Consider the following 56,148-nt stretch of genomic DNA (forward strand, 5'->3'; position numbering starts at 1 on the left):
TTGATCGGACATGGCGTCGTTTCCCTACACCTGAAGACCGGGCGCGCGGGCGACCGGGTCTTGTTCGCTTTTGCCAGAATTCGTCGCGCGCTCTGGGTCGATTGCGACATGGGCCGCATCGGCTGCGACGTCTAGCCGGGTTTGCCGGCGAAAGGTAATGAGAATTTCACAAGGAGATTATCGGTTTCGCGCAAGTCCGCCCTGGGCAGGGGACCGCCTCGGGATTGCCGATGTTCTTCTATTGTTCTAGTCTTGGCGGCATGAATCCCGCGCCCCCCAATACGCCTAATGCGCCGGTCCGTGCCGCCGGACGGGCCCCCGGACGCGCCGCCGTCTCGAACCCCGTGTCACGCTACGACCGGCACGACCGCGAGGCGGTGGACGACGGCTGGGACCGAGACGACGACCTGCCGCCCTTGCGCACGGAGGTCAGCCTTGAACGCCCGCGCAGCGCGATCACCCGTAACGCCTCGCCCGATGTCGGGTTCGACCGGTCGATCAATCCCTACCGGGGGTGCGAACACGGCTGCATCTACTGCTTCGCCCGCCCGACGCACGCCTATCTCGGCCTTTCGCCGGGGCTCGACTTCGAGACCCGGCTGATCGCGCGCCCGGGACTGCCCGAGGTACTGGCCCGCGAACTGGCCCGGCCCGGCTATCGCCCGGCCACGATCGCCATCGGTACCAACACCGATCCCTACCAGCCGATCGAGAAGGATCACCGGATCATGCGCCGCGTCCTCGAAGTGCTCGAGGCGCACAATCATCCCGTCGCCGTGGTCACGAAGGGCACCCTGATCGAGCGGGACATCGACATCCTGTCACGGATGGCGGCGAAAGGGCTGGCGCGGGTGGGCATCTCGGTCACGACGCTTGACCCGGGCCTCGCCCGCCGGATGGAGCCGCGCGTGCCGTCGCCAGCGAGGCGGCTTGCCAGCATCGGACGGCTCAGCGCGGCCGGTGTGCCGGTGCGCGTCATGGCGGCGCCGATGATCCCCGGGCTGACCGATCACGAACTCGAAGCGATTCTGGCGGCGGGCGCCGGGGCGGGGGCGGTCGCGGCAAGCTACATCCTGCTGCGCCTGCCGCTTGAAGTGGCGCCGCTCTTCCGCGAATGGCTGGATGCCAGCCTTCCCGGGCGCGCTGCGCGTGTCATGCGCGCGGTGCGCGCGACGCGCGGCGGCAAGGACTATGACGCCGAGTGGGGCAAGCGGATGACGGGCGAGGGGCTCGAGGCCGCGCTTCTGGCCCGCCGCTTCGAGGTGGCGCGCGCCCGCACCGGCCTTGCGAAAGAGCTGCCGCCCCTGCGCACCGATCTCTTCGCCGTGCCGCCGCGCCCGGGCGACCAGTTGTCGCTGTTCGATCCGCGGGTCTAGGCGCTCGTCCAGGCGCGGACCTAGCTGCGGGCCCCGCGCCGGCGGGGACGCGCGGCCGGACCCGCGCCGTCGGTGCCGTCCGAGGCCGAGGAAAAGCCGCCCAGCGCCGCCGCGATCCGCTCGAGCGTGGGCGGCGGGCCCTTGGGCCGCTCTTCAAGCGCTTCGCGCATCCGTTCGAGGTGCGCGGGCGTGGTGCCGCAGCAGCCGCCGATGATGCGTGCGCCAAGGTCGCGGGCGAGCACGGCGTAGTCGGCCATCAGGTCGGGCGTGCCGTCATAGTGGATGTGGCCTTCGTGATACTTCGGGATGCCGGCGTTGCCCTTGGCGATGATCGGCAGCGCGGCCCCGGCCTCGACAAAGCCCGCGACGGTGCGCAGAAGGTCCGAGGCGCCGACGCCGCAGTTCGCGCCGAAGGCGACCGGCGCGTAGGGCAGGCGGTTGACCAGCTTCACCATGTCGGCCGAGGTCAGCCCCATCATGGTGCGCCCGGCGGTGTCGAAGCTCATCGTGCCGCACCAGGGCATGCCGGCCAGTTCGGCGGCGCGCGCGGCGGCCTTATACTCCTCGGGCGCGCTGATCGTCTCGACCCACAGAACGTCGGCGCCGCCGGCTTTCAGCCCTTCGGCCTGTTCGTGGAACATCTCGACCGCCCGGTCATAGGACAGCGGGCCCATCGGCTCCATGATCTCGCCCGTGGGGCCCATCGAGCCCGCCACGATCACCGTCCGTCCGGCGCGGTCGGCCACGTCGCGGCCGATCTCGGCGCCGGCCTTGTTCAGCTCGAACACCCGGTTTTGGGCGTCGTGCAGCTTCAGACGCGAGGCGGTGCCGCCGAAGGTGTTGGTCAGAAAGAGATCGCTGCCGGCATGCACCGCGCCCTCGTAAAGCGCCGCGATCCGGTCGGGGTGGTCGGCGTTCCACAGTTCCGGCGCATCGCCCGAGGCAAGGCCCATGTTGAACAGATTGGTTCCCGTCGCGCCATCGGCCAGAAGCCAGTCGCGGGTCTGAAGCAGTCGGGTCAGGGCGTCGGTCATCGGAGTTTCCATGGGGTCAGCGGCGGGCGAATGGCAAAAGGGCCGCCGAGGCGGCCCGCTGTCGTTCCTGTGCCACGGGCGGCAGGGTGAGGCAAATGCATAATCCCGAAGACGATCATGAGCGCGACCCCGAACGCCGTCCGGGCCGGCCTCAGACCTCGTTCTGGATCTGGGCGCGGGCGACCGGCAGAAGCTCGGCCATCTTGGCGCGGATCGTGGCCTCGTTGGCGCGATCGCCCAGGTCGGCCATCAGCTTGCGCACCACGTCGTCGTGGCCGGCCTCCTCGAAATCGGCGATCACGACCTCCTTGGCATAGGCCGTAGCCTCGTCGCCGGACTTGCCCATCAGGTCGGCCGCCCAGAGACCGACCAGCTTGTTGCGCCGGGCGATCGCCTTGAAGGCCAGTTCCTCGTCATGGGCGAATTTGTTCTCGAAAGCGCTTTCGCGGTCGTCGAAGGTGCTCATGGGCGTCCTCGTGCATCTGTCGTTCGTCTTCTCATATGCAGGTCCGGCCGGGGATTGCCAAGAGGGCGTCCTTGCCGCGCGGCGGGCTTTCCCTTATATCCGCGCTCAACTGGCTGGCGCGTCCTGCGCCGCCCAAGTGATTCCGGAGACATCATGGCGCGACGCAAGAAGGTCTACGAAGGCAAGGCCAAGATCCTCTATGAAGGCCCCGAGCCCGGCACGCTTGTGCAGTACTTTAAGGACGACGCCACCGCCTTCAACGCCAAGAAGAAGGACGTGATCGAGGGCAAGGGCGTGCTGAACAACCGCCTGAGCGAATTCTTCATGAAGGGCCTGCAGCAGATCGGGGTGCCCACCCACTTCATCAAGCGGCTCAACATGCGCGAGCAGCTGATCCGCTCGGTCGAGATCATCCCGCTCGAGATCATCGTGCGCAATTTCGCGGCCGGCTCGCTGTCGACGCGCCTCGGCATCGCCGAAGGCACGCCGCTGCCGCGTCCGATCGTCGAGTTCTGCCTGAAGGACGACGCCCTGGGCGATCCGCTGGTCAGCGAAGAGCACATCATCGCCTTCGGCTGGGCCAGCCAGCAGGACCTCGACGACATGGTGGCGCTTGCGCTGCGCGTGAACGACTTCCTGTCGGGCTGCTTCATGGCGGTCGGCATCAAGCTTGTGGACTTCAAGATCGAGATCGGGCGGATCTGGGACGGCGACTACCAGCGCCTGGTCGTGGCCGACGAGATCAGCCCCGACAGCTGCCGGCTGTGGGACGTCGAGACCGGCCAGAAACTGGACAAGGACGTGTTCCGCCGCGACCTTGGCAATCTTGTGGACGCCTATACCGAGGTGGCCCGCAGGCTTGGCGTCTTGCCGACGAACGTCACCCATGCCACCAAGCCCACGCTGATCAACTGACGGGCAGGGCGAGTGACGATGAAGGCACGGGTGCAGATCATGCTGAAGGACGGCGTCCTTGACCCGCAGGGTGAGGCCGTGCGCCATGCCCTTGGCACGCTTGGATTTTCCGGGGTCGAGGGCGTCCGGCAGGGCAAGGTGATCGAGCTTGACCTCGCCCCTGGCACGACCGAGGTCACGGTCAGGGACATGTGCGAGAAGCTTCTCGCCAATACCGTGATCGAAAGCTACCGGGTGGAGATGCTGGGGTGATGGCCCCGGTCCCGGGGCTTGTCGCCCTGTCGCGTTCCCCGCTGTAAGAGGACCCCGCCGATGAAAGCCGCCGTTCTGGTCTTTCCCGGATCGAACTGTGACCGCGACCTTGCCGTGGCCTTCCGCAATGCCGGCTTCTCGGTCGAGATGGTCTGGCACAAGGACAGCACGCTGCCCGGGGGCGTCGACGTGGTGGGGGTGCCGGGCGGGTTTTCCTTCGGCGATTACCTGCGCTGCGGGGCGATCGCGGCGCGTTCGCCCGTGACGGCGGCGCTGCGCGCGCATGTCGACCGCGGCGGCTATGCCCTTGGCATCTGCAACGGCTTTCAGGTGCTGGTCGAGACCGGGATTCTCCCCGGTGCGCTGATGCGGAACGCCGGCCTGAAATTCATCTGCAAACCCGTCGATCTGACGGTGGAAACCGCGAACAGCGCCTTCACCTCGGGCTACCAGGCCGGGCAGCGAGTCGTGTTCCCGGTCGCCCACCACGATGGCAACTACACCGCGGACGCGGACATTCTTGCCCGGCTCGAGGGCGGGGACCGCGTGGCCTTCCGCTATGGGCAGGACATCAACGGGTCCGTTGGGCGGATCGCGGGAATCCTGTCGGAAAACCGCCGCGTTCTTGGCCTGATGCCGCATCCCGAGCGCGCGGCGGACCCCGGGCTTGGCCTGACCGACGGCGTGGCGCTTTTCCGGTCGCTGGCCGGCGCGCTTGTCGCCGCTTGAGCGGGGGCGCGCCAGAGCCTACATTCGCACCATGAGTGCAAAGACCGAGCCGCGATCAGGCGCCCCGGCCACCTGGCGTGTCCGGATGGTGATGCTTGCGTTCATCACGCTTGCGGTGACGGTCGTCTGGATCACCAACAACCTGCTGACGCAGCGCTTCACCGAAAGCACGCGCAACCGCGCCGAGGTGCGGCTGGCGCTTTACTCGGGCAACCTGCTGAGCGAATTGCAGCGCAACTCGGTCGTGCCGTTGCTGCTGTCGCGCGACCCGGCGCTGATCGGGGCGCTGACCTCGGCCGATTTCTCGCAATCCTCGCAGCGCCTGATCTCGTACCGCGAGGAAATCGGCGCCGCCTCCTTCAAGCTTCTCGACATCGACGGGCGCACGGTGGCGGCGACCGACCGCAGCGAGCTTGGCACGATTTTCCGCACCGAGCCCTTCTTCGTCGAGGCGCTGCGTTCGAACGACACCGTCTTCACGACCGCGCAGAAGCAGACCGGCGCCTTCGAATTCGCCTATTCCCGCCGGGTGCAGGACAACGGCCGCCTGATCGGCGTCGTCGTCGTCACCGTGGACCTTCAGAAGTTCGAATTCAGCTGGGCAGGCTTTTCCGACGCGGTGATGGTCACCGACAGCGAGGGCCGCATCATCCTGTCGACCGAAAGTCGCTGGCGCGGCCTGACGGAGACCGAAGCGCTGGCGGCGCGCTCGGCCCCGTCGGCGATCCAGCGCGCGGTTCGCGCGACCGCCGACTGGACGGCGATTCCCGCCGACGCCTATGTCCTGGGCGAAGCGGTGATGCGGCAGGAAGCGCGGATCGGTTTCCAGGGCTGGCGCATGACCAGCTTCACCACCTATGCCGGCGTGCGCGAGCGGGTGAACGGGGTGATCGCGCTCGAGATCATGGGGTTCGCGATTCTTCTTGCGCTGGCGTTCTTCTTCGTCAGCCGCCGCGCGACCACGCGGCTGCGCTTCTCGATGCGCGAGTCGGCGGAACTTCGCCAGCTGAACGCGGCGCTGCAGCGGGAAATCGCCGAACGGGAACGTGCCGAACGCCATCTGGAAGTGGCCGAACAGACCCTTCAGCAAAGCTCGAAACTGGCGGCGCTGGGCGAGATGTCAGCCGCCGTCAGCCACGAACTGAACCAGCCGCTGGCGGCGATGAAGACCTATCTTGCCGGCGCCAAGCTGCTTCTCCAGCGCAAGCGCCCGGACGAGGCGCTGTCGTCCTTCCAGCGCATCGACGACCTGATCGAGCGCATGGGCGCGATCACCCGGCAACTGAAGAGCTACGCGCGCAAGGGCGGCGAGGCCTTCGAGGCGCTGGACGTCAAGACCTGTGTTTCCGCGGCCCTGGCGATGATGGAGCCGCAATTGCGCCGCCGCAACATCGCCATCGTGCGCAACATCCCGCGCGAGCCGGTGATGGTCGAAGCCGACCGCGTGCGGCTGGAGCAGGTGCTGATCAACCTCCTGCGCAACGCGCTTGACGCCACCAAGACCGTCGCCAAGCCCGAGATCGTGATCACCGTCTCGACCGGCGACACGGTCGTCATCTCGGTGCGCGACAACGGCAGCGGGATCGAGGACCTCGAGCGGCTGTTCGAGCCGTTCTACACCACCAAGGCCCCCGGCGATGGCGTGGGTCTGGGGCTTGCCATTTCCTCGGGCATCGTGAACGACCTTGGCGGCCGGCTGACGGCGCGCAACGGACGCGAGGGTGGCGCCGTCTTCGAAGTCCGCCTCCCGGCGCTGGGGCGGAAGATGGAAGCTGCGGAGTAGAGCGATGGCCCAGGCAATGAAGATCGCGATCGTCGACGACGAACAGGACATGCGGCAGTCGATCAGCCAGTGGCTGGCGCTGTCGGGCTTCGACACGGAAACCTACGCCAGCGCCGAGGACGCGCTGAAGACCGTGGGCGCCGATTACCCCGGCGTCGTGGTCAGCGACATCAAGATGCCGGGCATGGACGGCATGACCTTCCTCAAGCGGCTGATGAGCGTCGACAGCGCGCTGCCGGTCATCATGATCACCGGCCATGGCGACGTACCGATGGCGGTCGAGGCGATGCGGGTCGGCGCCTTCGACTTTCTCGAAAAGCCGTTCAACCCCGATCGCATGACCGAGCTTGCCAAGAAGGCCACGAATTCGCGGCGCCTCACGCTCGACAGCCGGGCGCTTCGGCGCGAGCTGTCGGACGGCAGCGGGATGATGAAGAAGCTGATCGGCACCTCGCCGGTGATGGAGCGCCTGCGCGAGGACATCCTCGATCTGGGCCAGGCCGAAGGGCACGTGCTGATCGACGGCGAAACCGGCACCGGCAAGACGCTTGTCGCGCACGCGCTGCATTCGGTGGGCGCGAAGGCCGGGCGGAAGTTCGTGATCTTCTCGTGTGCGGGGCAGGACGAGCTGCGCCTCGCCCGCCGCATCTTCGGCCCGATGGACGACGGCAGCCAGATTCCGCTTATCGAAGAGGCGCGCGGCGGCACGCTGGTGCTCGAGGATGTCGATGCCCTGCCGCCCTCGGTGCAGGCCCGGCTTCTGGCATGGATGAACGAGCAGGGCACGCCGGCCGAAACGCGCATAGTCGCGATTTCGAACCTGCAGGAGCAGGGCAAGACCTGCGAGGACGTGCTGCGCCCCGATCTTTACTATCGGCTCGCGGCGATGAAGATCACGCTGCCGCCGCTGCGTACGCGCGGCGAGGACATCCTGACACTGTTCACCCGTCTGGCCGAACAGTTCGCCGAGGAATACGGCTGCGACGCGCCGGAGCTTTCGGCGCAGGAGGCGGCCGAGCTTCTGCAGGCGCCCTGGCCGGGCAACATCCGACAGTTGCAGAACCTTGCCGAGCGCGCGGTGCTGCAGGCGCGCCGGGGCACCGGCACGATCACCTCGCTTCTGATGGCCGATACCGACACCGCGCAGCCCGCAATGACGACCGAGGGCAAGCCGCTCAAGGAATATGTCGAGGCCTTCGAGCGGATGCTGATCGACAACACCATGCGGCGCCACAAGGGCTCGATCGTCGCGGTGATGGACGAGCTGTGCCTGCCGCGTCGCACACTGAACGAGAAGATGGCGAAGTACGGCCTGACCCGCTCGGACTATCTGTGACCCCGCCCGTGTCCCGTGCGCCGCGCGGGGCGACGGTGGGGGGGACGGTGGGGCAGGGGCGGAAAGAATTCCGATTGTAATCGCCCTGACATGCCCCTTATGGTGCGGGGACGGGCCGCGGGGGCTACATGGCCCCCCTGCGCCCCGGGTGTTTTTCTGACACCGACCGCCGCTTCGCCCGTTGGCGGGGCCCGTCGGGATCAGACCGATCGGCCGGAAGGCCCCCGAATTGCCCGGCCGGCCGTAACGCTGCCGGGCCTTGAACGGGCGCTGGACTCCCAGCGCCGGAGAAGAACCGCGATGGCGCGAGCAAGGACCGTCGGACGAGGATCGAGCCCCACCCGGGCCGCCCGTTCCGGCATCGTCGCGCGACCAGTCGCCCAGACCAGCCACCGCATCGCCTCTGGCGCGCCTCCCGGCGCGCTCGGGGCCGATCCGCGGTGCCGAGAGACCCTATGGCAAAGAAAATGCTCATCGACGCCACCCACGCGGAAGAGACCCGCGTGGTGGTGGTGGACGGAAACAAGGTCGAGGAATTCGACTTTGAATCGGAAAACAAGCGCCAGCTAGCCGGCAACATCTATCTCGCCAAGATCACGCGCGTCGAACCGTCGCTTCAGGCGGCCTTCGTCGACTATGGCGGAAACCGCCACGGCTTCCTGGCGTTCTCGGAAATCCATCCCGACTACTACCAGATCCCGGTCGCCGACCGCGAGGCGCTTCTGGCCGAGGAAGCCGCCTATGACGAGGCGATGGACGAGGAAGAGCGGGGCGAGAAGAAATCCCGCAACCGTTCACGCGGGCGCAACCGGTCGCGTGGACGGCCGCAGGCGGAAAAGGCCCAGACCGGCGACATCGTCGAGGTGGCGGACCTGACCGGCGACGAGGGCGGCGACGCGGCCTCGGACAAGTCGCGCAACATCCCCGGAATGGATGTCGTCGACCTTCACGAGCACTTCGAGGACGAAGGCAGTTCGCCCGTCGACCGCGTGGCCGACACCCCGGTCGAGACGCCCGCCTCGGACGAAGACGCAGCCATCGCCCCCGAGACCGACGACGACGCCGCGGTCGAAGCCGAAGACGAGGGCGTCTTCCGCGCGATGGATAGCGCGTCGGACCGCGACTCGGAAATCGAGTCGGTCGCCGAGGAAGACGATACCGAGGATCTGCGCGCCCCGCGCCGTCCACGCCCGCGCAAGTACAAGATCCAGGAAGTGATCAAGGTCCGGCAGATCATGCTGGTCCAGGTCGTCAAGGAAGAGCGCGGCAACAAGGGCGCGGCGCTGACGACCTATCTCAGCCTTGCGGGCCGCTATTGCGTGCTCATGCCCAACACAGCGCGTGGCGGCGGGATCAGCCGCAAGATCACCAATGCCGTCGACCGCAAGAAGTTGAAGGAAATCGCTTCGGAAATCGACGTGCCGCGCGGCGCGGGCCTGATCGTGCGCACGGCCGGCGCCAAGCGCACCAAGACCGAGATCAAGCGCGACTACGAATACCTGCTGCGGCTGTGGGAGCAGATCCGCGAACTGACGCTGCGCTCGATCGCGCCGGCGAAGATCTACGAGGAAGGCAACCTCATCAAGCGGTCGATCCGCGACCTTTACAACAAGGACATCGACGAGGTGCTGGTCGAGGGCGACCTCGGCTACCGGACGGCCAAGGACTTCATGAAGATGATCATGCCGTCCCACGCCAAGAACGTGAAGCACTACAGCGAAGGGATGCCGCTCTTCGCGCGCTACCAGGTGGAAAGCTACCTGTCGTCGATGTTCAACCCGGTCGTGCAGTTGCGGTCGGGCGGCTACATCGTGATCGGCGTGACCGAGGCGCTGGTGGCCATCGACATCAACTCGGGCAAGGCGACGAAGAAGGGCTCGATCGAGGAAACCGCGCTCGAAACCAACCTCGAAGCGGCCGAAGAGATCGCGCGCCAGTTGCGTCTGCGCGACCTTGCCGGCCTGATCGTCATCGACTTCATCGACATGGAAGAGCGCAAGAACAACGCCGCCGTCGAGAAGCGCCTGAAAGACAAGCTCAAGACCGACCGCGCGCGCATCCAGGTGGGCCGGATTTCGGGCTTCGGCCTTCTCGAGATGAGCCGCCAGCGTCTGCGCCCCGGCATGCTCGAGGCCACGACGCAACCGTGCCCGCACTGCCACGGCACCGGGTTGCTGCGGTCCGACGACAGCCTTGGCCTGACGATCCTGCGCCAGCTTGAAGAAGAGGGCGTGCGCAAGCGGTCGCGCGAGGTGCTGCTCAAGGCGCCGGTCGGCATCGTCAACTTTCTGATGAACCAGAAGCGCGACCACGTCGCCCAGATCGAGGCGCGCTATGGCATGTCGGTCCGCATCGAGGCTGATCCGCACCTGATCAGCCCCGACTACACGATCGAGAAGTTCAAGACCGCGACCCGCGTGGTCGAAGTCGCGGCGCCTGTGGTGTCGGTCGACGACAAGCTGATGCCCGAGATGGACGAGGAGGACGAGGTCGACGTCGAGGTCGACGCCGACGAGGTCGACGCCGACGAGACGCGGGACGCGTCCGCCGCCGAGCAGCAGCCCGCGCGCAAGAAGCGCCGCCGCCGGCGTCGCCGGAAGGGCGGCGGAAACGGCAACGGACAGGGCACAGAGCAACACACCGCAATGCCCGAGGACGCGGCCGAAGACGCGGCAGAGGCCAAGGGCGCGGACATGGCCGGCGCCGAGGCGGCCGAAGACGTGCCGTCCGCGGCGGTGTCCGAACCGTCCGCGGCGGACGACGGCGACGGGCCGGCCCCGAAGGAAAAGCGCCGCACCCGCACCCGCAGCCGCAAGCCGAAGGCGGCCGATGCCGCCGATGCGGCCGAGGCCGCACCCAAGCCTGCGAGCACGCCCGAGCCCGTGGCCGAAGCCGCGCCCGAGCCGGCGGCAGACGCCGCGGCCGAACCCGCGGCCAAGCCCAAGCGCGCCCCGCGCGCCCGCAAGCCGGCCGCGAAGGCTGTGGCCGAAGACGCCGCCTCGGCCGAGGTGGCGGCGCCCGCCGCGCCCGAGCACGCAGCCGCCACCGAGTCTAAGGCCGAGCCTGCCCCTGAGCCCGCCCCCGAGGCGACGCCCAAGCCGCAGCCTGCCGCCACGGACGCGCCCGAGCCTGCCGAGGCGGGTGAGCCCAAGCCCAAGCGCCGGGGCTGGTGGTCGGTCGGGCGCTGACACGACTCGCGGGCCGGGCGGCCATTGGCCGCCCGACGCCTGACCCGGCCGGCGACCCGACGGGTCGGTCCTGCCGGGCCCTCAGACCTTGCGGATGAAATAGCTGGTGGCCGCGCCGTCCTCGCCGGTGGCGGCCACCAGTTCGTGTCCGCTGTCGCGGCAGAAATGCGGCACGTCGACCACCGCGGCGGGGTCGTCGGCGCGAAGCCGCAGCACTTCGCCGGGCGCCATCGCGCGCAGGCGCTTCGCCGCCTTCAGCACCGGAAGCGGGCACAAAAGCCCCAGCGCGTCGATGTCGTGGTCGAACTCCATGGCGGGCGCATAGGCGCGATGTTTCACCTTGTCCACCGAGATGTGAGCGAAGCGGAGCAACCGGGGGCGTGACCTTGCCGCCGGCCTCGCCTATCACGGGGAAAAAGGGGACGAGCGCATGTTCGGGTTCGACATCTTCGACGCCAGCCTTCTGCCCGCGCTGCTGATCGCGGCCAGCGCCGGGGTACTGTCGTTTCTCAGCCCCTGCGTCCTGCCGATCGTGCCACCCTATCTTGCCTACATGGGCGGCATCTCGGTCAGCGAGATGGAGGGCCAGGCCTCGGCCCGCCGCCGCGTCGTCACATCGGCGCTATTCTTCGTCCTGGGCCTGTCGACGGTGTTCCTGTTCCTTGGCTTCACCGCCTCGGCCTTCGGACGGTTCTTCCTGTCGAACCAGGACTGGTTCATCACCGTGGCCGGCCTTGTGATCATGGTCTTCGGCGCGCATTTCATCGGCGTCTACCGGATCGGGTTCCTCGACCGCGAGGTCCGCATGGACGCCGGCGACCGGGGCGGGTCGGCCTTCGGCGCCTACGTTCTGGGGCTGGCCTTCGCCTTCGGCTGGACGCCCTGCATCGGCCCGATCCTGGGGTCGATCCTGTCGATCGCCGCCTCCGAGGCGGATGTGGCGCGCGGCACGATGCTGCTGGCGGCCTATGCGCTGGGTCTTGGCCTTCCCTTCCTGCTGGTCGCGGCGTTCTTCCCGCGCCTGACCGGCCTCATGTCGTGGATGAAGCGCCACATGGAGCGGATCGAGAAGGTGATGGGCCTTCTTCTGTGGACGGTTGGCCTGCTGATGCTGACCGGCAAGTTCACCGATTTCGCCTGGTGGCTGAACGAACGCTTTCCGGCGCTTCAGGCCTTCGGGTGACGGCGGAAGCCGAAGACTTCGAGTCGAATCCTTCGCAACGAGCGGCTTATTTTCGCCCAAATCCTGCGGTAGATTCGCCATCATGACGGCGGACAGGCACGACGACGGGCCCGAACCAGACGGGCAGGCCCCATCGGGGACCGGAAAGGTGATGAAGCGGCGGGTGTTCTACCTGCCGGGATACGATCCCATCCATCCGCGCCGCTACCGCGAGCTTTATCGAAGCGAGGGCGGAAAGCAGGCGAAGATCTCGGGCTACCGGATCGCGCAGAAGGCCGCGCAGGGCGACCGCTTCGGCTGGATGGTGCGGGGCCAGACCGGCCGCGACGTGACCGTGGCGAAGATCGAGGTGCTGCTGTGGTCCGACATCGTGCGCAGCTCGATGGATACAGGGGTTCTTGGCACCTACCTCGCGCTTGTGCGGACCGTATGGATCTATCTGTCCACCGGCGCCTTCCGGCGGCTGACGCTGCTGGGGCGCGGGCCGGTTCTGGCCGCGCTTTACCCGGTGGTCGCCTTGCTGGTGCAGTTGGCCGTGGCGCTTGGCCTTGCCTGGGCTGCCGGCGCGCTGGTGTCGCGCTTCGTCTATCCGGGCGCCGGCTGGATCGTAGCGCTTCCGTTGGTGGTGCTGATCCTGCGGGGCTTCCGCCGCGTCGACCGCCGGCTTTTCGCCTATTACCTGATGCACGACTTCGCCTATTCGGCGCGGCTGCGCGGCGCCTATCCCCCCGAACTCGAAGCGCGCATGAAGCAGTTCGGCACGGCGATCGCCGCGGCCCTGGCCTCGGACGCAGACGAGGTGCTGGTGGTGGGGCACAGTTCGGGCGCGCATCTGGCGGTGTCGATCCTGGCCGACCTGATCCGCGCCGGCCGGGTGCCGGCGAACGGGCCGGCGCTGTCGCTTCTGACGCTGGGCGAGGTGATCCCGATGCTCAGCTTCCTGCCCGACGCCCACCGCCTGCGGCGCGACCTGCATTTCCTGTCGTTGCGGGATGAACTGACCTGGGTCGATATAACCGCGCCGGGCGATCCCTGTTCCTTCGCGCTGTGCGACCCGGTCGCGGTCTCGGGCGTGGCGGAACCCGACCGGCGCTGGCCGCTGGTCCTGTCGGCCGCCTTTTCGCAGACCCTTTCGGACGAGGCGCAGGAGGCGATGCGCTGGCGCTTCTTCCGCCGCCATTTCCAGTATCTTTGCGCCTTCGACCGGCCCAAGGACTACGACTATTTCCAGATCACCGCGGGGCCGCTGACGCTGGCCGAGCGGTTCGCGGGGCGCAAGCCCTCGATCAACCGGATTGACGTGGCCGTCTCAGGGTATACTTCCATCGCGGCATGATCCCGCCCAAGCCCGCCTCACGGCCGCGCCGGGTGCCATTCTGGCGCTATGTCCGGCTGTTCCGGCAGGACATGCTCTCGTCGCACCCCGGCCATCTCTACCGGGCCCGAATGGCCCAGTTCCGCGCGCCCTTCTTCCGCTCGGTCCTGATCAACGATCCCGCCCTGATCCGCACCGTGCTGCGTGACCGGCCGCAGGACTTTCCGAAATCGCTGCGCGTGGCTGAGGGGCTGCGCCCGCTGCTGGGCGCGTCGGTCTTCCTCACAAACGGCCCCGAATGGGAGCGTCAGCGCCGCATCATCGACCCCGCCTTCGAGGGCGGCCGCCTGCGCGACAGTCTTGGCGCGATCGAGGCCGCCGCGCGCGCGGCGGCGGACCGTCTGCGCCCCGGCACGGTCGAGATCGAGGCGGTGACGGCCCATGCCGCCGCTGACGTGATCTTCCGCACGCTCTTCTCGGTGCCGATCGACGACGCCGACGCGGCGGAGGTCTTCGCCGCGTTCCGTGCCTACCAGCGCGCGCAGCCGCTTCTGAACCTCGGCGCGTTCCTTCGCCTGCCGTCCTGGGTTCCGCGCGGGCATGGGCGCGCGGCGCGCGACGCGGCGGCGACGATCCGTCGGCGCGTGGGCGCGATGACGCAGGCGCGGATGGACGCGATCGCGGCCGGCACCGCGCCCGACGATCTTGCCACGCGGATCATGACCACGCCCGATCCCGCCGACGGCCGGACCTTCGGCGTCGACGAGATGACCGATCAGGTCGCGATCTTCTTTCTGGCCGGGCACGAAACCAGCGCTTCGGCCCTGGCGTGGGCACTTTACCTGCTGGCCTGCGATCCGGGGGCGCAGGAGCGCGTGCGCGACGAGGCGCGTGCTGCCCTGACAGCGGCCGGCGGCGCCGCGGGCGGGGCCGCGCTGCCGGCGCTTGGCTTCACACGCGACGTCCTGCGCGAAACGCTGCGCCTCTATCCCCCGGTTCCCATGATGGTGCGCGAGACGACGCGGCCCGAGACCTTTCGCGGGCGCGTCCTGGGGGCGGGCACGCAGGTCGTCGTCTCGCCCTGGCATCTTCACCGCAACGACCGGCACTGGCCCGACCCCGACGCCTTCCGCCCCGACCGCTGGCGCGACGAGGGCCAGCGCGCGGCGCAGCGCGACGCGTGGCTGCCGTTCTCTGCCGGTCGTCGGGTCTGCCCGGGGGCGGGATTCGCCATGGCCGAGGCGACGCTGATCCTGGCCCATCTTCTGACCCGCTTCCGGTTCGCCCCGGTCACGGGACGCGTGCCCGAACCGGTGGCCTTCCTGACCGTGCGGGGGCGCGACGGCATCTGGCTTGACGTCGAGGAGATCGCGCCCGGGGGCGGCACGGGACCCGGCCCCGCCGCCGCCCGGGCGCACGCCCCCTAGCCGAGGTTCAGCGTCAGGAGGAGGAACGCGATCAGGGCTTCGACGGCGAAGAACCCGTGGGTGCGCCGGGTTGGCGCGGGATCGGCCACGATCGAGGTCAGGCGCCCGACGGCGGCGCCGGCCCAGGCGAAGCCCAGCATGGCATAGGCGAAGGGCTGGTCGAAGAAGATCGCGCCTAGTCCCAGACCGATGAAAAGCGCGCCCGAGGCCGCGCGGATCTCGGAATGTCCCATCGACGATCCCACCGGCTGAAGGTCGAGCATTGCCATCGTCCGGCGCGGGGCCAGCCAGCCGACCGCGCCAAGCCCGATCGACACCAGCGCCAGCACTATGTTCACCACCTCGATCATGTCAATTTATCCTGACAGTATTGTTGTCTAATTCATAATACGCGCGACGCAACGGTTCGGTTCACCGCAACCGTGCAAAAAATCCTCAGCACGATGAGGGCCGACCCCGCGCGTTGCCATCGGCGCGGCGGGGCAGGGGTTGACGCGGCAGGGTCAGGGATGTGACGTGCGCCGGAGATCAAAGACCTGCAAGACAGAAGGAGCGAGGCCATGTTCAAAGCGCTGATCGTCGAGAAGGAGGGGGACGGCCCTGCGGTCGCGCGTGTGGCCGAGCTGGCCGAGGATCGGCTGCCGTCGGGGAACGTCACGGTCGCGGTCGAGTATTCGACCCTGAACTACAAGGACGGCCTTTGCCTTTCGGCCGCGGGCGGCGGGCTTGTGCGCACCTATCCCCATGTGCCGGGGATCGACTTCGCCGGCACGGTCGAGGCCAGCGAGGACGCGCGGTACGCCCCCGGCGACAGGGTCGTGCTGACCGGCTGGCGCGTGGGCGAGGTGCACTGGGGCGGTTACGCGCAGAAGGCGCGGGTCAAGGCCGACTGGCTGGTGCCGTTGCCTGATGGCCTCTCGACGCGACAGGCGATGGCGGTCGGCACGGCGGGCCTGACGGCGATGCTGGCGGTGATGGCGCTTGAGGATCACGGCCTCACGCCCGACAAGGGCGACGTGCTGGTGACCGGGGCCGCGGGCGGCGTCGGCTCGGTCGCGACGGCGCTTCTGGCGCATCTGGGCTATGCGGTGGCAGCCGTGACCGGCCGGCCCGAGACCGAAGTCTACCTGCGTGACCTTGGCGCGGACCGGATCGTGCCCCGGGCCGACCTGGCCGAGACGGTGAAACGCCCGCTCGAGTCCGAGACCTGGGCCGGCTGCGTCGACGCGGTGGGCGGCGCGATGCTGGCGCGTGTTCTGGGTCAGATGCGCTATGGCGCCTCGGTCGCGGTTGTTGGCCTGGCAGGGGGCGCGGCGCTGCCCACATCGGTGATCCCGTTCATCCTGCGTGGCGTGAACCTTCTGGGCATCGACAGCGTGATGCAGCCCTACGACAACCGCCTGCGCGCCTGGGACCGAATCGCCCGCGACCTGCCGATGGACAAGCTCGAGGCGATGATCCGTCCGGCCGCGCTGGCCGACCTGCCGGCGCTTGGCGCCGCCATCCTGAAGGGCGAGGTGCAGGGCCGCGTGGTCGTGGACGTCAACGCATGAGGCCACTCGACACGGACTTCGTGCGTGCCCAGTTCCCCGGTTTCGAGACGCCCGACCTGAAGGGAAAGGTGTTCCTCGAGAACGCCGGCGGCTCGTTGCCCTGCCGGCAGGTGATCGACCGGCTGACGCGCTTCTACCGCGAACGCAAGGTGCAGCCCTATGCGCTTTATGACGCGTCGCGGAAGGGTGGGGACGAGATGGACGAGGCGCGCACGCGCCTGGCCGCGATGCTGGGCGTCGAGACCGACGAGGTCAGCTTCGGCCCCTCGACCACCCAGAACACCTATGTTCTGGCGCAGGCCTTCCGCCGCCATCTGGCGCCCGGCGACGCGATCGTGGTCACGAACCAGGACCACGAGGCCAACACCGGCCCCTGGCGGCGTCTGGCGGACGACGGCATCGAGGTGCGCGAATGGCGGCTCGACCCCGAGACCGGGCATCTCGACCCCGCCGCGCTTGACTCGCTGCTTGACGACGGGGTGCGGCTGGTCTGCTTCCCGCATTGCTCGAACGTGGTGGCCGAGATCAACGACGTCGCGGCGATCACTGAGCGGGTGCATGCCGCGGGCGCGGTGGTCTGCGTGGATGGCGTCAGTTATGCGCCGCACGGTTTTCCCGACGTGGGCGCGCTTCAGGCCGACATCTATCTGTTCTCGGCATACAAGACCTATGGGCCGCACCAGGGCATCATGGTGATCCGCCGCGGCCTGGGCGAACGCCTGCCGAACCAGGGCCACTATTTCAACGCCGGAACCCTGTACAAGCGCTTCACGCCGGCCGGGCCGGACCACGCGCAGGTCGCGGCCTGCGCCGGCATGGCCGACTACGTGGATGCGCTTTACGCCCACCACGTCGGTGGCGAGGCCGCGCCGCGGGACCGGGCGGCGGCGGTGCACGACCTGATGCGCGCCCAAGAAGTTCGGCTTCTTCAGCCGCTTCTCGATCACCTTGCGGCCAGGAATTCGGCCCGGCTTCTGGGACCGACCAGCGCCGACCGGCGGGCGCCGACGGTGGCGGTGGCCCTGAACCGCCCCGCGCGGGGCGCGGCGGCGGATCTTGTCGCACGCGGGATGCTCTGTGATGGGGGCGATTTCTACGCGGTGCGCGCGCTTCAGGCGCAGGGCGTCGACCCGGACCAGGGCGTGCTGCGCATGAGTTTCGTGCATTACACCACCCAGGCCGAGGTTGACCGCCTGATCGACGCGCTAGATCAGGTTCTGTAGCTGACGCAACAAAGGCCCGGACCGCGGGCGCTTCCGGGTGGCATGTCCGACAACGCTCCGATCCTGTGGTGGGTCCGCCGGGACCTTCGTCTTTCCGACAACCCCGCGCTGACGGCGGCGGCGGCGTCCGGCCGCCCGGTCATTCCCGTCTTCCTTCTGGACGAGGTGGCCGAGACCCACGGCGCCTGCCCGAAATGGCGGCTTGGCCTGGGGGCCGAGGCGCTGGCCGCGGCGCTGGCGGCGCAGGGCTCGCGCCTGATCTTCCGGAGGGGGCCGGCCCTTGCCACGCTCAGCGCGCTTGTGGCCGAGACCGGTGCTGCCGCGGTGCACTGGTCGCGCGCCTACGATCCCCATGCGGTCCGGCGCGACACCGAGGTCAAGGCGGGCCTCAAGGCCCTCGGGATCGCCGCCGAAAGCCACGTCGGACATGTTCTTTTCGAGCCCTGGACGGTGGCGACGGGGCAGGGTGGGCCCTACCGCGTCTACACGCCCTTCTGGCGCGCGGTGAAGGACCGCGAGGTGCCGGCCCCTTTGCCCGCGCCGGGCGTCCTTGCCGCGCCTCAGGCATGGCCGGCCAGCGACGACCCCGCGGACTGGCGGCTTGACCGGGCGATGGATCGGGGGGCGGTGGTCGTGCGCCCCCATCTTGCGATCGGGGAAGCCGCGGCACAGACCCGTCTGGCGTCGTTCGTCGCCGACCGGATCGCGGACTATGCCACGGCGCGCGACCTCGTGGCCCGGAACGGCACCTCGCTTCTGTCCGAGAACCTGACCTATGGCGAGATCTCGCCGCGCCAGTGCTGGCACGCGGGCCTGCGCGCGCTGCACGAGGGACGGGCCGGGGCCGAGGTTTTCCTGAAGGAACTGGTGTGGCGCGAGTTCTCGTACCACCTTGCGTTCCACACCCCGCACATCGTCGAGGACAACTGGCGGCGCGAGTGGGATGCCTTCCCCTGGAAGACGGATCCCGACCGCCCCGACGTGCGTGCCTGGCAGCGTGGACGCACGGGGATCGAGTTCGTGGACGCGGCCATGCGCGAGATGTACGTCACCGGGCGGATGCACAACCGCGCCCGGATGATCGTTGCAAGTTATCTGACCAAGCATCTGATGACGCACTGGAAAATCGGCCTCGACTGGTTCGCCGACTGCCTGGCCGACTGGGATCCGGCCGCCAACGCGATGGGCTGGCAATGGTCGGCCGGCTCGGGGCCGGACGCCACGCCCTATTTCCGCGTCTTCAATCCGGTAAGCCAGTTGCAGAAGTTCGACCCGACCCGCGCCTATGTCGACCGCTGGATCGCGGAAGGCCGTCGTGATCCGTCGCCCGAGGCACTGTCGTATTACGATGCGATCCCCCGGTCCTGGGGGCTTTCGCCACGCGATGCCTATCCCGGCCCTGTCGTGACGCCGGAAGCCGGGCGGCAAAGGGCGCTGGAAGCCTATGGGCAGCGGGGGTTCTGAGACCGGCACAGTCAGGGCGTGGGTTTGCCGCAACGTCAGCGGGAATCCGCGCAAAACCAGTTGCTTGAGCCAAAGCGCCTGGACTAGCGTTCAGAACGACGGACGGGGAGAGGGAATGAAGGTTCTCACAACGACAGAAGGGCAGGCCAATCTGCCCCGCTATTTCTCGCAGGTCTTCGACATCGCGCGCCGGCTCAAGCGCGGTCGGCTGGACATTCACCTGCCCGACGGACGGACCTTCCGCGTCGAGGGGGCCGAAGCCGGCCCGGTGGCCGACGTGACCGTGACGAACCCCGACGTCTTCGCCCGCATGCTGCGCGAGGGCGACCTTGGCTTCTGCGACGCCTATCTGGACGGCTGGTGGACGACGCCGGACCTGATCGGGCTGATGGACCTGCTGCACGACGGCGGCACCGTCAACTACGCCTTTCCGGGCCAGCGCCTTTTTCGGGCCTACGAACGGATGCGGTTCTGGCTTCAGTCGAACTCGAAGCGGCAGGCGAAGAAGAACATCTCGTATCACTACGATCTGGGCAATGCGTTCTACGGCCTCTGGCTGGACGACACGATGACCTATTCCTCGGCGCTGTTCACCTCGGGGCAGGAAAGCCTCGAGGCGGCGCAGACCGCCAAGTACGCGCGGATGGTCGACGAGATCGGCGCCCAGCCCGGCGACCACGTTCTCGAGATCGGTTGTGGCTGGGGCGGCTTCGCGGAATACGCCGCGAAAGAGCGCGGGCTGCGCGTGACCGGGCTGACCATCTCGCGCGAGCAGCTGAAGTTCGCGCAGGAGCGTATTGAAAAGGCGGGACTTTCAGATCGGGTCGAGTTCCGCCTTCAGGACTACCGCGACGAGACCGGCACCTATGACGGCATCGCCTCGATCGAGATGTTCGAGGCCGTGGGCGAACGTTACTGGCCCACCTACTTCGCCACTCTGCGCGACCGGCTGAAGCCCGGCAAGAAGGCGGCGCTTCAGATCATCACCGTCCACGACCGCCGGTGGCACGCCTACCGCCGAAGCGTGGACTTCATCCAGAAATACATCTTCCCCGGGGGCATGCTGCCCGCGCCCAGCGTCCTGCGCGCCGAGGTCGAGAAATCCGGCCTGACCATAGCGCGGTCCTTCGAGTTTGGCGAAAGCTACAGCCAGACCCTGCGCCGCTGGCACGAGGCCTTCAACGATCGCTGGGACGAAGTCGCGCGTCTGGGCTTCGACGACCGGTTCCGCCGGATGTGGAACTTCTACCTTGCGTCTTGCGCCGCAGCCTTCCGCAGCGGTAACTGTGACGTGACCCAGATCACAGTGACAAGGCCGGGCTGAGCCATGCCGACTGCTGCGAAACTCATCGGTGCCATCGTCTTCGCGGCCCTTGCCTGGTTCGTGTCGGACCTGATCAAACCGCTTCTGCCGGAGGGCTCGCAAGTCGGGCTCATGTCCCCGGTCAACGCCTTCTTCGGCCTGATAATGGGCTGGCGGATCATGGGGCGCGGCGCCGGCAACGGCTATGTCTCGTCCTGGGGATACGGGCTGACGACGCTAGCGGCGATCGTGTTCTGGTGCCTGCTTCTGTGGTCGGGCTACGAGATGACGCGCCGCGCGATGCGGCTTTACTACGACGGCCCGATGGAAGCGCTGCAGGAGATGGCGGTGCTGATGGCCGAATATGCCCGTATCGCGATCGACCCGCAGGTGATCGGCGCGGCCGTCATCGGCGCGCTTCTGGGGGCGATGCTGACGGAGTTCTTCTCCAAGCGCTGGGCATGAACGCTTCGCAGACCCTGTTTCTTTATGGCACGCTGCGGCACCTTCCCCTTCTGACGATCGTGGCGGGCCGGCCGGTCGATCCGCGCCCGGCGCGTCTGCCCGGGCACGCGGTCTTCACCGTCGACGGGGCCGACTACCCGATCATCCGCTCGGCGCCGGGCGAGGTGGCCGAGGGGCTGATCCTGACCTGCGACGACGAGATGCGTGCCAGGCTTGATTTCTACGAGGCAGGCTTCGGATACGAACTGCGCGAGGTCACGGCCGAGACGGACGCCGGCCCCGAACGGGTCTTTGTCTATTTCGCCGTGAGCGACGGCATGCGGCCCGGACCGCGCTGGTCGCTTGCGGCCTGGGCGCGGGACTGGTCGCCCCTTGCGCTGATCGCGGCGCACGAGTCGATGGACCGCTTCGGCGATTGGGACGCGGCCGGCCTTGCCCGCCGCTGGCCGCCGATGCGGGCGCGGGCCTGGTCGCGGCTTCTGGCCGCCAATCCCGCGCCGGCCACCCTGCGCACCGACCCCGCGCCCGGCGCGGTCGAGGTGCGCGGGGTCACACGCCGCCACACCGGATTCTTCGCGCTTGACGAGCTCGAGCTTGACCATGCCACCTTCGCCGGCGGGCGCAGCGGTCCGATCCGGCGCGAGGCCTTCGTCGGGATGGATGCCGCCCTTGTCCTGCCCTACGATCCGGCGACCGACCGGGTGCTGGTGGTCGAGCAGGTGCGCACCGGGCCGATCCGGCGCGGCGACCCTCGGCCCTGGACGCTGGAGCCCGTGGCGGGGCTGGTCGACGCGGGCGAGGCGCCCGAGGACACCGCACGACGCGAGGCGATGGAAGAGGCGGGGCTTGTCTTCCGCCATCTCGAGCCGGTGCTGAAAGGCTATCCCTCGCCCGGGGCGACCACAGAATTCTACCACTGCTTCGTGGGGCTGTGCGCGCTGGACGACAGCCATGCGGGTGGCCCCGGCGGCCTTGGCCACGAGGCCGAGGACATCCGTGCCCATGTCCTGGACCGCGCGCGGGCGATGGATCTGGTGTCAACGGGCGAGGTCAACGTGATCCCGCTTGCCATGCTGCTTCTGTGGGTCGGCGCGAACCGGCACAGGCTTGCCGCGCTTCCTTGAGTTTGCCCGCCCCCGGCCCTAGACAGGCAGGGGAAGGCCGAACGACGAAGGGAACCCCGATGACGATCCGCGCTGATCTTGCCGATGCCGTGGGAAACACCCCGCTGATCCGCCTTCGCGGACCCTCCGAGGCGACGGGCTGCGAGATCCTTGGCAAGGCCGAGTTCCTGAACCCCGGGCAGTCGGTCAAGGATCGCGCCGCGCTGTACATCATCCGCGACGCCATCGCGCGCGGCGACCTCAGGCCCGGTGGCACCATCGTCGAGGGCACGGCCGGAAACACCGGCATCGGGCTTGCGCTGGTGGGGGCGTCGATGGGCTTTCGCACCGTGATCGTGATCCCGGAAACGCAGAGCCAGGAAAAGAAGGACATGTTGCGGCTTGCGGGCGCCGAACTCGTGCAGGTGCCGGCGGTGCCCTACAAGAACCCCAACAACTACGTCCGCTATTCCGAGCGTCTGGCCGCGCGCCTGGCCGAGACCGAGCCCTACGGCGCGATCTGGGCCAACCAGTTCGACAACGTCGCGAACCGCCAGGCCCATATCGAGACGACGGGGCCGGAAGTCTGGTCGCAGACCGGCGGGACGGTCGATGGCTTCATCTGCGCGGTGGGCACGGGCGGCACGCTGGCGGGCGTGGGCATGGCGCTTCAGCCGAAGGGCGTGAAGATCGGACTGGCCGATCCCGAGGGGTCGGCCATCCACGACTTCTACACCACGGGCGAGTTCAAGGCCGAGGGCACCTCGATCACCGAAGGCATCGGGCAGGGGCGCGAGACCGCGAACCTGCGGGGCTTCCGGCCCGATCTGAGCTACAAGATCCCCGATGCCGAGGCGCTGCCCATCGTCTTCGAGCTGCTGGCGGACGAGGGTCTGTGCCTCGGGGGGTCGTCGGGCATCAACGTGGCCGGCGCGATCCGCATGGCGCGCGATCTGGGGCCCGGCCACACCATCGTGACGATCCTGTGCGACTACGGCACGCGCTATCAGTCGAAGCTCTTCAATCCCGCCTTCCTGCGCGAGAAGGGGCTGCCGGTCCCGTCCTGGCTTGACGGGGCAGGGCGGATCCTGCCCGAGGTCTACGAGGGCTGATGCGGCGGCTTCTCGATCCACTTGCGTTTCTTCTGGCGGCGGTCCTGTGGATCGCGGGACCGGTCGGTCCCGGCGCCCCGCATGGCCCCTTCGGACCAGCGGCCGCGCAGGCCCAGCAGGGGCCGGATTTCGAGACCTGGCTTGCCACCGTGGGGCGGGCCGAGGACACCATCGCCCGCGGCCTTGCGTCCGATGCAGCCTTCGAGACGCTCCGGCGCGAGCTTGTCGACTGGCGGTCCCAGTTCGAAACGGCGCGCAGCGTCAACGACACGCGGGTGCGCACCGTCCAGGCCGAAATCGCGGCCCTGGGCCCGCCTCCGGCCGAGGGCGAGACCGAACCCGCAAGCGTGGCCATTCTGCGCGACACGCTCAACGCGCGGCTTGACACGCTTCTGGTGCCGCAACGCGAAGCGGACGTGGCCTTCAACCGCGCCGACGCGCTGATCCGCGAGATCGACCAGATCCTTCGGCAACGTCAGGCCGCCGAGCTTCTGGGGCGTGACCCTTCGCCCGTCCTGCCGACGAGCTGGACCCGCGCCCTGCGCGATATCGCGCGGGCCGGGGTGAGCCTGGTCAACGAAGTGCGCGCGGTCCTCGACAGTCCCGCGCAACGCGCCGGGCTGGAACAACGCCTGCCGCTGGCCATCGGGCTTCTGGTGATTGGCGGAGTGCTCATCCTTGTCGGGCGCCGCCTGGTCGAACGGGTTTCGGAGTGGCTGTCCACCCGAACCAGCGGGCCGGCGGCGCAATTGGGCGGCCTTTTCGTCTCGCTCTTCCAGATCGTCCTGCCGATGATCGGCCTTGGTGCGGTGCTTGCCTCGGGGCAGTTGACCTATGCCACCGGCTTCCTGTCGCAATCGTTGCTGGGCGCGCTGAGCGGGGCCGCGGTGACGCTGATCCTCGCGCGCTGGCTGGCCACGCGCCTTTTTCCCGCGGACGACCGGATCTATCAGTTTCTGTCGCTGTCGCACGAGGACCGCCGGATCGCCCGTTTCTACGCGACGCTGCTGGGGTTCTTCCTTGCCCTCTATCGCCTGCTCGACCGCATGGTCGAGGTCACGGGCTTCTCGGCCGAGACACAGGGTGTGCTTCAGCTTCCGCTGATCCTTGGCGCGGCCGTCGTCTTCTGGCGCACCGGCGCGCTGATGCGCCGCGCTGCCCCGGCGCCACAGGAAAGCACCGAGCCCGCGTCCGAAGCCTCGGCCCTTGGGGATGCGCGGTTCGTGGCGAGCATGCTTTGGGTGCTGAGCCAGATCCTGAACGCGGCCGCGGTGATCGCGGTCAGCGCAGCCGCGCTTGGCTATGGCAAGCTGGCAAGCTTCGCGGTCTTCCCGGTGATCGGAACGCTGGGGCTGATCGGGATCCTGGTGATCCTGCAGGGCGCCTATCGCAACCTCTACGCGCTTGTGTCCGGCACCTCGCAGGACGAGGCCGGTGCCGCGCTGCTGCCGGTGCTGGCCACCTTCGCCACAGGCATCGCCATGATCCCGCTTGTCGCGCTGGTCTGGGGGGCGCGGTGGACGGATATCGCCGACGCCTGGGAGGTGCTGCGCGACGGAATTCCGGTCGGCGGAAACCGGATCGGACTGGGCTCGGTTCTGACCATTCTCGTGGTCTTCGGGTTTGGATTCGCCGCCACCCGCCTTTTGCAGGCGACGCTTCGCTCGACCGTGCTGCCGCGCACGAAGATCGACCCGGGCGGGCGCAACGCGATCACGGCGGGCCTTGGCTATGTCGGCCTGACGCTTGCCGCCATCGCTGCGATCACCGCGGCCGGCGTCGACCTCACCGGCTTCGCGCTGGTCGCCTCGGCGTTGTCGGTCGGCATCGGTTTCGGGTTGCGTGCGATCGTCGAGAACTTCGTTTCGGGCGTCATCATGCTGATCGAAAGGCCGATCAGCGAGGGCGACTGGATCGAGGTCAACGGCCAGATGGGGATCGTCAAGAACATCTCTGTCCGATCGACCCAGATCCAGACCTTCGACCGCACCGACGTGATCGTGCCGAACAGCGATTTCGTCGCAGGGGTCGTCACCAACTGGACGCGCGGCAACACCGTCGGTCGCGTCATCGTGCCCGTGGGCGTGAGCTATGCCAGCGACAGCCGCAAGGTCGAACGCATCCTGATGGAGATCTGCGAGGCGCATCCGCTGGTCGCGATGGACCCGCCGCCGCGTGTGATCTTCCGCGAGTTCGGGGACTCGGCGCTGCACTTCGAATGCTACTGCATCCTGCGCGATGTGAACTTCAAGCTTCAGGTGCACTCCGACATCAACCACGCCATCCACGCCCGTTTCCGCGAGGAAGGGATCGAGATCCCCTTCCCGCAGACCGACCTGTGGCTGCGCAACCCCGAAACGCTGGCACCGGCCGGGCCGCAAGCCCGCGCGCGGTCCGCGAAACGCGCCCCGAAAGACAAGGATCAGACCGCATGACCGAACCGTTGTTCCGCCAGGCCTACCTGCGTGAGGCCCGCGGCCGCGTCGTCAGCCTGACAGAGGACGGCGGGATCGTCGTGGACGCGTCGGTCTTCTATCCCGCCGGCGGCGGTCAGCCCGGCGACAGCGGCTGGATCGACTGGGACGGCGGGCGCCTGCGCATCGCCACGACGGCCAAGGGCGAGGGCGGCGGGATCGTCCTTGTGCCCGAAGCCGGCGGCGACCTGCCCCCGGTCGAGGCAGAGATCCGCCAGACCCTCGACTGGGACCGGCGCCTTGCGCACATGCGGGTTCACACCGCGCTGCACCTTCTGTCGGTGGTGATCCCGCTGCCGGTCACCGGCGGGTCGATCGGCGAGGGGAAGGGGCGGCTCGACTTCGACATGCCCGAGGCGCCCGAGGATCGTGACGCGCTCGAGGCGGCATTGAACGCGCTTGTGGCCCGCGATCTTTCGGTGACCGAGGACTGGATCACCGACGATGGACTGGCGGCGAACCCGGGGCTTGTGAAGACGATGTCGGTCAAGCCGCCGATGGGCTCGGGCCGGGTCCGGCTGGTGCGCATCGGGGCAGGCGCGGACCAGATCGACCTTCAGCCCTGCGGCGGCACCCATGTCGCCCGCACCGGCGAGATCGGGCTGCTGCGGATCGGCAAGATCGAGAAGAAGGGCGCCCGCAACCGCCGCGTGAACCTGCGTCTGGAAGGCATGGCGGGCTGAGCCCGGACGGCCGCACCGCACCCCTGCACGCAGGCCCGCCGCGCTGCCCCAAGGGTCCCCGCCACGGGTCCCTGTCGCGGACGTTTCGCTTTGCACCCGCAGATCCGTCAGTCCGCTTGCATCCGGCGTGCCGACCGGGGTAGAGGGGGGCCGACGGAGCGGTGGCCGAGTGGTCGAAGGCGCACGCCTGGAAAGTGTGTAGGCGGGAAACCGTCTCGAGGGTTCGAATCCCTCTCGCTCCGCCACTTGCCCATGTCTCTCTCGGCACAGTCCCTATTTCCCTGTTTTCCCACGTCTTTTCGGGCGCTTGGCAAGGCGAAGATCGTCATCGAGAACTGGTGCTGCCGCTACAGCACCAACCGCTCGCAGTCGTCTCTGGGGTATCGGCTACCGGCTCCGGAGGTCGTCTCGTGCCCGGCCTCGTCATCCGGAGCCGCTTCGTCAGCCATGCCGGCCATAGCGCCCGGGCCCGTCATGCACTGAGGCTGAGAGCGGACCACCCGATAAGGTGCCTGGCGCTGTCCGGGCAACGACGACCCCCGGCGCCGGCATTCCGGTGGAGACGGGTGCGGCAGGGGTGATCCGCGTCAGCCCGTCAGCGCCGTCAAGTCCCTTCAGGGAAGAAACAGGCCGCGACGTGTTCCCCTTCGCCAAGGGTCGGAAGCTCGGCGCGGCACCGTTGCTGGGCCTTCCAGCAGCGCGGAGCGAAGGGGCATCCGTCGGGAATGGCAAGCGGCGACGGCAATTCGCCCGAGAGCTTAATGCGTTCCTTCGCCGCGTTCGGCTCTGCGCGCGGCGTCGCCGAAAGCAGCGCCTTGGTGTAGGGGTGCTTTGGCGCGTCGAACAGGGCCGCTTTCGGCCCCTTTTCAACCGCACGTCCCAGATACATCACGATCACGTCGTCGGCGACATGCCGGACGACGCTCAGGTCGTGGCTGATGAACAGGTAAGCAAGCTGGAGCTGGTCCTGGAGCTGCATGAGCAGGTTGAGGATCGCGCTCTGGATCGACACGTCGAGCGCCGACACCGGTTCGTCCAGCACAAGAAGCTTCGGGTCCAGCATCAGGGCGCGCGCGATCGCGATGCGCTGGCGCTGCCCGCCCGAGAACATGTGAGGATACCGGTCATAGTGCTCGGCCCTCAGCCCCACGCGGGTCAGCATGTCCCGCGCCCGGGCTTCGCGATCCTGTTTCGACATCTCGGGGCGGTTGATGGCCAGAGGTTCCTCGAGGATCACCCCGATCCTGTGTCGCGGGTTGAGCGAGCCGTAGGGGTCCTGAAAGACGATCTGCACCGATTGCCGCAAACTGGCCCAGTCGCCGGGATGCACCTGCTTGCCGTCAAGGGTCAGCGTCCCGGCCGTGGGCGCTTCGATCATGGCCACCATGCGCGCCAAGGTCGATTTCCCGCAGCCGCTTTCGCCGACAACGGCCAGGGTCTTGCCCGCGAACAATTCGAAATCCAACCCGGCCACGGCCTTCAGCAGGCGCGGCTTGCGAAACATTCCCGCGCTGACGTTGTAGTGGCGCTGCAGCGCGCTGGCCTGCACGACAGGGCCGGTCATGAGGCGATCCTTTCGCCGGTGTTCAGCGGATAGTAACACCGCGCCTGTCCGAGCGTCTGGTCCTGCGGCGTCGGCGGCTGCGTCCTGCACCTGGCATCGGCAAACCGGCAACGGGGGGAGAACAGGCAGCCTGCGGGGCGATCGAACTGGCCCGGCACGACGCCGGGGATCGTCGGCAAGAGCCGTTCGGTCGCACGTTCGGGCAGCGCGTCCAGCAACGCGGCCGTGTAGGGATGGTGCGGCCTGTTGAACAGCGCGGCGACCGGCTGTTCCTCGACCTTCTGACCGGCGTACTGGACGCTCACGCGCTCGGCGGTTTCCGCAACGACGCCCATGTCATGGGTGATCAGCACCAGGCCCATCCCCGTCTCGTTGCGCAGCTCGGCCAGCAAGTCGAGGATCTGCGCCTGGATCGTCACATCCAGCGCCGTGGTCGGTTCGTCCGCGATCAAAAGCTTCGGCTTGCAGGAAATCGCCATCGCGATCATCACCCGCTGGTTCATTCCGCCCGACATCTGGTGCGGGAAGGCCGACAGGCGCTTTTCCGGGTCGGGAATTCCCACCTGTTCGAACAGCTCTATGGCGCGCCTGTGACACTCGGCGCGGCCAAGGCCAAGGTGATAGCGCAGCGCTTCCTTGATCTGCCAGCCGACCGTGAAACAGGGATTGAGCGACGACATCGGCTCCTGGAAGATCATCGCAAGGTCATTGCCGATGATGTGCCGTCGCTCTCTCCGGTCCATGTTCAGAAGGTCGTGTCCGTCGAAGGTGATTTCGTCGGCGGTGACCGTCGCGGTCCAGGGCAAAAGCCCCATCAGCGCCAGCATGGACACCGACTTGCCCGATCCGCTTTCGCCCACGATGGCCAGGATCTCTCCGGTATCGACGTCCTGGTCCACCGCGTCGACGGCACGGAACATGCCCGAGGCGGTGGAGAAATCGACACTGAGGTTGCGTATGCGCAAAAGGGGCATCGCTCAGCTCCGCTTCAGTTTCGGGTCCAGCGCGTCGCGCAGCCCGTCACCCATCAGGTTGATGGCCAGAACCGTCACCAGGATCGCCAGACCGGGGAAGGTCACCACCCACCAGGCGCGCAGGATGAACTCGCGCGCCTCGGCCAGCATCGTTCCCCATTCGGGCGTCGGAGGCTGCGCGCCCATGCCCAGAAAGCCCAGCGCCGCGGCATCGAGAATGGCCGTCGAGAACGACAGGGCCGCCTGCACGATGATAGGCGCAAGGCAGTTCGGCAGCACGGTGATGAACATCAGCCGCGCGCGTCTTGCCCCGGCGACGCGGGCGGAGGTCACGTAGTCCTTCTGCCGTTCCGACAGCACCGATGCGCGGGTCAGGCGGACGTAGTGCGGCTGCAGGACAATCGCGATGGCGATCATCGCGTTGGTCAGGGACGGCCCGAGGATCGCCACCAGAACCAGCGCCAGCAGAAGCGAGGGGAAGGCCAGGATGATGTCCATGATCCGCATGATGATCGTGTCGAGCCACTTGGGCGCGAAGCCCGCGATAAGCCCGATCAGGATCCCGCCCGTCGCCGCGATCGAGACGACGACGATGCCGACGAAGAAGGAAAACCGCGCGCCGACGATCAGCCGCGAAAGCATGTCGCGGCCCAGGGGATCGGTGCCCAGGATGTAGTCCCAGCTGCCGCCCTCCTGCCAGACCGGCGGCTGCAGCGTGGCGTCGCGGAACTGCGCGGTCGGGTCGTGCGGCGCGATCCAGGGGCCGAACAGCGCCAGAAAGGCGAAGACGGCGAAGATCCAAAGCCCGATGACAGCGCCCCGGTTTTCCCGGAAGTAGAACCAGAACTCGCGCAGCCGTCCCGGACGTGCCTCGGACGTGGGGACTGAAGTCGTGTCGGTCATCAGCGCTTCCTGATCTTGGGATTGATGACGCCGTAAAGCATGTCGACGGTCAGGTTCACGATCATCACCATCACCGCGATCAGCAGCAAACCGCCCTGGACCACCGGGTAGTCGCGGCGGAAGATGCTGTCGACCATCCACTTTCCGATGCCGGGCCAGCTGAAGATCGTCTCGGTCAGGATGGCGCCGGCCAGCAGCGTGCCCACCGACAGGCCGATCACCGTGATGACCGGGATCAACGCGTTGCGCAGCGCGTGGATGCCGTTGATGCGGCCCGAGGTCAGGCCCTTGGCGCGCGCGGTTCGGATGTAGTCCTCGCCCAGCACCTCCAGCATCGCCGAGCGTGTCTGCCGCGCGATCACCGCCAGCGGGATCGTCCCCAGCACGATCGTGGGCAGGACCAGATGGCGCAGCGCCGAGGCGAGCGCCCCCTTCTGCCCCGAGGCCAGGCTGTCGATCAGCATGAAGCCGGTCGGATCGGGGAAGTAATAGATCAGGTCGATCCGCCCCGATACGGGCGTCCACTGCAGGATCCCCGAGAAGACGATGATCAAGAGCAGCGCCCACCAGAAGATCGGCATCGAATAGCCCACAAGGGCGGTGGACATCAGCGCGCGGTCGAAGAACTTGCCCCGGTTGACGGCCGCGATCACCCCCGCGGGCAGCCCCAGGACGACAGCGAAGATCATCGCGCAGACCGACAGCTCGAGCGTTGCGGGGAACAGCGCGAAGAATTCGTCCCAGACCGGCTTCTTGGTGACGAAGGAATTGCCCAGATCGCCCTGCAGCACGCCCGTCAGGTATTCCCAGAACTGCACATAGATCGGCCGGTCGAAGCCGAACTGCTCGGACAACTCTGCATAGCGTTCGTCCGTCAGGCCCCGCTCGCCCGCCATCACGATGATCGGATCTCCGGGCAGCACGCGGATGAACCCGAAGGAAATCAGCGTGACGCCCAGGAAGGTCGGAACGAAGGTCAGCAGACGGCTGAGGATGTAATTCAGCATGGCAGCACCGTAAGCTCCTTCGGAAAGCTGGTCAGCGAGACGCATCCACCCTCGGTGATCAACACGTCGTCTTCGATCCGCACGCCGAAATTGTCGATCTGATAAAGCCCGGGCTCGTTGGTATAGACGGTGCCCGCGGGAAGGACCTGGTGGTTGCCGCGCATGATGTAGGGCGCCTCGTGCACGTCGCGGCCAAGCCCGTGGCCGGTCTTGGTGCGGATCCGGTCGGCAAAGGGCGAGGCCTCGAGAACGCCGGTCACCGCATCGTCGATCTCGTGCGCGGTCACGCCGGCGCGGGTGACCTCGAAGCCCTTGAGGTTCGCCCGAAGCACCGTGTCATAGACCGCCTGCGCCTCGTCGGTGGCATGGCCCAGGAACACGGTGCGGGTGATGTCGGCGGCAAATCCGTGCTTGCGCGCGCCGAAATCCAGCAGCAGCGCATCGCCCGCCTTGATGGCGTACCCGGCGCGCGCCTTGGCATGTGGCCGCGCCGATCCGTCTCCGGCCGCGACGATGGGCGCAAACGACTGATCCTCGGCCCCTTCGGCAAAAAGCGACCGGATCAGCACCTGTTCGATTTCCTTCTCGGTCTGACCCGCCCGCACGGTTTCGAGCGTCCGCGCCAGCGCGCGTTCCGAGATTCCGATCGCCTCGCGCAGCGCGGCGATCTCGGCGGGCGCCTTGATCATGCGAAGGCCGGAAATCTGCTTCTCGGCGTCGATGATCCGCAAATCCGGCTGCGCGCGGATCAGGGCATGATGCACGAAAACCCGCATCACCTGACCTTCGACCCCCAGCGACCGGATGCCGAGATGCGCCATCAGGGCCGAAAAGGCGGCATCGTAGCCGTCCTGGTCGCGCCAGTCGAAGACGGCGCCCTCGAAGCCCACCAGATCCCAACTGCGAAGCTCGAGATTGGGCACCAGCGCGGCGGCGGGGCCACGGGCCGGGATCACCAGAACGAACGGGCGTTCATGGCTCATGAACACGTGTTCGACGGCGCGGGTGAAATTCGGGCCGGGGACAAGCGCCACGGCATCGAGCCCAAGCTCGGCGGCGACGCCGGCATAGGCTGACAGGCGATCGGTCAGGGAACCTGGCATGCTCGGACCATCATCTGCCGCTATTCTGAAAGGGGGCGGCGCAAGCGACGCGCCGCCCCTCGTTTTCGGGTCGCGGTTACTGCGACAGACCCACGGCGTTGAAGATGTGCCCGCCAAGCGGGTGCACGACATAGCCTTCGACTTCGGGACGCATGGTCATGTAGACGACCGAATGCGCGATGGTCGCCCAGGGGGCCTGCTCCTTGAAGATGACCTGAGCCTGTTCGTAAAGCGGCTCGCGCTCGGCCTGCGTCGGCAGAACCTTGGCCTGCTGGATCAGGTCTTCGAACGGCTGGTAGCACCACTGCGCCCGGTTCGAGTTCTCGCGGCCGTCGCAGCCAAGCAGAACCGCAAGGAAGTTGTCCGGATCGCCGTTGTCACCCGTCCAGCCCAGCAGGATCGCGCCGTCGCGGTCTAGTTCGCGCGACCGCGACAGGTACTCGCCCCATTCGTACGAGACGATTTCCACCGTCACGCCGATCTTGGCGAAGTCTTCCTGCATCAGTTCGGCCATCCGGCGGGCGTTCGGGTTGTAGGGTCGCTGCACCGGCATGGCCCAGATCTTCATGTTGAGATCCGTCACACCCTCGGCTTCCAGCATCGCCTTCGCGGCCTCGGGATCGTAGGGATCGTCGACCACGGCGTCGTTGTAGGACCACATCGTCGGCGGGATCGGGTTCTTGGCGATCTGGCCGGAGCCCTGGAACACCACGTCGATGATCGCCTGCTTGTCGATCGCCATGTTCAGCGCCTTGCGGACGTTGGCGTTGTCATAGGGCGGAACGGTCGTGTTGTAGGCCAGATACCCGATGTTCAGACCTTCCTGTTCCATCACCACGATGTTCGGATCGTCCTGCATCGCCTTCACGTCGGCGGGGTTCGGATAGGCCATGACGTGGCATTCGCCGGCCTGCACCTTCTGATAGCGCACGCTTGCGTCGGGCGTGATCGCGAAGATCAGCGATTCGACCTTGGCCTTGTCGCCCCAGTAGTCGTCGTTGCGCAGATAGCGAATGACCGCATCCTTCTGGTAGGCCTGGAACCGGAACGGACCGGTGCCGATCGGCGCCTGGTTCACCATCTCGGGTGTGCCGGCGGCCAGCATCGCGTCGGCGTATTCCTTGCTGACGATCGAGGCGAAATCCATGGCCATGTTGGCGATGAAGGGCGCTTCGGGGCGCGTCAGCTTGAAGACCACGGTATAGTCGTCGGTCTTCTCGATGCTTTCCACGAGGTCGGGCATCGACATGCCGCCGTAATACTCCCAGGTCCCGCCCGAGACCGTGAAATAGGGGTTCGCCTCGTTGCCCTGACGGTCGAAGCTGAAGATCACGTCGTCGGCGTTGAAGTCGCGGGTCGGGGTGAACATGTCGTTCGAATGGAACTTGACGCCCCGGCGCAGATTGAAGGTCACCGTCTTGCCGTCTTCCGAGACAGTCCAGCTTTCGGCCAGCCCGGGGATCACCTCGGTCGTGCCAACCTTGAACTCGGTCAGGCGGTTGTAGATCGGATGGCTCGACGCGTCGAAGGTCGTGCCGGCCGTATAGAGTGCAGGATCAAATCCTTCCGGCGATCCTTCGGAACAATAGACCAGCGACTGGGCCGATGCCGCCGACGCACCGAATGCGGCGACGGCAAGACCGATCGCAAGTTTCTGTTTAAGTGACATGTTTTCCTCCACCTGTCGTTTGGATTGCAAGCTTCACCCGTGACCCGGGTCACCGACCGACAAGACTGATTTCAAGTGTCGGAAACTCACACGCCAAAGGCTGTTGCGTTTTTTTCGGCCCATTGAATCCTTCCCATGGGCAAGCGAGGTGCATTCGACCACGGTTGACAGATGTTGCCAAGCGGAATGTCTGGATCCGCTTCGGCCGCCGCGCCGGCCGCGCCTCAGGATGCCGGGTGACACGGATTTTCCCGCCACTGCCCTGCGCCACGAGCACAGGTCCGGCGGCGGCATCGACGGGCGCGATTGCAGCGTCGCACCCCTCTGATCCCGACGGCGTCGCCAACTCGGGGGGCGGTGCAGGCAACGGCATGGAGAAGCGGGGGACGGGACGTCATCGGCCGCTCGGTCGTCGTCCAGCCAGGCGCGACAGACGTGGACCGCGATGGGGCTACGGCAGGTTCTCGCGCAGGATCAGCCGGGGCGACAGGCGCGGCGGCTCGACCGGCTGGCCGCGGGCCGCGGCAGAAAGCGCCGCGAAGGCGGCGCGCATTTCTTCGGCGGGGGACTGGTCGATCACCGCGTCGAGGATGCCGTCGATCAGGAAGCCCCGGTTCTCGGCCGTCAGTTCGTGGGCGATCGTGACCACGTCGCGGCGCCCCGCCTCGGCCAGCGCCGCGGCGATCCCCACCGTGCCGCCGCCCGCGTTGTAAAGCCCTGCGAGGCCGGGATGGGCGGACAGCAGACGCAGCGTCTCGGCCCGCGCGCGGGCGCGGTCGTCGCGGCTTTCGCGCAGCGCGAGGATGTCGAGATGCGGGAACTCCTCGGCCAGCACCTGACGGAACCCCACCTCGCGCTCGGCATGGCCGCTATAGCCCAGATGCCCCACCACGAAGGCCACGGCCCCGCGTGCCCCCGGCCCGAGGAACCGGCCAAGCGTATAGCCCGCAAGCCGCCCCGCCGCGATGTTGTCGATGCCCACATAGGCCACCCGCGGCGCGTCCGCGATGTCCGATGCCAGGGTGACGAGCGGCACGCCACGGGCGGCAAGCCCCCGGATCGCCTCGCGCAGGGCAGGGTGGTTCAGGGCGACCACGGCTACCCCGTCGGTCGGGCCGACATGGGCCAGCGTCGCGGCCAGAGCGGCCGCGTCGAGGCTGGGCGCGCGCAGGATCTCGACCGTCACATGCGGCGCCGCCTGCGCGCGGGCCTGGCGGGCAAGTTCGGCGATATAGGCGTTGGCGCCGGCAGGCAGGACCAGGTGAAAGCCAAGCGGGGCGGGGGCCTCGGGCAGGTCCGGCAGGTATCCAAGGCGGCGGGCCGCCGACAGCACCAGCGCCCGGCTGCGCCGCGACACCCCGGGCCGGTCATGCAGCACGCGGTCGACCGTGGCCGGCGAGACCTGCGCCGCGGCGGCGACATCGGCAAGGGTGGGGCGCATGGGGGCTCCTGATGGAAGTTGAGGTATTCTGAGGTGTTCCCGGGCGCTCGGCAAGAAATTCGCACGGCGCCGCCTCACGGCGCCTCAGGCGGCCGTTGACAGCGTGCGGCCTGCCTTGCACCGATGTGGACTGACGCGGATCGCTGGACGAGGGAGGCGCCCATGATCTTCGATGCAGCGGGGCACCCGGCCCGCGACTATTCCCTGTCCGGCCCCGAGCGCGACCGTGCCATCGCACGCGGGCTGGCGGCGGCCGAGTGGTACCACTCCGACGTCCCCCGCAAGGAGATGAAGGCGCTGATGCAGCGCAGCGACCAGCCCGCGATCCGCGACACGGCCCTGTGGATCGGCCTGCTGGTGGCCACGGCCGCGGGCGGCATCGCGCTTTGGGGCAGCTGGTGGGCGGTTCCCTTCTGGCTTGCCTACGGCGTTCTCTACGGCTCGGCGTCGGATGCGCGCTGGCACGAATGCGGCCACGGCACGGCCTTCCGCACCGGCTGGATGAACGACGCGGTCTATCTTCTGGCCAGCTTCATGCAGATGCGCAATCCGATCAGCTGGCGCTGGAGCCACGCGCGCCACCACACCGACACGATCATCGTCGGCCGCGACCCCGAGATCGCGGTGATGCGGCCGGTGGATTTCGCGCGCAAGGCGCTGGCCTTCATCGGCATCCCCGACGTCGTCCAGCATTTCGCCGTGCTGGTGCGCAACGCCCTTGGCCGTTTCGGACCGGACGAGCGCGACTACATCCCCGACAGCGACCTGCCGCGCGCGACGCGCTGGGCGCAGATCTTCGTCGTGGTCCACCTGGCCGCGTGGCTCTGGGCGCTGCTGAACTGGTCGCTGATCCCGGTTCTTCTGATCGGCGGGCCGCGGATCTACGGCTGCTGGCAGATGGTGATGACGGGGCTCCTGCAGCACGGCGGGCTGGCCGAAGACGTGCTGGACCACCGGCTCAACTCGCGCACGGTGCTGATGGACCCGGTCAACCGCTGGCTCTACCTCAACATGAACTACCACGTCGAGCACCACATGTTCCCGATGGTGCCCTACCATGCGCTGCCCCGGCTGCACGCGCTGATCGGGCACGACCTGCCGCCGCCCAACCCTTCGATCCGCCACGCCTATGCCGAGATGATCGGCGCGCTGATCCGCCAGCGGCGCGAGCCCGGCTACTACCTGCGCCGCACCCTGCCGCCGGGCGCGCGGCCTTACCGCGAAGACCTGCACCCGGCCAGCGCCGTGCCGAAGACGCCCGCCGCCTGAAAGGACAGCGCCATGCCCGACCGGATCGATGTCTGCCACGACGAGGGGCCCGGGAGTGTGATCGGCGCCGACCGCGTCGGCCGGATCGAGGTCGGGCCGTGACCCGCGCGCGCCCCACCGTCGCCGATCTGCGGCGCCAGCGCGGGCAGCGCCAGATGACGATGCTGCGCTACTTCACGCTCGATGAGGCGGCGGCGGCCGAGGCGGCAGGCATCGATATCGCCAGCGTGCCGCCCGACCTTGTGACCCACCCCCGCTACCGCGACGTTGCGCCGGGGGTCTTTACCATGACCGGCAAGACCCACCTGGAATACGGCTCGACCGACGACTACCTCGCCTTCTGCGGCCGGATGATCGAGGCGGGGGCCGATGCGCTTTACTGCTCGGGATCGCTGCGGACGGTCGAGCGTCTGGCGCGGGAATACATCCCCGTCGTCGGCCACGTGGGCCTTGTCCCGTCGCGCGCGACCTGGACCGGGGGTTTCCGCGCCGTGGGGCGCGATGCGGCCAGCGCCATCCGCCTTTTCGAGGAATGCCGCGCCTACCAGGACGCGGGCGCCATCGCGGTAGAGATCGAGGTCGTGCCAGACGAGGTGGCGCGCGCGCTCCACGACCGGCTCGACATCCTGCTGTGGTCCATGGGCGCGGGCGCGGGCTGCGACGCGCAATACCTTTTCGCCGAGGACATTCTGGGCGAGGGGCGCAGCCGCGTGCCGCGCCATGCCAAGGTCTATCGCGACTTCGCCGCCGAGTATGCCCGGCTCCAGGCCGAACGCGTGGCAGCCTTCCGCGAGTTCTCCGAAGACGTCGCCGCGGGCCGCTTCCCCGAGGAGGGCCACATCCTGCGCATGGACCCGGCCGAACATGCGGCCTTTCTCAAGGGGATCGGCGGATGAGGGTCTCGCTTGAGGACAAGGTGATCCTTGTGACCGGCGCGGCCCGGGGCATCGGCGCGGCGATCGCCGGTCAGGCCGCCGAAAGCGGCGCGGCGGCGCTGGTCCTGACCGACCGCGACCCGGTGCCGGGGCGCTGGCCCTGCCCGGTCGAGACGGTGGCGGCCGACCTGGCCCTTCCCGAGGGCCCGCCCGCGGTGATCGCCGCGGCGCTGGCGCGCTTCGGGCGGATCGACGGGCTTGTGAACGCCGCGGGACTGACCACACGGGGCAGCTTCGCCGATGCCGACGTGGCGCAGTGGAACCGGATGTTCTCGGTCAACGCGCGGGCGCCCTTCTTCCTGATGGCCGGGGCCATCGCGGACATGACCGCCCGCGGCGCCCCCGGCGCCATCGTCAACATCCAGTCGATGAACGCTCATGGCGGCGCGCCCGATCTGACGGTCTATGCCGCCACCAAGGGCGCGCTGCAGGTGCTGACGAAGAACGCGGCGCACGCGCATCTGCGCGACCGCATCCGGGTGAACGGGATCAACCTTGGCTGGGTCGATACCGAGTCCGAGCGCACCATGCACGAGGTGACGCTTGGCAAGGGCGAGGGCTGGCTGGCCGCGCAGGCAGCCGGGTTGCCGCTCGGGCGCTTCGTCAGCGCCGAGGACGCGGCGCGGCTGACCGTCTGGCTGCTGTCCGACGCCTCGGCGCCGATGACCGGCGTGTCGGTGGACCTCGAACAGATCGTGACGGGCGCGCTATGCTAGGGCAGGGGCCTTCCGGGCCCTCAAGGCGGTGGCGCGGTCGACGCGCGCAGCACCAGATCGACGGGGATCAGCGGTTGCGGCTCGGGCGCGGGACGGCCCTTCAGGCGCGCAAGCAGCACCTCGGCGGCACGGCGCCCAAGGCGATGTCGGTCCTGCCGGATGGTGGTGAGGGCGGGGACGTACGAGCGCGACATCTCGATGTCGTCGAACCCCACGACCGAGATGTCTTGCGGCACGCGCAGCCCCCCCGCCTGCAACCCGGCGATAAGACCGAAGGCCACCATGTCGGCCGAGCAGAACACCGCCGTCGGCCGTTCGGCCATGGCCAGGATGCGCCGCGCGGCCTCGTGCCCCGACTCGAGCGAGAAATCGCCGCGGATGATCCAGTCCTCGCGCGCGGGCAGGCCAAGGCGGCTGCGCTCGTGCAGCATCCCCTCGCGTCGGGCAGCGGTCAGGACGTTGCCCTCGGGGCCCGTGACATGGGCGATACGGCGGTGGCCGAGGGCGTGCAGGTGCCGGATCGCCAGCCGCGCGCCCTCGGCATTGTCGGCCGCGATCACCGGGAAAGCCTCGCCCTCGACCCATTCGCACAGGAACACGATGCGCCCCGCCACGTCTTGCGCTTCGCATTGGCGCAGCGCCGCGCGCGGCAGCCCCCCGTCGAGCGAGATCGCCCCGTCGATGCGCCCGTCGAGGAAATAGCCGGCAAGCGCGCCCTCCTGCAAAGGGTTGCTTTCGGTATCGGTGATGAGGACGGCATAGTCGGTGCCCGCGAAGCCGTCCGAGATACCGGCGAGGATGCCGGAGTAGAAGGGTTTGCCGAGGTTCGGCACAAGGATCAGCACCGCGCCCGCGCGCTGCATCCTGAGGTTGCGCGCCGCCTGGTTCACCCGGTAGCCGGTGGCGCGGATCGCTTCGAGCACCGCCGTTCGCGTTCGCTCCGACACCAGATCGGGGTTCGACAGGGCGCGGCTGACCGTGGCCGTCGAGACCTTTGCGGCGCGGGCGACATCCTGGATCGTCGCGGTTTTCTGGGCCGTCCTCTGGGTCATGGTGCCGGGCCTGTGGCCGCGATTTCCCCGCTTGACTCGAATCTGTTCCGATGGGGAGTATGTAATCGATTACATCATCCGCAAAGCCGTATCTCGCGGGATGTAAACGATTACAGACGCGGCCGAAGCCGCGCGATGGGAGGAACGGATGATCCGGGGTGGCGTCGCCTGCGCAAAGGCCGGCCGCGCATGAGCGCGGGGGTCTCCTTCGACTTTTCCGGCGCGCGGGTCCTGGTGATCGGCGCAAGCCGCGGCGGCATCGGCGCCGCGATCGCGCGCGCCTTCCGCGCCGCAGGCGCCGAGGTCGGCATCACCGGGGCCGAGGACGCGCCCGCCCCCGAAGACGCCGCCCTTCCCTATACCCGCCTCGACGTGACCGACACCGCCGCCGTGGACGCCTGCGCCGCGGGCCATGCCCGGCTCGACGTGCTTGTGAACTGCGCCGCAACCACCCGCCGCGGCGAAGAGATGGCACCGGCCCTTTTCTCGCACATCCTCGACGTCAACCTGACAGGGTCCCTGCGCACCGCGCTTGCGCTCCATCCCGCGCTCAAGGCCGCGCGGGGGCGGGTCATCAACATCGCCTCGATGTATGCCCGGTTCGGGAGCCCCCGGAACCCGGCCTATGGCGCCTCGAAGGCGGGGGTGGAGCAACTGACGAAATCGCTCGCGATCGCCTGGGCGCCCGACGGCATCCGCGTGAACGCCATCGCGCCGGGCTTCATCGTGACCGAGCAATCCGCCCGCGCCCGGCAGGATCCGGCCTTCGTTGCCGGGATCGAGGCGCGCACGCCGATGCGCCGCTGGGGCCAGCCCGACGACATCGTGGGGGCCGCGCTGTTCCTTGCCTCGGACGCGAGCGGCTTCGTGACGGGCGCCTGCCTGCCCGTGGATGGGGGGTATTCGGTTGTCTGAGGGGGAACGCGCATGACGGGATATGCGGGCATCGGCGCCGCGGTGATCGGCACGGGCTTCATCGGCACGGTGCATGTGCAGGCGTTGCGGCGGCTGGGCGTGCAGCTTCGCGGCGTGCTTGGCAGCTCGGCCGACCGCGGGGCCGAGCGCGCGGCGGCGCTGGGCGTGGCCCGGGCCTATGGCTCGCTCGACGAGGTGCTGTCGGACCCGGGGGTTCAGGTGGTGCATGTCACCTCGCCCAACCACGCGCATTACGCGCAGGTCAAGGCGATCCTCGGCGCCGGCAAGCACGTGATCTGCGAAAAGCCGCTTGCCATGACCAGCGCGCAGTCGGCCGAGATGGTAAAGATCGCCCGCGCCTCCGGCAGGGTCGCGGCGGTCTGCTACAACATCCGCTTCTATCCCCTGAACCAGCAGGCCTACGGCATGGTCAGGGCAGGCGAGCTGGGCGACATCCGCTTCGTCACCGGCCATTACCATCAGGACTGGCTGGCCAAACCCACGGACTGGAACTGGCGCCTGCAATCCGAGATCGGCGGCGCGCTGCGGTCGGTGGGCGATATCGGCACGCACTGGATCGACCTGACAAGCTTCATCACCGGAATGAAGGTGACCGAGGTCCTGGCGGAACTCGCCACCTTCCTGCCCGAGCGGCAGAAACCCACCGGCCCGGTCGAGACCTTCTCGAGCGTGGCGGGCGCGACCGAGACCGTCCGCGTCGACACCGACGACGCCGCGATGATCATGCTGCGCTACGACACCGGTGCGCGCGGTGTGATGAGCACGAGCCAGATCAACACCGGGCGAAAGAACGCGCTGCACTGGGACGTCGCGGGCGCCAAGGCCAGCGTCGCCTGGGACAGCGAGACGCCCGACCACCTTTTCGTGGGCCACCGCGACGCACCGAACCAGCTGATGATGCGGGACGTCACGCTGATGAACGCCCCGGGTCGCGCGGCGGCAAGCCTGCCGCCCGGGCACGTGGAAGGCTTCGCGGATTCGTTCTTCAACTTCTTCCGCGCGGTCTACGGTGACGTGGCGGCAGGCGGGCGCAGCCCCAACGCGACCTGGGCCAGCTTCGAGGACGGGCACTACGAGATGCAGGTCTGCGACGCGGTGCTGCGCTCGGCGCGCGAGGGGCGCTGGGTCCGGCTCGACGAGATCTGACGGAGGGACAGGGATGAAACTGGGATTGCTGACGGCCCCCTTCGAGGCGACGCCCCTGATGGAAGTGGCCGACTGGGCCGGCGCGAACGGGTTCTCGGCGATGGAGATCGCCTGCTGGCCCGCCTCGGGTGGCGAGAGACGGCGCTATGCCGGGACCAGCCACATCGACGTGGACGGGCTGACGACGTCGCACGGCGCCGAGATCGTGGCGGGCCTTGCCGCGCGCGGGATCGAGATTTCCGCCCTCGGCTATTATCCCAACCCGCTGCACGCCGACGCCGCGCATCGCGACGCGGTGATCGGGCATCTGAAGAAGGTCATCACCGCGGCGGGCGTGATGGGCGTGAGGGTCGTCAACACCTTCGTCGGCGGCGACCGGACGCTGAACGTGGACGAGAACTGGAAGCGCGCGCAGACGATCTTCGCCCCCGTCGTGGCCCATGCCCGCGACGCGGGCGTGACGCTTTGCTTCGAGAACTGCCCGATGATCTTCAGCCACGACGAGTGGCCGGGCGGACACAACATCGCCCACAGCCCGAAGATCTGGCGCCGCATCTTCGACGAATGGGGCGACGCGGTCGGCATGAACTTCGACCCCTCGCACCTGGTCTGGCAATTCATCGACCAGGCCCGCTTCATCAAGGAATTCGGGCCGCGCATGGCCCATGTCCATGCCAAGGACGTCATGATCGACCGTGACGGGCTTTACGAGAACGGCGTGATGTCGGTCGGCATGGGCTGGCAGGTGCCCCGCCTTTGCGGCCTGGGCGACGTGGACTGGCCGGGCTTCTTCTCGGGCCTCTACCGCGCCGGCTACGACGGGCCCGTCATCATCGAGCACGAGGACCGCCTGTTCGAAGGCACCGACGAGAAGATCAAGCGCGGCTTCTGCCTGGCGCGCGACGTTCTTGCCCCGTTCATCAAGTGAAGAAGGGCCCCAAGGCCCCGGACTGCAACCTACTGGAACCCGATAGAGAGGACTGACCATGACAAGACTTCTGACAGGCGCCGCGGCGCTGATGATGAGCGTGGCGCTGGCGCCCGCGGCCTTCGCCGAGGCCCATGGCGGCTATGTGATCGGCGTGTCGAACACCGTTCAGGGCAATGGCTGGCGCGAAGAGATGATCTGCGCCATGCGCGCCCAGGCGCTGGTCGAGCCCGACGTGACCAGCCTGATCGTGGCGCACCGCAACACCGACAGCGCGGGCCAGCTCGAGGACATCAACAACCTGATCGAGGCCGGCGTGAACGCGATCGTGCTGAACCCGTCGAACCCCGACGCGCTGAACTCGGCGCTCGAGGCGGCGATGGCGCAGGGCATCGTCGTGGTCGCGGTCGACGCGGGCGTGACGGTCGATGGGGCGTACATCCTGTCGAACAATCAGGAGGAATACGCCTATCTCGGCGCGCGCTGGCTGTTCGAGCAACTCGGCGGCGAGGGTGACGTGGTCTACATGCGCGGCATCGCCGGCGTGTCGGCCGACACCGACCGCGACAACGGCTTCCGCCGGGCGCTGGCCGAGTTTCCCGGCATCAACGTGGTCCACGAGGTCTTCACCGGCTGGCAGCAGGACCAGGGCAAGCAGCAGATGTTCGACTTCCTCGCCACCGGCATTCCCTTCGATGGGGTGTGGACCTCGGGCATCGACAACGTGATCGTCGACGCCTTCGTCGAAAGCGGCGCGCCGCTGGTGCCGATCGTGGGTGCGGACAACGCGGGCTTCGTCGGCCAGCTGTCTTCCGTCGAGGGGCTGATGGGCGCGGCCGTGACCAACCCCGGCTCGGTCGGTGGCGCAGGGATCGCGCTGGCGGTCGACATCCTGAACGGCAATGCCCCCGACAGCAACGTGGTCCTGGTCGATCCCGTGCTGTGGGAGAACACCACCGAGGAAGGCCGCGCGACGCTGGCCGCGGCGCAGAACCCCAACCTCGATCCCGAATGGCCGGTCTCGGTCTCGATCCCTGGCTGGACCGACTACACGATGGAGCAGATCATCGCCTGCAAGGGACCCGGCGAGGGTTGATCCCATCCGCTCCGGCCCCCGCTTCTCCCCGGGGGCCGGGGTTTCTCGGGCAGTCAACGACAAGAGCCAGATGACCGACATTCCCCTTCTCGAAGCCACCGGCGTCGCCAAGAGCTTTGGCGCCGTGCGCGCCCTGACCGATGCCCGGCTGACGGTCGGGCGCGGCGAAGTGGTGGCGCTGATGGGGGCGAACGGCGCAGGGAAATCCACCTTCGTGAAGATCCTGACCGGCGCGCTCAGGCCCGACGCCGGGACCATCATGATCGCAGGCCGCGCGGCGCGCGTGGGCTCGCCCGCCACCGCCCGGAGGTCCGGCCTTGTCCCGGTCTACCAGGAACCCTCGCTGATCCCCGACCTCGACGTGGCCGACAACCTGCGCCTTGGCGACACGCCGGTCGGCGCCTTCCGCGACTGGGTGGCGGAACTGGGGATCGAGGGCTTGCGCCTGTCCGACATGATCTCGGCCCTGCCGCTTGCCACGCTGCGCATCCTTGACCTTGCCCGCGCGCTGGCGGCCGAGCCCGACGTGCTCTTGCTGGACGAAATGACCGCCGCCCTCCCCACGGACCTGGTCGAGCGGGTGCTGACGGTGGTGCGCGCCCGTGCCGACGACGGGATGGGCGTGATCTACGTCTCGCACCGATTTGCCGAGATCTCCCGGCTTTGCGACCGCGCCACCGTGCTGCGCGACGGTCGCAGCGTCGGCGACCTGAAGATCGAACCGGGGGTCGAGGAACGCGCGGTCGAGCTGATGCTGGGCGAGCACCTGACCCTCGGCGCCCGGCAGGTGCCGGCGACGGCGCAAGCGCGCTCTGGCACGCCGCGCCTGTCGGTCCGGGGTCTTGCGGCGCTGCCCAAGCTGACGGATGTGTCCTTCGACCTGCACGCCGGCGAGGTGCTGGGCGTGGTGGCGCTCGAGGGGCAGGGCCAGGACGAGTTGTTCGACGTGCTGGCCGGCTTCCGAAAGGCCACCGCGGGCCGGATCGCGCTTGACGGCCGCCCCGTCGCCTTCGCCCATCCCGCCGAGGCCATCGCCAGGGGCATCACCTATGTCCCCGGCAACCGCGCCGAAGCCTTGATGCCGCAGCGCTCGGTGCGCGAGAACATTGCGCTGCCGTTCTCGGCCCGGATGCGCAACTGGGGGCCGCTGCGCCTGCGGTACGAGGCCGCGCGCGTGGCCCATGCCATCGAGCGGCTGCAGATCGACACCCGCGCCCAGGGCGAGGTGCAGCGTCTCTCGGGCGGAAACCAGCAGAAGGTCACGATCGGCCGCTGGCTGGCCACCGGGGTCGAGACGCTGCTGCTTTTCGACCCGACCCGGGGCATCGACGTGCGCACCAAGCGCCAGATCTACCCGCTGGTCCGCGAGCTGGCAGAGCAAGGCGCGGCGGTGCTGTTCTACACCTCGGAGCTGGCCGAGGTCGCGCTGGCCTGCGACCGGGCCATCGTCATCTTCGGCGGCCGGGTGGTCGACGTGATCGACGGGGCGCAGGCGGACGAGCCAACGCTGATGCGCGCGGCCTACGGCCTGACCGCCCGCGAGGCGGTGGCGTGACCGCGTTCCTGCGCAAGCATGCCTGGGTGATCGGGCTGGCGGTGCTGCTTCTGCTGCTTCTGGGCGTCACGCGGATGATCCAGCCGAATTTCGGCGCCTCGGGTCTTGAAAGCCTTGCGCGCGCGGCGCTGCCCTTCGTCTTCGCCACGGCGGGGATGACCGTGGTGGTGATCGTCGGCGGCATCGACCTGTCGGTCGCCTCGATCATGGCGGTGGCCGCCGTGCTGGCGGCGACCCTGATGGAGCGGATGGCGGGGGTGCCGGCCGTGCTGATCGTGCTGGCGGCGGGCCTGGCCATGGGGCTGATCAACGGGGCGCTGATCGTGCTCAGCCGGGTGCCCGACATCGTGGTGACGCTTGCCATGCTCTTCGTGTGGGAGGGCGTCGCCCTCCTGATCATGGAGACCCCGGGCGGTTCGGTCACGGGCTGGCTGAGCGCGGCGACGCGCGGCTCGTTCGGGATCGACCTGCTGCCGCAGGCGCTGGTCATCACGGTGGTCTGCATCGCGCTGGTCTGGGTGCCGATCCGACGGTCGAAGCTGGGCCTGTCGATCTATGCCACCGGCTCGGACGAGCTTGCGGCCTTCCGTTCTGGCGTCGCGGTGGGGCGCACGCGGATCATCGCCTACGGCATCTGCGGCCTGTTCTGCGCCATGGGCGGGCTCAGCCTTGCCGCGCTGACCGGCATCGGCGAGCCCGTGCCCGGTCCCTACCTGATGGCGTCGGTCGCCGCCGTGGTGCTGGGCGGCGTGGTGCTGGGCGGCGGGAAGGGGGGAATTCTCGGCCCCATCATCGCGGTGTTCATCCTCAGGATCATCCGCACGATCCTGACGCTGCTTGCGGTCGACCCCAACGTGACCACCATCATCGAGGGGGTGATCATGGTCGGCGTCGTCATGCTCGGGACGGCGCTTACGCTGCGGGAGGCGCGCCGATGAGCACGACCGACACCGATCCGCCCCTTGTCCGCTTCGGGCGCCTGCTGCGCGACAATCCGATCATCCCGCTGATCGTCTTCCTTGTGCTGCTCATCGCCGTGCTCGAGGTGATGCGCCCCGGCATCGTCATGCCCGTGCGGATCGGGCGCGACGGGCTTGTCTCCAGCTTCTGGCTGGGCAACCTGATCAAGTTCGCCATCCCCTTGGCGATGCTGGCCGCCTGCCAGGTCCTGACCATGCTGACGGGCGGCATCGACCTGAGCGTGGGCGTGGTGGCCACCGTCTCGGCCTTCGTCTGCGCGACGCTCAGTTCGATCTGGGGCGTGCCGCAGGCCGTCCTCGTGGCGCTGGCCTGCGGTCTGGCGGTCGGGGTCGTGAACGGGATCGGCGTCGGCATCGTGCGGGTGCACCCGCTGATCATGACGCTTGGCACCGGGCTGATCGCCACGGGCTGCCTCCAGGTCTATCAGCGGACCGTCATCAATGCGGGCACCAGGATTCCCGACTTCCTCGAATGGCTGGGCACGGGGCGGACACTGGGGATGCCGAACGGCCTGATCCTGTTCATCCCCTTCGCGCTGTTCATACTTGCGCTCATGCGCTTCACGGGCTTCGGCCGGACGCTGTTCGCGCTGGGCTCGAACGAGAAGGCGGCGAAGCTGTCGGGCGTGAAATCCTGGCAGGTGCTGATCGCGCTCTACGCGCTGTCGGGGCTGATCGCGGCGATCACGGGGCTTCTCTATCTGGGCATGATCCGGGCGCCGTCGCTGAGCCTTGCCAACCCGCTGCTGCTGCCCTCTGTCGCCGCGGCGGTGATCGGTGGAACCTCGATCTTCGGCGGGCGCGGCAGTTTCGCGGGCGCCATCGTCGGCGCGCTGATCTTGCGGGTGCTCGACACCATGCTGACGCTCTTGCAGATGCCCGAGGGCGCGCGCACCGCCCTGTTCGGGCTTATCATCCTGACCGTGACGGCCCTTTACGTCCGCATCACGGGCTCACGCTAGGGAGGGGACATGGCGAAATTTCGCATCGTCGGCATCAGCTTCGACCACATGCACATGGGCGACCTCCTGCGCCTTGTTCACGAACATCCCGACGCCGAGATCGCGGGGCTCTTCGATCCCGATCTCGCCAAGATGCATTCTGTCGCGGGCAAGTTCGGCCTGGCCGCCGATCGCTATTTCACGGATTTCGACGCCTGCATGGCGGCGGGGCCCTATGACATGGCGATCCTCTGTGCGGCCACCGCCGATCACGCCGACTTCGTCGAGCGCCTTGCCCCCCATGGCGTTCATGTCTTCGTGGAAAAGCCCTTCGCCGCCAGCGTGGCCGACGCCCGTCGCATGATCGCGGCGATGGCGGGCACCGGCAGGCAGATGGCGATCAACTGGCCCCTGCGGTGGGTGGAAAGCCACGTCACGGCGAAACGCCTGATCGACGACGGCATGATCGGGGACCTGCGCGAGGTGCATTACTACGACGGCAACCGCGGGCCGCTTTTCCATCTTGCCGACAAGGTCGAGGTGAGCCCGGAAGAGGTCGAACGGCAGAAGCCCGGCAGCTGGTGGTACAAGCGCGCCGCGGGCGGCGGATCGCTGCTTGACTACATGGGCTACGGCGCCACGCTCGGCACCTGGTTCATGGGCGGCGAGGCGCCGCTCGAGGTGACCTGCACCGTCGATCACACCCCCGGGATCGAGGTCGATCAGCATGCCATCGCCGTCTGCCGCTATGCCCGCGGCCTTAGCAAGATGGAAACCCGCTGGGGCACCTTCACCGACCCCTGGACGACCCAGCCGCAGCCGACCTGCGGCTTCACCTTCGTCGGAAGCGACGGCACCATCGCCTCGCCCGACTACGCACGCACGGTGACGGTGCAGACACGCGCCCGCCCCGAGCGCCACGAGATCGCCGTCGACCCGCTGAAACCCGGCGAACGCAACGCGATCGAGTATGTGCTGGGCTGCCTTGCGCGCGGCGAGCGCGTGGGCGGCCCGCTCGATCCCGCGCTGTGCCTGACCGGGCAGCGCATCGTCGATACCGCCGCCCTGTCGGCCCGGACGAAGCGCACCGTGGATCTTGTCCCCTGACCGGCGGCGCGAGGGGCCCCTGGCCCTTTGGCGGGACGCCGGGTCGGACGGGCGCAGACCCTGCGGACGGACATGCCGTCCGACGATCATCGGCAGCACGACGCCCACGATTGCGACCGCACAGGGTCCGATCGACAGCCAGCTGTCGAAAAGCGGTGCTGGGCGGCGTCGTCACGTCGCCGACGCGGGGGACAGCGCGCCCGCGGTCGTGGCCTCGGCCGGGTTGATGCGCAGCGCACGAAGCGCGTTCAGGATCACGGCGACGTCGATGACCTCTTGCAGCAGCGCACCCTGCACGGGCGTCAGATAGCCGAAGGCCGCCGCGACCATGCCAAGCACCGACAGGCCGATCCCGGCCACCACGCTTTCCACCGCGATCCGGCGCGAGCGCCGCGCGATCTCGATGCCGGGTCCCAGCCTGTCGATCCGGTCGACAAGCAGCACCACGTCGGCCGCCTCGGCGGACGCCGCCGCCCCGCGTGCGCCCATCGCCACGCCCACGTCCGCGGCGGCCAGCGCGGGCGCGTCGTTGACCCCGTCGCCCACCATCATCACCGGGCCGTTCTTGCGCTCGGTCAGCACAAGCAGGACCTTCTGGTCCGGCGTCAGGCCCGCGCGAAGCCCGTCAAGGCCCAGCCCTTCGGTCACGTGCTCGGCGACGTTGGCGCGGTCTCCGGTGGCCAGCAGGATGCGCGCGATCCCCTCGCGGCGAAGCCCGTCAAGCATCGCGCCCGCGCCCTCGCGCAGCGGATCGGACATCACCAGATGACCCGCCAACCGGCCGTCGATCGCGACCGCGACAAGAACCGATCCCGCCGCCATCGCGGGGTGGTCGCCCGATTGCCGGCCGACGCGCTTTGCGACGAAGCCTTCGCCGCCGACGATCACCGTGCGCCCATCGACGCGGCCCACGACCCCTTCGCCGGGGATCTCGGCCACCTCCGACGGCACGGGCAGGGCGAAACCCCGCGCCTTCGCGGCCGCGACGATGGCCTGGGCGACGGGGTGTTTCGAGGCCTGATCCAGCGCGGCGGCAAGGCGCAGGATCTCTGCTTCGCCCACGCCGTCGTGGCTGTCGATCGACACGATCTGCGGGCGGCCGTCGGTCAGGGTCCCGGTCTTGTCGAGGATAAGCGTACGGATGCGCGCCATCGTCTCGAGCGGGCCGGCGCCCTTGATGAGAACGCCGAAATGGGCCGCGCGCGACAGGCCCGCGACAAGCGCCACGGGCACGGCAAGGATCAACGGGCAGGGCGTGGCCACCACCAGGACCGCGACGGCGCGGATCGGGTCGCCGGTGGCCCACCAGGCGGCGGTGGCGATGGTCAGCGTGACGGCCAGAAACCCAAGCGACCAGCGGTCGGCCAGCCGCGACATCGGCGCCTTGGACCGCTGGGCCTGCTCGACCAGACGGACGATCCCGGCATAGGTGCTTTCGGCGGCACGATGGGTCGCGACAAGGTCGAAGGCCTCGCCCGCGTTGGTCGACCCGCTCATGGCGTCGGCCCCGCGCGCCAGACGGACGGGAAGGGATTCGCCGGTCAGCGCCGAGGTGTCGAGGAACGCCAGATCGGCGGCCACCGTGCCGTCCACCGGCACCACGTCGCCCTGCCGGATCAGCAACCGGTCGCCGGGCGCAAGCGCGTCAAGCGGCACCTCCTCGAGCCCGCCGTTGCGGTGGCGGGTGGCGATGCGGGGAACGCGGGACAAAAGCGCGTGCATCTCGCGCCGGGCGCGGCCTTCGGCGAAGCTTTCCAGGAAGGTGCCGCCGGAATACATCACCGCGACGACCGCCGCCGCCAGGGTCTCGCCGAAGGTCAGCGCCGCGGTCATCGACAGCGCCGCGACGATGTCGAGCCCCACCTCGCCGCGCCCGATGCTGCGCAGGATCTCCACCACAAGCGCCACAAGGGCAGGCGTCACGCCCGCGAACCAGGCAAGGTCCGCAAGGCGGTCCTGGCCGGCCACGCGAAGCGCAAGCCCGGTGACCAGGCCGATCACCGCCAGAAGCAGGATCGCCGTCTTGAAACGATCCGCGCCGGTGTGGTCCATGCGTCCTACCTCCTCATGGCAGGGGGGCGGGCGCCGGCGCGGCCGAGAACAGCCGGCCGATCCCCACGCGCCGCGTGCCGCCGTCACCATCGCGCATAAGGAACATCGCGTCGAGCGCCCGCTCGTCCGCAAGCGCCGCGCCCTTCTCGGGTCCAAGCACCATCAGCGCCGTGGCCCATGCGTCGGCCTCGGCGCAGGTTCGGGCGACGACGCTGACCGAGGCGGGCGACGCAAGAAGCGGCGCGCCCCGGCTCGGGTCCATCGTGTGCGACAGGCGGCGGCCCCCGACCTCGACCCAGTGGCGGTAGTCGCCCGAGGTCGCCACGGCGGCGTCCTGAAGCGCAAGGATCGACTGCGGCGCCCGGCGGTCACGGTCCGGCGCCTCGACCGCGATGGTCCAGGGTTGCCCGTCCGGCCGCAGGCCGATCGCGCGCATCTCGCCGTCAACCCCGACCAGCCCCGCGTCGATGCCCTGCGCGGCCAAGGTCAGGGCCAGCCGGTCGACGCCATGGCCCTTGGCGATCCCGTTGAGGTCCAGTGCCACGGGAGCCAGCTTGCGGACCCGGGTCCCGTCGATCTCGAGCGCGTCCCCGGCCGGCACGCGATCCGCTGCCATGGCACGGCGGATGCGGCCGGGATCGGCCGCCGCGGGCCCAAAGCCCCAGGCGGCCACCGCGTCGCCCATGCCGATCTCGAAGGCCCCGCCCGAGGCGCGCCCGATACCGATCCCGAGGCGCAGCACCTCGGCCAGACCTTCGGGCACCGCCACCCAGACGCCGACCGGTGCCGCGTTGAGGCGCATCAGGTCGCTTTCGGCCCGCCAGGTCGACATCTGCGCGTCCACCTCGTCGACAGCGGACTGGAGCGCCGCACGCAGGCGCGCGGGATCGACGCCCGGTCCGGTGAAGACCAGCGTCGTCCAGCGCGTGCCCATCGTCGGACCGTTCAAGGCATGGCGCACCAGGTCAGTAGACGTCCTCGACATAGCGTCCCTCCAGCTTCAGCGCCGCGGGCGTAAGGCCCGAGGGCGCAAGGATTTCGGCCAGCGCCTCGGTCACGCCCGCCGCCATGTCGCGCCCGCCGCAGACCATGACGCGGGCGCCATCGCGGATCAGGTCCGCAACCTGCGCCGCATCCCCGCGCAGGGCGTCCTGCACGTAATGCGGCCGCGCCCCGCGCGACACCGCCGTGACCAGTCGGGACAGCCGCCCCTCGGCCTGCCAGCCGGGCAGTTCCTCGCCATAGAAGAAGTCGCTGCCGGCATGACGCATCCCGAAATACAGGTGGATGGGCCGCCGCGCCGCGTTGCCGCGCACGAAGCCTGAAAGCGGGCCGATCCCGGTGCCGGCCCCGATCAGGATCAGCGGCGCGCGGCCCCGTCCGGGGTGGAAGTCCGGGTTGCGACGCAGGAAGGCGGTGACGGTCTGACCGGGCTCGAGCGCGGTGAGCTGGCCGGAACAAAGGCCGCCGGCCTGCTTTCGGACCACGATCTCGACGAAACCGTCACGGCGCGCCGAGGCAAGCGAATAGAGCCGTGGCACAGGGCTGCCTTCGGGCAGGATGCCGATCAGGTCGCCCGCCTCGAACCGGGCGAAGCCCGCGCCTGTCAGACGCTGCCAGAGCGTCGCGCGGGGCAGGGCGAAGCGCAGGATCGCGGTCGGGGCCTGCACCTCGGCGCCGTAGTCCCGGCGCGAGATCAGCGTCAGGTCTTCGGTCGGAGGCAATGCGGGCCGGTGGACAAGCTCAAGCGCGATGCCCATCGCCTGACCCAGCGCCCGGCCCCAGCGCGCGAAGTCCTGCGGCGACTGCCGGTCGACCGTGGCAGGGGGCAGAATCCTGGCCCACCCCTTGGCCTTGGCCGCCTGGACGACGGCCTCGGCGAAGGCGCAAAAGGCCGGAAAGCTCCGGTCGCCGAACCCCAGAACGGCCAATGGTGCGTCGGGCGCGCGGTCGGAGGCCGCCAGACGGTCGAGAAAGCCCCGGGCCGAGGCCGGCGCCGCGCCGTCGCCATAGGTCGCGGCCAGCACGATGATCCGGTCCGCACGGACGTAGCGCTCTGGCGCGAAGGCCGACATCGGGGCCGTGTGCACGCTTTGCCCGGCCGCGGTCAGGGCGGCATGCAGCGTCGCGGCGAAGCCCCAGGTGCTGCCGCCCTCGCTTCCGACAAGGACAATCGTTTCGGCCTGACCGGCGGGCCGGTTCGCCTTCAGGCGTGGCCGGCCGCGCCGCCCAGCGCGCCAGGTCAGCAGGCCCGTGGCCCCCAGCGCGGGCACCCCCAGCGCCATCAGCCCCAGGACAAGGCCAAGCGTCGCCGCACCCTGTCCGGTGTGCAGCATGTAGACGGTTTCCGAGACCCGCGCCCACCCGGTCGGATCGGCCCAGGCCAGCAGCGTGCCGTCGCCCTGGTCGAGATACCCGGTCCCGCGGTCGGTCTTCAGCGTGAAGACGTCGGTCGCGTCGCCGGGATAGGGAAAGGTCAGCTCGCGCAGCTGGGCGACGGGGACCTGCGCCAAGGCGTCCATCCCGCCGGGCGCCAGGCCCGTCGCGCCGCTGACCTGCGTGGGCAGGGCCGGCGGGGCCCCGCCGTCGGGAAGCAGCTCGAAGGTAGAGGCCGACATCCAGAGGGCCGTCACGGACGACAGTAGAAGGCCACCCACGGCCAGCCGGGCGGTCTCGACATGAATCCGCCCGGCCAGCGGGCCCCGCAGCGGCGCGACCCAGCGCAGCCAGCCGCCCGCGCGCCGCGCGACCAGCGCCGCGCCCGACAGCGACAGCACCAGCATCGCCGCTGCCGCACCGGCCATGGCGACGCGACCGCCGTCGCCCAGAAACAGCGACCTGTGAAGGGTCGTGAGCCAGCGCTCGACCGGGTTGGGGTCGGCCGAGGCCACGCCCTGACCGGTGGCAGGGTCGATCACGGCCGCGCCCGGCGCGCCCTGACCGAACCAATAGGCCGTGATCCGCCCCGAGGGGGCGCGCCGGATCTGCTCGACGCCCGGGTAGGCCGCCTGGATGCGTCCGGCAAGCGTCGCGACCGTGAGATCGGCCCCGGCCTGAGGCGCGGTCAGCCGGTCGGCCATCGGAAAGACCGACAGCGCCGCACCGCTAAGCGCAAGGACGATCAGAAGCGCCAGGGCGAGAAGACCCGGCCAGCGATGGAGTGCGCGGATCATCGCCCCGGTCCCTACATATCGTAGGCGAAGCTGGCGACGTAGCGGCGGCCGTTCACGGCCTTGCCCGCGCCCTCGGTCGTCAGCGGCACGGCCACCTCGTTCGGGCTGTCGCGCATGTCCTCGACGGCGGCGTCAATGTGGAGCGTGTAGCCTGCATCGAACAGTGCGTCGGCCAGGTCGAGCGTGATCTCGAGGGTCCGCCCCGCGCCGACGCTGGCCCCGGTGATGCCGTTGATCTGCGCCGGATCTCCGCCCGCGGCGCGATACCAGTCGGTCAGGTGTTCATAATACTTCGACTTGCCCCCGGCCATCCAGAGGCTGCCCACATAGGCGCCCGCGACGTCGGTGACGTAAAGCGCCAGATAGGCGCCGTCGCCGCCGTAGGCGTTGAGTGTCGTGGTCAGCGTCACCGGCCGGGCCATGGCAAGGCCCGGAAGCGTGAGCGCGGTGGTCAGCGCAAGCGTTGCGAGAAGCGGTTTCATCGGATCTGTCCTCCGCGGGTAGGGATGAGGGTTGAACGCGGCGGGCCCGGATGTCCGCCGCGGCGGGGCTCAGTTCACCTGAACCTGCGGCGGCGCGCCGGTGCCGAAGAGCCCGTTCTGCGGAGGCGCCATCGTGCCGGCGGGTGCGGGGTTGCCCGCCCCGGTCCGGCATCCGCCGTCGTCGTCATCATCGTCTTCGTCGTCACACTCGTCGTCGCCATCATCGTCATCGTCATCGTCATCGTCGTCATCGCGCTGCGCGCTGGCGCGCCAGCCGTGGTCGTCATCGTCGTCGTCGCTGGCAAGGATCACGGGCAGGGGCTGCGCGCCGTCCTCGGCCAGCACGATCCCGGTGCGGGGGCTGCCGTCCGAGGCGTGCAAGGCGCTGAACGCCGGAACGCCCAGGGCGGCGGTCAGGGCGGTCGTCGCGACGAGAACCGTCAGGGTCTTCTTCATGGCAGGGGTCTCCTTTCGTCTGCTCGACTCCAGATGGACAGCGAACCTGAGCGCTTCCTGACCGCGCCGCCGATCCCGCTTCAGCTTGCCGTCAGGAAAAGAAAGGCCCCGCCCGGGGATGGGGCGGGGCCAGGTGAGGCCGACGGGACGATCGGCCTAGGAACGGCATTGTCCGAGGTGGTCCGCCGGGCAGTACGACGCCGGTGGTCAGGTGTCGGCGGTCAGGTGTCGGCGGTCAGGCGTGGTGCTCAGTCGTCGTCGTCGCCGTGGCCGTCGCTGTCGCGGTCCGGCGAAGGGTGGTCCTCGCCGTCCTCGTAGTCGATCTCGATCACCTGAAGCGTGCCGGGGTGGAGCGTCACCTCGATCCGCCGGCCCTCCGCGTCGCTGCCGTCGATCTCGTAGCAGCCGTCGTCGATCTTGATCCGGCGCACGGTCCAGCCGGTCTCGGCGGCAAGGCGGGCGACGGCTTCGCGCGGTTGCCAGTCGGCCATCGGCACGAAGCAGTCGTCGTCGGCGCGCGCGGCCGTCGCAGAGATCAGGGCGAGAAAGCCAAGGATTGTCAGTGTCTTCTTCATGGGCCAGACTCCTCACCACGGCCATGCCGACCTGATGCATGCGCGCTGAAGCTGACGGCAGCCTGAAGCTTGGGGATGCGCCGCGTCAGCCTCGCGTCAGGCAAGGGGATGATCCATGGGCCATCGGGGAAGGACACGGGACAGGCCATGCGCATCCTGCTGATCGAGGACGACACGGTTCTGGGCGCGGCGGTGCGCGACCAGATCGTGGCCGACGGACAGTCCGTGGACTGGGTGACGCGCCTTGACGCCGCCGGCGACGCGATGCGCGGGGCGGCCTACGATCTGGTGCTTCTGGACCTGATGCTGCCCGACGGGCGCGGGATCGGGTTCCTCAGGGGGCTGCGCGCACGCGGCGACGTCACGCCCGTCATCATCCTGACCGCGCTCGACCAGGTGTCCGACCGGATCGAGGGGCTGAACGCCGGCGCCGACGACTATCTTGTCAAACCCTTCGACCTTGCCGAGCTGTCGGCCCGGATCGGCTCGGTCGCGCGCCGCTACAGCGGCAACCCGAACCCGATCGTTTCCCATGGTCCGCTCGAGATCGACCTCGCCGCGCGCAGCATCCGCCGCGCGGGCGCGCCGGTGCAACTGACCGCGCGCGAATGGGCCCTGTTCGAGGCGTTCCTGTCCCGTCCCGGCCAGCTTCTGTCCAAGGCCCAGTTGGAAGAAAAGCTGTATGCCTTCGACGCCGAGGTCGAAAGCAACACGATCGAGGTCCACGTCAGCCGCCTGCGCAAGAAGCTTGGCCCCGCGATCATCGAGACCGAGCGCGGCCTGGGCTACCGGCTGGGCAAGCCATGAGGTTTCCGAAAAGCCTTCAGGGAAGGCTTGGCCTGTCGCTGGGCGTCCTGCTGACGACGATGTGGATCGCCGCGGCCTGGGTGACGGTGACCATCCTGCGTCACGAGATGGACGAAGTCTTCGATTCCGCCCTGCAGGAGACCGCGCAGCGCCTCCTGCCGCTTGCCGTCGTCGACATCGTCGGGCGCGAGGAAGAGGGCGTGACCCAGCGCCTCGCGGTGATCCGCGACCACGAGGAGTTCTTCACCTACATCGTGCGCGACGACACGGGGCGCGTGCTTCTGCAGTCGCACGCCGCCGAACCCGCGACCTTCCCGCCCTGGGACGGCGTGGGCTTCCGGCAGACCGTGACGCACCGCCTTTTCAGCGACGAGGCGCTGCAGGGCACCATCCGGATCACCGTGGCCGAGCCGCTTGACCACAGGGCGATGGTCGCGCGCGAGTTGCAGATGGGCCTGGGCCTGCCGCTGCTGGGGATCGTGCCCCTCACGCTTCTGGCGATCGGCCTTGTGACGCGCGCCAGCCTTGCGCCGGTCCGCCGCTTCCGGGCGCGGCTCGAGGCGCGGAACGCGCGCGATCTCACCCCGGTGCCCGGCGACGACGTTCCCTCGGAAATCGCGCCGGTCGCGGAAACGCTGAACGGGCTGCTGGCCCGGCTGAAGGCCAGTTTCGATGCCGAACGAAGCTTTGCCGCGAATGCCGCGCACGAATTGCGCACCCCCCTTGCCGGGGCCATCGCGCAGGCACAGCGCCTTGCGTCCGAGACCGGGGATCCGGTTGCCCGCATGCGCGCGGCCGAGATCGAAAGAACGCTCAAGCGGCTGACGCTGCTGTCCGAGCGCCTGATGCAGCTTGCGCGGGTCGAAGGCGGGCGCTTGCGGCTGGACCGGGTGTCGG

Annotated in this window: 51 protein-coding genes, 1 tRNA gene and 1 pseudogene (2 of these 53 running past the window's edge); 34 read left to right on the top strand and 19 right to left on the bottom strand. The window is 68.8% G+C overall.

Going from position 1 to position 56,148, the window contains the following annotated elements:
* On the bottom strand, positions 1-12 hold the start of the coding sequence (locus ACRDNQ_RS04205; RefSeq protein WP_431827377.1) for a corrinoid protein. 699 nt of this gene lie to the left of the window's left edge; only the first 12 of its 711 coding nucleotides appear in the window; it begins with the start codon at positions 10-12; its stop codon lies beyond the left edge, outside the window.
* A 248-nt stretch (positions 13-260) separates the two neighbouring features.
* Here ACRDNQ_RS04205 and ACRDNQ_RS04210 point away from each other — a divergent pair, with 248 nt between their 5' ends.
* The gene (locus tag ACRDNQ_RS04210; protein ID WP_431827378.1) at positions 261-1,376 is read left to right on the top strand and encodes a PA0069 family radical SAM protein; all 1,116 of its coding nucleotides are present in this window, start codon (positions 261-263) and stop codon (positions 1,374-1,376) included.
* 20 nt (positions 1,377-1,396) lie between these two features.
* Here ACRDNQ_RS04210 and bmt read toward each other — a convergent pair whose 3' ends face one another.
* On the bottom strand, positions 1,397-2,410 hold the full coding sequence (bmt, locus tag ACRDNQ_RS04215; RefSeq protein ID WP_431827379.1) for a betaine--homocysteine S-methyltransferase: 1,014 nt from the start codon (positions 2,408-2,410) through the stop codon (positions 1,397-1,399).
* A 151-nt stretch (positions 2,411-2,561) separates the two neighbouring features.
* A complete protein-coding gene (locus ACRDNQ_RS04220; protein WP_431827380.1) occupies positions 2,562-2,876 on the bottom strand; it encodes a DUF1476 domain-containing protein in 315 nt (104 codons plus the stop codon).
* Between the two features lie 153 nt (positions 2,877-3,029).
* Between ACRDNQ_RS04220 and purC the strand changes: the two genes are divergently transcribed.
* The 6 genes from purC to ACRDNQ_RS04250 all read left to right on the top strand — a co-directional run bounded on the left by purC (position 3,030) and on the right by ACRDNQ_RS04250 (position 11,079).
* The gene (purC, locus tag ACRDNQ_RS04225) at positions 3,030-3,791 is read left to right on the top strand and encodes a phosphoribosylaminoimidazolesuccinocarboxamide synthase (RefSeq protein ID WP_431827381.1); all 762 of its coding nucleotides are present in this window, start codon (positions 3,030-3,032) and stop codon (positions 3,789-3,791) included.
* Positions 3,792-3,809: 18 nt separating this feature from the next.
* The gene (gene purS, locus ACRDNQ_RS04230) at positions 3,810-4,043 is read left to right on the top strand and encodes a phosphoribosylformylglycinamidine synthase subunit PurS (protein WP_431827382.1); all 234 of its coding nucleotides are present in this window, start codon (positions 3,810-3,812) and stop codon (positions 4,041-4,043) included.
* Between the two features lie 60 nt (positions 4,044-4,103).
* A complete protein-coding gene (gene purQ / locus ACRDNQ_RS04235; RefSeq protein WP_431827383.1) occupies positions 4,104-4,772 on the top strand; it encodes a phosphoribosylformylglycinamidine synthase subunit PurQ in 669 nt (222 codons plus the stop codon).
* A 31-nt stretch (positions 4,773-4,803) separates the two neighbouring features.
* Positions 4,804-6,555 (top strand): sensor histidine kinase, encoded by a 1,752-nt coding sequence (locus tag ACRDNQ_RS04240; protein WP_431827384.1) that lies wholly within the window; start codon positions 4,804-4,806, stop codon positions 6,553-6,555.
* Between the two features lie 4 nt (positions 6,556-6,559).
* Entirely contained in the window at positions 6,560-7,891 is a 1,332-nt protein-coding gene (locus ACRDNQ_RS04245; RefSeq protein WP_431827385.1) for a sigma-54-dependent transcriptional regulator, read from the top strand.
* A gap of 455 nt (positions 7,892-8,346) precedes the next feature.
* On the top strand, positions 8,347-11,079 hold the full coding sequence (locus ACRDNQ_RS04250; RefSeq protein WP_431827386.1) for an Rne/Rng family ribonuclease: 2,733 nt from the start codon (positions 8,347-8,349) through the stop codon (positions 11,077-11,079).
* Between the two features lie 81 nt (positions 11,080-11,160).
* Here ACRDNQ_RS04250 and ACRDNQ_RS04255 read toward each other — a convergent pair whose 3' ends face one another.
* The gene (locus ACRDNQ_RS04255; protein WP_431827845.1) at positions 11,161-11,391 is read right to left on the bottom strand and encodes a sulfurtransferase TusA family protein; all 231 of its coding nucleotides are present in this window, start codon (positions 11,389-11,391) and stop codon (positions 11,161-11,163) included.
* A 118-nt stretch (positions 11,392-11,509) separates the two neighbouring features.
* Between ACRDNQ_RS04255 and ACRDNQ_RS04260 the strand changes: the two genes are divergently transcribed.
* From ACRDNQ_RS04260 to ACRDNQ_RS04270, 3 genes are all read left to right on the top strand, one after another.
* Positions 11,510-12,262, top strand: a complete 753-nt coding sequence (locus ACRDNQ_RS04260; RefSeq protein WP_431827387.1) for a cytochrome c biogenesis CcdA family protein — start codon at positions 11,510-11,512, stop codon at positions 12,260-12,262.
* Between the two features lie 82 nt (positions 12,263-12,344).
* On the top strand, positions 12,345-13,598 hold the full coding sequence (locus ACRDNQ_RS04265) for a hypothetical protein (protein ID WP_431827388.1): 1,254 nt from the start codon (positions 12,345-12,347) through the stop codon (positions 13,596-13,598).
* Positions 13,595-15,004 (top strand): cytochrome P450, encoded by a 1,410-nt coding sequence (locus ACRDNQ_RS04270; protein WP_431827389.1) that lies wholly within the window; start codon positions 13,595-13,597, stop codon positions 15,002-15,004. The genes ACRDNQ_RS04265 and ACRDNQ_RS04270 overlap by 4 nt, the downstream gene beginning before the upstream one ends.
* Here ACRDNQ_RS04270 and ACRDNQ_RS04275 read toward each other — a convergent pair.
* Positions 15,001-15,354, bottom strand: a complete 354-nt coding sequence (locus tag ACRDNQ_RS04275; RefSeq protein ID WP_431827390.1) for a DUF4345 family protein — start codon at positions 15,352-15,354, stop codon at positions 15,001-15,003. The genes ACRDNQ_RS04270 and ACRDNQ_RS04275 overlap by 4 nt on opposite strands.
* Positions 15,355-15,564: 210 nt before the next feature.
* Here ACRDNQ_RS04275 and acuI point away from each other — a divergent pair, with 210 nt between their 5' ends.
* The 11 genes and pseudogenes from acuI to ACRDNQ_RS04330 all read left to right on the top strand — a co-directional run.
* Positions 15,565-16,557: an acryloyl-CoA reductase gene (gene acuI, locus ACRDNQ_RS04280; protein ID WP_431827391.1), complete on the top strand. Its 993-nt coding sequence runs from the start codon at positions 15,565-15,567 to the stop codon at positions 16,555-16,557.
* Positions 16,554-17,780 carry an aminotransferase class V-fold PLP-dependent enzyme gene (locus ACRDNQ_RS04285; RefSeq protein ID WP_431827392.1) on the top strand — a complete coding sequence of 409 codons (1,227 nt, stop codon included), beginning with the start codon at positions 16,554-16,556 and terminating at the stop codon, positions 17,778-17,780. Before acuI ends, ACRDNQ_RS04285 begins: the two co-directional genes overlap by 4 nt.
* 42 nt (positions 17,781-17,822) lie before the next feature.
* Positions 17,823-19,244, top strand: a complete 1,422-nt coding sequence (locus ACRDNQ_RS04290; RefSeq protein WP_431827393.1) for a cryptochrome/photolyase family protein — start codon at positions 17,823-17,825, stop codon at positions 19,242-19,244.
* A gap of 115 nt (positions 19,245-19,359) precedes the next feature.
* On the top strand, positions 19,360-20,568 hold the full coding sequence (locus ACRDNQ_RS04295; protein WP_431827394.1) for a class I SAM-dependent methyltransferase: 1,209 nt from the start codon (positions 19,360-19,362) through the stop codon (positions 20,566-20,568).
* A gap of 3 nt (positions 20,569-20,571) precedes the next feature.
* Complete coding sequence (locus tag ACRDNQ_RS04300) at positions 20,572-21,012, top strand: TrgA family protein (protein WP_431827395.1); 441 nt, start codon at positions 20,572-20,574, stop codon at positions 21,010-21,012.
* Complete coding sequence (locus ACRDNQ_RS04305) at positions 21,009-22,136, top strand: gamma-glutamylcyclotransferase (RefSeq protein WP_431827396.1); 1,128 nt, start codon at positions 21,009-21,011, stop codon at positions 22,134-22,136. The genes ACRDNQ_RS04300 and ACRDNQ_RS04305 overlap by 4 nt, the downstream gene beginning before the upstream one ends.
* A gap of 59 nt (positions 22,137-22,195) precedes the next feature.
* On the top strand, positions 22,196-23,227 hold the full coding sequence (locus ACRDNQ_RS04310) for a cysteine synthase A (protein ID WP_431827397.1): 1,032 nt from the start codon (positions 22,196-22,198) through the stop codon (positions 23,225-23,227).
* Positions 23,227-25,662, top strand: coding sequence for a DUF3772 domain-containing protein (locus ACRDNQ_RS04315; protein ID WP_431827398.1), 2,436 nt, complete (start codon positions 23,227-23,229; stop codon positions 25,660-25,662). The genes ACRDNQ_RS04310 and ACRDNQ_RS04315 overlap by 1 nt, the downstream gene beginning before the upstream one ends.
* Positions 25,659-26,384 carry an alanyl-tRNA editing protein gene (locus ACRDNQ_RS04320; RefSeq protein ID WP_431827399.1) on the top strand — a complete coding sequence of 242 codons (726 nt, stop codon included), beginning with the start codon at positions 25,659-25,661 and terminating at the stop codon, positions 26,382-26,384. The genes ACRDNQ_RS04315 and ACRDNQ_RS04320 overlap by 4 nt, the downstream gene beginning before the upstream one ends.
* A 155-nt stretch (positions 26,385-26,539) precedes the next feature.
* Positions 26,540-26,629: transfer RNA gene (locus ACRDNQ_RS04325), tRNA-Ser, on the top strand.
* A gap of 52 nt (positions 26,630-26,681) precedes the next feature.
* A pseudogene (locus ACRDNQ_RS04330) lies at positions 26,682-26,867 on the top strand (integrase core domain-containing protein); the annotation flags it as partial.
* A 121-nt stretch (positions 26,868-26,988) separates the two neighbouring features.
* Here ACRDNQ_RS04330 and ACRDNQ_RS04335 read toward each other — a convergent pair.
* The 7 genes from ACRDNQ_RS04335 to ACRDNQ_RS04365 all read right to left on the bottom strand — a co-directional run bounded on the left by ACRDNQ_RS04335 (position 26,989) and on the right by ACRDNQ_RS04365 (position 35,045).
* The gene (locus ACRDNQ_RS04335; protein ID WP_431827400.1) at positions 26,989-27,948 is read right to left on the bottom strand and encodes a dipeptide ABC transporter ATP-binding protein; all 960 of its coding nucleotides are present in this window, start codon (positions 27,946-27,948) and stop codon (positions 26,989-26,991) included.
* Complete coding sequence (locus ACRDNQ_RS04340; RefSeq protein ID WP_431827401.1) at positions 27,945-28,922, bottom strand: ABC transporter ATP-binding protein; 978 nt, start codon at positions 28,920-28,922, stop codon at positions 27,945-27,947. Before ACRDNQ_RS04340 ends, ACRDNQ_RS04335 begins: the two co-directional genes overlap by 4 nt.
* A 3-nt stretch (positions 28,923-28,925) precedes the next feature.
* Positions 28,926-29,825: an ABC transporter permease subunit gene (locus ACRDNQ_RS04345; protein ID WP_431827402.1), complete on the bottom strand. Its 900-nt coding sequence runs from the start codon at positions 29,823-29,825 to the stop codon at positions 28,926-28,928.
* On the bottom strand, positions 29,825-30,832 hold the full coding sequence (locus ACRDNQ_RS04350) for an ABC transporter permease subunit (protein WP_431827403.1): 1,008 nt from the start codon (positions 30,830-30,832) through the stop codon (positions 29,825-29,827). Before ACRDNQ_RS04350 ends, ACRDNQ_RS04345 begins: the two co-directional genes overlap by 1 nt.
* The gene (locus ACRDNQ_RS04355; protein ID WP_431827404.1) at positions 30,826-31,935 is read right to left on the bottom strand and encodes a M24 family metallopeptidase; all 1,110 of its coding nucleotides are present in this window, start codon (positions 31,933-31,935) and stop codon (positions 30,826-30,828) included. Before ACRDNQ_RS04355 ends, ACRDNQ_RS04350 begins: the two co-directional genes overlap by 7 nt.
* Positions 31,936-32,011: 76 nt before the next feature.
* Positions 32,012-33,604: an ABC transporter substrate-binding protein gene (locus ACRDNQ_RS04360; RefSeq protein WP_431827405.1), complete on the bottom strand. Its 1,593-nt coding sequence runs from the start codon at positions 33,602-33,604 to the stop codon at positions 32,012-32,014.
* 451 nt (positions 33,605-34,055) lie between these two features.
* Positions 34,056-35,045 carry a LacI family DNA-binding transcriptional regulator gene (locus tag ACRDNQ_RS04365; RefSeq protein WP_431827406.1) on the bottom strand — a complete coding sequence of 330 codons (990 nt, stop codon included), beginning with the start codon at positions 35,043-35,045 and terminating at the stop codon, positions 34,056-34,058.
* A 162-nt stretch (positions 35,046-35,207) separates the two neighbouring features.
* Here ACRDNQ_RS04365 and ACRDNQ_RS04370 point away from each other — a divergent pair, with 162 nt between their 5' ends.
* The 3 genes from ACRDNQ_RS04370 (at position 35,208) to ACRDNQ_RS04380 (ending at position 37,965) form a co-directional block, all read left to right on the top strand.
* Complete coding sequence (locus tag ACRDNQ_RS04370) at positions 35,208-36,314, top strand: fatty acid desaturase family protein (protein ID WP_431827407.1); 1,107 nt, start codon at positions 35,208-35,210, stop codon at positions 36,312-36,314.
* Between the two features lie 98 nt (positions 36,315-36,412).
* Positions 36,413-37,210, top strand: coding sequence for a 3-methyl-2-oxobutanoate hydroxymethyltransferase (locus tag ACRDNQ_RS04375; RefSeq protein WP_431827408.1), 798 nt, complete (start codon positions 36,413-36,415; stop codon positions 37,208-37,210).
* Positions 37,207-37,965: an oxidoreductase gene (locus ACRDNQ_RS04380; RefSeq protein WP_431827409.1), complete on the top strand. Its 759-nt coding sequence runs from the start codon at positions 37,207-37,209 to the stop codon at positions 37,963-37,965. The genes ACRDNQ_RS04375 and ACRDNQ_RS04380 overlap by 4 nt, the downstream gene beginning before the upstream one ends.
* Before the next feature lie 20 nt (positions 37,966-37,985).
* Here the strand turns inward: ACRDNQ_RS04380 and ACRDNQ_RS04385 are convergent, their stop codons facing one another.
* Positions 37,986-39,017, bottom strand: coding sequence for a LacI family DNA-binding transcriptional regulator (locus tag ACRDNQ_RS04385; protein ID WP_431827410.1), 1,032 nt, complete (start codon positions 39,015-39,017; stop codon positions 37,986-37,988).
* A gap of 189 nt (positions 39,018-39,206) precedes the next feature.
* Between ACRDNQ_RS04385 and ACRDNQ_RS04390 the strand changes: the two genes are divergently transcribed.
* The 8 genes from ACRDNQ_RS04390 (at position 39,207) to ACRDNQ_RS04425 (ending at position 47,706) form a co-directional block, all read left to right on the top strand.
* Positions 39,207-39,932 carry an SDR family NAD(P)-dependent oxidoreductase gene (locus ACRDNQ_RS04390; protein ID WP_431827411.1) on the top strand — a complete coding sequence of 242 codons (726 nt, stop codon included), beginning with the start codon at positions 39,207-39,209 and terminating at the stop codon, positions 39,930-39,932.
* A gap of 12 nt (positions 39,933-39,944) precedes the next feature.
* Positions 39,945-41,099 (top strand): Gfo/Idh/MocA family protein, encoded by a 1,155-nt coding sequence (locus ACRDNQ_RS04395; protein WP_431827412.1) that lies wholly within the window; start codon positions 39,945-39,947, stop codon positions 41,097-41,099.
* Positions 41,100-41,112: 13 nt separating this feature from the next.
* On the top strand, positions 41,113-42,027 hold the full coding sequence (locus tag ACRDNQ_RS04400) for a sugar phosphate isomerase/epimerase family protein (protein ID WP_431827413.1): 915 nt from the start codon (positions 41,113-41,115) through the stop codon (positions 42,025-42,027).
* 58 nt (positions 42,028-42,085) lie between these two features.
* A complete protein-coding gene (locus ACRDNQ_RS04405) occupies positions 42,086-43,123 on the top strand; it encodes an ABC transporter substrate-binding protein (RefSeq protein WP_431827414.1) in 1,038 nt (345 codons plus the stop codon).
* 70 nt (positions 43,124-43,193) lie between these two features.
* A complete protein-coding gene (locus tag ACRDNQ_RS04410) occupies positions 43,194-44,678 on the top strand; it encodes a sugar ABC transporter ATP-binding protein (RefSeq protein ID WP_431827415.1) in 1,485 nt (494 codons plus the stop codon).
* Entirely contained in the window at positions 44,675-45,616 is a 942-nt protein-coding gene (locus ACRDNQ_RS04415) for an ABC transporter permease (protein WP_431827416.1), read from the top strand. The genes ACRDNQ_RS04410 and ACRDNQ_RS04415 overlap by 4 nt, the downstream gene beginning before the upstream one ends.
* Positions 45,613-46,620 carry an ABC transporter permease gene (locus ACRDNQ_RS04420; protein ID WP_431827417.1) on the top strand — a complete coding sequence of 336 codons (1,008 nt, stop codon included), beginning with the start codon at positions 45,613-45,615 and terminating at the stop codon, positions 46,618-46,620. The genes ACRDNQ_RS04415 and ACRDNQ_RS04420 overlap by 4 nt, the downstream gene beginning before the upstream one ends.
* A 9-nt stretch (positions 46,621-46,629) precedes the next feature.
* A complete protein-coding gene (locus ACRDNQ_RS04425; RefSeq protein ID WP_431827418.1) occupies positions 46,630-47,706 on the top strand; it encodes a Gfo/Idh/MocA family protein in 1,077 nt (358 codons plus the stop codon).
* Positions 47,707-47,877: 171 nt separating this feature from the next.
* Here ACRDNQ_RS04425 and ACRDNQ_RS04430 read toward each other — a convergent pair whose 3' ends face one another.
* The 6 genes from ACRDNQ_RS04430 to ACRDNQ_RS04455 form a co-directional block, all read right to left on the bottom strand.
* Positions 47,878-49,758 (bottom strand): heavy metal translocating P-type ATPase, encoded by a 1,881-nt coding sequence (locus ACRDNQ_RS04430; RefSeq protein WP_431827419.1) that lies wholly within the window; start codon positions 49,756-49,758, stop codon positions 47,878-47,880.
* Positions 49,759-49,771: 13 nt separating this feature from the next.
* The gene (locus tag ACRDNQ_RS04435) at positions 49,772-50,743 is read right to left on the bottom strand and encodes an FAD:protein FMN transferase (RefSeq protein WP_431827420.1); all 972 of its coding nucleotides are present in this window, start codon (positions 50,741-50,743) and stop codon (positions 49,772-49,774) included.
* Positions 50,724-52,931, bottom strand: coding sequence for a PepSY domain-containing protein (locus tag ACRDNQ_RS04440; protein WP_431827421.1), 2,208 nt, complete (start codon positions 52,929-52,931; stop codon positions 50,724-50,726). Before ACRDNQ_RS04440 ends, ACRDNQ_RS04435 begins: the two co-directional genes overlap by 20 nt.
* 11 nt (positions 52,932-52,942) lie before the next feature.
* On the bottom strand, positions 52,943-53,413 hold the full coding sequence (locus ACRDNQ_RS04445) for a DUF2271 domain-containing protein (protein ID WP_431827422.1): 471 nt from the start codon (positions 53,411-53,413) through the stop codon (positions 52,943-52,945).
* Positions 53,414-53,482: 69 nt separating this feature from the next.
* Positions 53,483-53,869, bottom strand: coding sequence for a hypothetical protein (locus tag ACRDNQ_RS04450; RefSeq protein WP_431827423.1), 387 nt, complete (start codon positions 53,867-53,869; stop codon positions 53,483-53,485).
* A 248-nt stretch (positions 53,870-54,117) separates the two neighbouring features.
* Positions 54,118-54,444: a PepSY domain-containing protein gene (locus ACRDNQ_RS04455; RefSeq protein WP_431827424.1), complete on the bottom strand. Its 327-nt coding sequence runs from the start codon at positions 54,442-54,444 to the stop codon at positions 54,118-54,120.
* A gap of 147 nt (positions 54,445-54,591) precedes the next feature.
* Here ACRDNQ_RS04455 and ACRDNQ_RS04460 point away from each other — a divergent pair, with 147 nt between their 5' ends.
* Together ACRDNQ_RS04460 and ACRDNQ_RS04465 are read left to right on the top strand one after the other, a co-directional pair.
* Positions 54,592-55,251: a response regulator transcription factor gene (locus tag ACRDNQ_RS04460; RefSeq protein ID WP_431827846.1), complete on the top strand. Its 660-nt coding sequence runs from the start codon at positions 54,592-54,594 to the stop codon at positions 55,249-55,251.
* Positions 55,248-56,148, top strand: partial view of an ATP-binding protein gene (locus tag ACRDNQ_RS04465; protein ID WP_431827425.1) — the 5' portion only. The gene runs 458 nt beyond the window's last position; only the first 901 of its 1,359 coding nucleotides appear in the window; its start codon is at positions 55,248-55,250; the stop codon falls past the right edge of the window. Before ACRDNQ_RS04460 ends, ACRDNQ_RS04465 begins: the two co-directional genes overlap by 4 nt.

The sequence above is a fragment of the Saliniferula longa genome (assembly GCF_050789285.1).
In the GTDB taxonomy this organism is placed as follows: domain Bacteria; phylum Pseudomonadota; class Alphaproteobacteria; order Rhodobacterales; family Rhodobacteraceae; genus CAVPWP01.

Coding starts and splice junctions, on each gene's coding strand:
- ACRDNQ_RS04390 (WP_431827411.1), top strand. CDS start 39,207: ATGAGCGCGGGGGTCTCCTTCGACTTTTCCGGCGCGCGGGTCCTGGTG.
- ACRDNQ_RS04335 (WP_431827400.1), bottom strand. CDS start 27,948: ATGACCGGCCCTGTCGTGCAGGCCAGCGCGCTGCAGCGCCACTACAAC.
- ACRDNQ_RS04460 (WP_431827846.1), top strand. CDS start 54,592: ATGCGCATCCTGCTGATCGAGGACGACACGGTTCTGGGCGCGGCGGTG.
- ACRDNQ_RS04295 (WP_431827394.1), top strand. CDS start 19,360: ATGAAGGTTCTCACAACGACAGAAGGGCAGGCCAATCTGCCCCGCTAT.
- ACRDNQ_RS04445 (WP_431827422.1), bottom strand. CDS start 53,413: ATGAAACCGCTTCTCGCAACGCTTGCGCTGACCACCGCGCTCACGCTT.
- ACRDNQ_RS04310 (WP_431827397.1), top strand. CDS start 22,196: ATGACGATCCGCGCTGATCTTGCCGATGCCGTGGGAAACACCCCGCTG.
- ACRDNQ_RS04395 (WP_431827412.1), top strand. CDS start 39,945: ATGACGGGATATGCGGGCATCGGCGCCGCGGTGATCGGCACGGGCTTC.
- ACRDNQ_RS04250 (WP_431827386.1), top strand. CDS start 8,347: ATGGCAAAGAAAATGCTCATCGACGCCACCCACGCGGAAGAGACCCGC.
- ACRDNQ_RS04300 (WP_431827395.1), top strand. CDS start 20,572: ATGCCGACTGCTGCGAAACTCATCGGTGCCATCGTCTTCGCGGCCCTT.
- ACRDNQ_RS04405 (WP_431827414.1), top strand. CDS start 42,086: ATGACAAGACTTCTGACAGGCGCCGCGGCGCTGATGATGAGCGTGGCG.
- ACRDNQ_RS04305 (WP_431827396.1), top strand. CDS start 21,009: ATGAACGCTTCGCAGACCCTGTTTCTTTATGGCACGCTGCGGCACCTT.
- ACRDNQ_RS04360 (WP_431827405.1), bottom strand. CDS start 33,604: ATGTCACTTAAACAGAAACTTGCGATCGGTCTTGCCGTCGCCGCATTC.
- purC (WP_431827381.1), top strand. CDS start 3,030: ATGGCGCGACGCAAGAAGGTCTACGAAGGCAAGGCCAAGATCCTCTAT.
- ACRDNQ_RS04260 (WP_431827387.1), top strand. CDS start 11,510: ATGTTCGGGTTCGACATCTTCGACGCCAGCCTTCTGCCCGCGCTGCTG.
- ACRDNQ_RS04430 (WP_431827419.1), bottom strand. CDS start 49,758: ATGGACCACACCGGCGCGGATCGTTTCAAGACGGCGATCCTGCTTCTG.
- ACRDNQ_RS04350 (WP_431827403.1), bottom strand. CDS start 30,832: ATGCTGAATTACATCCTCAGCCGTCTGCTGACCTTCGTTCCGACCTTC.
- ACRDNQ_RS04435 (WP_431827420.1), bottom strand. CDS start 50,743: ATGTCGAGGACGTCTACTGACCTGGTGCGCCATGCCTTGAACGGTCCG.
- purQ (WP_431827383.1), top strand. CDS start 4,104: ATGAAAGCCGCCGTTCTGGTCTTTCCCGGATCGAACTGTGACCGCGAC.
- ACRDNQ_RS04455 (WP_431827424.1), bottom strand. CDS start 54,444: ATGAAGAAGACACTGACAATCCTTGGCTTTCTCGCCCTGATCTCTGCG.
- ACRDNQ_RS04275 (WP_431827390.1), bottom strand. CDS start 15,354: ATGATCGAGGTGGTGAACATAGTGCTGGCGCTGGTGTCGATCGGGCTT.
- ACRDNQ_RS04240 (WP_431827384.1), top strand. CDS start 4,804: ATGAGTGCAAAGACCGAGCCGCGATCAGGCGCCCCGGCCACCTGGCGT.
- ACRDNQ_RS04385 (WP_431827410.1), bottom strand. CDS start 39,017: ATGACCCAGAGGACGGCCCAGAAAACCGCGACGATCCAGGATGTCGCC.
- ACRDNQ_RS04355 (WP_431827404.1), bottom strand. CDS start 31,935: ATGCCAGGTTCCCTGACCGATCGCCTGTCAGCCTATGCCGGCGTCGCC.
- ACRDNQ_RS04425 (WP_431827418.1), top strand. CDS start 46,630: ATGGCGAAATTTCGCATCGTCGGCATCAGCTTCGACCACATGCACATG.
- bmt (WP_431827379.1), bottom strand. CDS start 2,410: ATGACCGACGCCCTGACCCGACTGCTTCAGACCCGCGACTGGCTTCTG.
- ACRDNQ_RS04440 (WP_431827421.1), bottom strand. CDS start 52,931: ATGATCCGCGCACTCCATCGCTGGCCGGGTCTTCTCGCCCTGGCGCTT.
- ACRDNQ_RS04255 (WP_431827845.1), bottom strand. CDS start 11,391: ATGGAGTTCGACCACGACATCGACGCGCTGGGGCTTTTGTGCCCGCTT.
- ACRDNQ_RS04450 (WP_431827423.1), bottom strand. CDS start 53,869: ATGAAGAAGACCCTGACGGTTCTCGTCGCGACGACCGCCCTGACCGCC.
- ACRDNQ_RS04245 (WP_431827385.1), top strand. CDS start 6,560: ATGGCCCAGGCAATGAAGATCGCGATCGTCGACGACGAACAGGACATG.
- ACRDNQ_RS04370 (WP_431827407.1), top strand. CDS start 35,208: ATGATCTTCGATGCAGCGGGGCACCCGGCCCGCGACTATTCCCTGTCC.
- ACRDNQ_RS04285 (WP_431827392.1), top strand. CDS start 16,554: ATGAGGCCACTCGACACGGACTTCGTGCGTGCCCAGTTCCCCGGTTTC.
- ACRDNQ_RS04365 (WP_431827406.1), bottom strand. CDS start 35,045: ATGCGCCCCACCCTTGCCGATGTCGCCGCCGCGGCGCAGGTCTCGCCG.
- ACRDNQ_RS04400 (WP_431827413.1), top strand. CDS start 41,113: ATGAAACTGGGATTGCTGACGGCCCCCTTCGAGGCGACGCCCCTGATG.
- ACRDNQ_RS04315 (WP_431827398.1), top strand. CDS start 23,227: ATGCGGCGGCTTCTCGATCCACTTGCGTTTCTTCTGGCGGCGGTCCTG.
- purS (WP_431827382.1), top strand. CDS start 3,810: ATGAAGGCACGGGTGCAGATCATGCTGAAGGACGGCGTCCTTGACCCG.
- ACRDNQ_RS04265 (WP_431827388.1), top strand. CDS start 12,345: ATGACGGCGGACAGGCACGACGACGGGCCCGAACCAGACGGGCAGGCC.
- ACRDNQ_RS04320 (WP_431827399.1), top strand. CDS start 25,659: ATGACCGAACCGTTGTTCCGCCAGGCCTACCTGCGTGAGGCCCGCGGC.
- ACRDNQ_RS04290 (WP_431827393.1), top strand. CDS start 17,823: ATGTCCGACAACGCTCCGATCCTGTGGTGGGTCCGCCGGGACCTTCGT.
- ACRDNQ_RS04380 (WP_431827409.1), top strand. CDS start 37,207: ATGAGGGTCTCGCTTGAGGACAAGGTGATCCTTGTGACCGGCGCGGCC.
- ACRDNQ_RS04345 (WP_431827402.1), bottom strand. CDS start 29,825: ATGACCGACACGACTTCAGTCCCCACGTCCGAGGCACGTCCGGGACGG.
- ACRDNQ_RS04210 (WP_431827378.1), top strand. CDS start 261: ATGAATCCCGCGCCCCCCAATACGCCTAATGCGCCGGTCCGTGCCGCC.
- ACRDNQ_RS04270 (WP_431827389.1), top strand. CDS start 13,595: ATGATCCCGCCCAAGCCCGCCTCACGGCCGCGCCGGGTGCCATTCTGG.
- ACRDNQ_RS04410 (WP_431827415.1), top strand. CDS start 43,194: ATGACCGACATTCCCCTTCTCGAAGCCACCGGCGTCGCCAAGAGCTTT.
- ACRDNQ_RS04220 (WP_431827380.1), bottom strand. CDS start 2,876: ATGAGCACCTTCGACGACCGCGAAAGCGCTTTCGAGAACAAATTCGCC.
- ACRDNQ_RS04340 (WP_431827401.1), bottom strand. CDS start 28,922: ATGCCCCTTTTGCGCATACGCAACCTCAGTGTCGATTTCTCCACCGCC.
- acuI (WP_431827391.1), top strand. CDS start 15,565: ATGTTCAAAGCGCTGATCGTCGAGAAGGAGGGGGACGGCCCTGCGGTC.
- ACRDNQ_RS04420 (WP_431827417.1), top strand. CDS start 45,613: ATGAGCACGACCGACACCGATCCGCCCCTTGTCCGCTTCGGGCGCCTG.